At 61.5% G+C, this 55,529-nt stretch carries 56 protein-coding genes and 1 tRNA gene (2 of these 57 only partly in view); 18 read left to right on the plus strand and 39 right to left on the minus strand.

Features of this window, described 5'->3' with window-relative positions:
• From V6943_RS06815 to rpsU, 21 genes are all read right to left on the minus strand, one after another.
• Positions 1–151 carry the start of a hotdog family protein gene (locus V6943_RS06815; RefSeq protein WP_340552968.1) on the minus strand. 302 nt of this gene lie to the left of the window's left edge, so only the first 151 of its 453 coding nucleotides appear in the window; its start codon is at positions 149–151; its stop codon lies off the left edge, out of view.
• On the minus strand, positions 148–1,335 hold the full coding sequence (locus tag V6943_RS06820; protein WP_340552969.1) for a beta-ketoacyl-[acyl-carrier-protein] synthase family protein: 1,188 nt from the start codon (positions 1,333–1,335) through the stop codon (positions 148–150). The genes V6943_RS06815 and V6943_RS06820 overlap by 4 nt, the downstream gene beginning before the upstream one ends.
• A complete protein-coding gene (locus tag V6943_RS06825) occupies positions 1,332–1,865 on the minus strand; it encodes a DUF3261 domain-containing protein (protein ID WP_340552970.1) in 534 nt (177 codons plus the stop codon). The genes V6943_RS06820 and V6943_RS06825 overlap by 4 nt, the downstream gene beginning before the upstream one ends.
• Positions 1,866–1,875: 10 nt before the next feature.
• On the minus strand, positions 1,876–3,120 hold the full coding sequence (locus tag V6943_RS06830) for an NAD(P)/FAD-dependent oxidoreductase (RefSeq protein ID WP_340552971.1): 1,245 nt from the start codon (positions 3,118–3,120) through the stop codon (positions 1,876–1,878).
• Between the two features lie 152 nt (positions 3,121–3,272).
• Positions 3,273–5,612: an MMPL family transporter gene (locus V6943_RS06835; protein ID WP_340552972.1), complete on the minus strand. Its 2,340-nt coding sequence runs from the start codon at positions 5,610–5,612 to the stop codon at positions 3,273–3,275.
• Positions 5,596–6,213, minus strand: coding sequence for an outer membrane lipoprotein carrier protein LolA (locus V6943_RS06840; protein ID WP_340552973.1), 618 nt, complete (start codon positions 6,211–6,213; stop codon positions 5,596–5,598). The genes V6943_RS06835 and V6943_RS06840 overlap by 17 nt, the downstream gene beginning before the upstream one ends.
• The gene (locus V6943_RS06845; protein WP_340552974.1) at positions 6,213–6,638 is read right to left on the minus strand and encodes an acyl-CoA thioesterase; all 426 of its coding nucleotides are present in this window, start codon (positions 6,636–6,638) and stop codon (positions 6,213–6,215) included. Before V6943_RS06845 ends, V6943_RS06840 begins: the two co-directional genes overlap by 1 nt.
• A complete protein-coding gene (locus V6943_RS06850; protein WP_340552975.1) occupies positions 6,631–8,175 on the minus strand; it encodes an HAL/PAL/TAL family ammonia-lyase in 1,545 nt (514 codons plus the stop codon). The genes V6943_RS06845 and V6943_RS06850 overlap by 8 nt, the downstream gene beginning before the upstream one ends.
• Positions 8,156–9,103, minus strand: a complete 948-nt coding sequence (locus tag V6943_RS06855; protein WP_340552976.1) for an LpxL/LpxP family acyltransferase — start codon at positions 9,101–9,103, stop codon at positions 8,156–8,158. Before V6943_RS06855 ends, V6943_RS06850 begins: the two co-directional genes overlap by 20 nt.
• On the minus strand, positions 9,100–9,900 hold the full coding sequence (locus V6943_RS06860; protein ID WP_445324114.1) for a glycosyltransferase family 2 protein: 801 nt from the start codon (positions 9,898–9,900) through the stop codon (positions 9,100–9,102). Before V6943_RS06860 ends, V6943_RS06855 begins: the two co-directional genes overlap by 4 nt.
• Entirely contained in the window at positions 9,897–11,576 is a 1,680-nt protein-coding gene (locus V6943_RS06865; protein ID WP_340552977.1) for an AMP-binding protein, read from the minus strand. Before V6943_RS06865 ends, V6943_RS06860 begins: the two co-directional genes overlap by 4 nt.
• Positions 11,573–12,151 carry a COG4648 family protein gene (locus V6943_RS06870; protein WP_340552978.1) on the minus strand — a complete coding sequence of 193 codons (579 nt, stop codon included), beginning with the start codon at positions 12,149–12,151 and terminating at the stop codon, positions 11,573–11,575. The genes V6943_RS06865 and V6943_RS06870 overlap by 4 nt, the downstream gene beginning before the upstream one ends.
• Positions 12,152–12,228: 77 nt before the next feature.
• The gene (locus tag V6943_RS06875) at positions 12,229–12,486 is read right to left on the minus strand and encodes an acyl carrier protein (protein ID WP_131651811.1); all 258 of its coding nucleotides are present in this window, start codon (positions 12,484–12,486) and stop codon (positions 12,229–12,231) included.
• A gap of 12 nt (positions 12,487–12,498) precedes the next feature.
• The gene (locus tag V6943_RS06880; protein ID WP_131651812.1) at positions 12,499–12,762 is read right to left on the minus strand and encodes a phosphopantetheine-binding protein; all 264 of its coding nucleotides are present in this window, start codon (positions 12,760–12,762) and stop codon (positions 12,499–12,501) included.
• A complete protein-coding gene (locus V6943_RS06885) occupies positions 12,743–13,552 on the minus strand; it encodes a lysophospholipid acyltransferase family protein (protein WP_131651813.1) in 810 nt (269 codons plus the stop codon). Before V6943_RS06885 ends, V6943_RS06880 begins: the two co-directional genes overlap by 20 nt.
• Positions 13,528–14,241, minus strand: coding sequence for a beta-ketoacyl synthase chain length factor (locus V6943_RS06890; RefSeq protein ID WP_131651814.1), 714 nt, complete (start codon positions 14,239–14,241; stop codon positions 13,528–13,530). The genes V6943_RS06885 and V6943_RS06890 overlap by 25 nt, the downstream gene beginning before the upstream one ends.
• A gap of 265 nt (positions 14,242–14,506) precedes the next feature.
• Positions 14,507–14,788 (minus strand): thioredoxin family protein, encoded by a 282-nt coding sequence (locus V6943_RS06895; RefSeq protein WP_340552979.1) that lies wholly within the window; start codon positions 14,786–14,788, stop codon positions 14,507–14,509.
• A gap of 200 nt (positions 14,789–14,988) precedes the next feature.
• Positions 14,989–15,065, minus strand: a tRNA-Ile gene (locus tag V6943_RS06900).
• Positions 15,066–15,183: 118 nt separating this feature from the next.
• Entirely contained in the window at positions 15,184–17,037 is a 1,854-nt protein-coding gene (gene rpoD / locus V6943_RS06905) for an RNA polymerase sigma factor RpoD (RefSeq protein ID WP_131651819.1), read from the minus strand.
• A 220-nt stretch (positions 17,038–17,257) separates the two neighbouring features.
• Entirely contained in the window at positions 17,258–19,180 is a 1,923-nt protein-coding gene (gene dnaG / locus V6943_RS06910; RefSeq protein WP_340552980.1) for a DNA primase, read from the minus strand.
• Between the two features lie 137 nt (positions 19,181–19,317).
• On the minus strand, positions 19,318–19,533 hold the full coding sequence (rpsU, locus tag V6943_RS06915) for a 30S ribosomal protein S21 (RefSeq protein WP_003283508.1): 216 nt from the start codon (positions 19,531–19,533) through the stop codon (positions 19,318–19,320).
• Between the two features lie 196 nt (positions 19,534–19,729).
• Between rpsU and tsaD the strand changes: the two genes are divergently transcribed.
• Positions 19,730–20,755, plus strand: a complete 1,026-nt coding sequence (gene tsaD / locus V6943_RS06920; protein ID WP_181104519.1) for a tRNA (adenosine(37)-N6)-threonylcarbamoyltransferase complex transferase subunit TsaD — start codon at positions 19,730–19,732, stop codon at positions 20,753–20,755.
• A gap of 13 nt (positions 20,756–20,768) precedes the next feature.
• On the opposite strand, the gene plsY is transcribed toward tsaD, so the two are convergent.
• Complete coding sequence (plsY, locus tag V6943_RS06925) at positions 20,769–21,338, minus strand: glycerol-3-phosphate 1-O-acyltransferase PlsY (RefSeq protein ID WP_340552981.1); 570 nt, start codon at positions 21,336–21,338, stop codon at positions 20,769–20,771.
• A 75-nt stretch (positions 21,339–21,413) separates the two neighbouring features.
• Here plsY and folB point away from each other — a divergent pair, with 75 nt between their 5' ends.
• Together folB and folK are read left to right on the plus strand one after the other, a co-directional pair.
• A complete protein-coding gene (folB, locus tag V6943_RS06930) occupies positions 21,414–21,767 on the plus strand; it encodes a dihydroneopterin aldolase (protein WP_181104517.1) in 354 nt (117 codons plus the stop codon).
• Positions 21,758–22,294 (plus strand): 2-amino-4-hydroxy-6-hydroxymethyldihydropteridine diphosphokinase, encoded by a 537-nt coding sequence (gene folK / locus V6943_RS06935; protein WP_181104515.1) that lies wholly within the window; start codon positions 21,758–21,760, stop codon positions 22,292–22,294. The genes folB and folK overlap by 10 nt, the downstream gene beginning before the upstream one ends.
• A gap of 48 nt (positions 22,295–22,342) precedes the next feature.
• Here the strand turns inward: folK and V6943_RS06940 are convergent, their stop codons facing one another.
• From V6943_RS06940 to V6943_RS06990, 11 genes are all read right to left on the minus strand, one after another.
• Entirely contained in the window at positions 22,343–23,560 is a 1,218-nt protein-coding gene (locus tag V6943_RS06940; RefSeq protein WP_340552982.1) for a multifunctional CCA addition/repair protein, read from the minus strand.
• Between the two features lie 100 nt (positions 23,561–23,660).
• A complete protein-coding gene (locus V6943_RS06945) occupies positions 23,661–25,196 on the minus strand; it encodes a SpoVR family protein (RefSeq protein ID WP_131651826.1) in 1,536 nt (511 codons plus the stop codon).
• A gap of 10 nt (positions 25,197–25,206) precedes the next feature.
• Positions 25,207–26,478 (minus strand): YeaH/YhbH family protein, encoded by a 1,272-nt coding sequence (locus V6943_RS06950; RefSeq protein WP_181104504.1) that lies wholly within the window; start codon positions 26,476–26,478, stop codon positions 25,207–25,209.
• A gap of 84 nt (positions 26,479–26,562) precedes the next feature.
• Positions 26,563–28,485, minus strand: coding sequence for a PrkA family serine protein kinase (locus tag V6943_RS06955; protein ID WP_131651828.1), 1,923 nt, complete (start codon positions 28,483–28,485; stop codon positions 26,563–26,565).
• 270 nt (positions 28,486–28,755) lie between these two features.
• A complete protein-coding gene (gene glpE, locus V6943_RS06960) occupies positions 28,756–29,085 on the minus strand; it encodes a thiosulfate sulfurtransferase GlpE (protein WP_131651829.1) in 330 nt (109 codons plus the stop codon).
• The gene (locus V6943_RS06965; protein WP_340552983.1) at positions 29,082–29,903 is read right to left on the minus strand and encodes a symmetrical bis(5'-nucleosyl)-tetraphosphatase; all 822 of its coding nucleotides are present in this window, start codon (positions 29,901–29,903) and stop codon (positions 29,082–29,084) included. Before V6943_RS06965 ends, glpE begins: the two co-directional genes overlap by 4 nt.
• Positions 29,900–30,283: a Co2+/Mg2+ efflux protein ApaG gene (gene apaG / locus V6943_RS06970; RefSeq protein WP_131651831.1), complete on the minus strand. Its 384-nt coding sequence runs from the start codon at positions 30,281–30,283 to the stop codon at positions 29,900–29,902. The genes V6943_RS06965 and apaG overlap by 4 nt, the downstream gene beginning before the upstream one ends.
• A gap of 27 nt (positions 30,284–30,310) precedes the next feature.
• A complete protein-coding gene (gene rsmA / locus V6943_RS06975; protein WP_181104482.1) occupies positions 30,311–31,117 on the minus strand; it encodes a 16S rRNA (adenine(1518)-N(6)/adenine(1519)-N(6))-dimethyltransferase RsmA in 807 nt (268 codons plus the stop codon).
• Positions 31,118–31,434: 317 nt separating this feature from the next.
• A complete protein-coding gene (pdxA, locus tag V6943_RS06980; RefSeq protein WP_340552984.1) occupies positions 31,435–32,418 on the minus strand; it encodes a 4-hydroxythreonine-4-phosphate dehydrogenase PdxA in 984 nt (327 codons plus the stop codon).
• A gap of 288 nt (positions 32,419–32,706) precedes the next feature.
• Positions 32,707–34,014, minus strand: a complete 1,308-nt coding sequence (locus tag V6943_RS06985; protein ID WP_340552985.1) for a peptidylprolyl isomerase — start codon at positions 34,012–34,014, stop codon at positions 32,707–32,709.
• Positions 33,995–36,754 carry an LPS-assembly protein LptD gene (locus tag V6943_RS06990; RefSeq protein ID WP_340552986.1) on the minus strand — a complete coding sequence of 920 codons (2,760 nt, stop codon included), beginning with the start codon at positions 36,752–36,754 and terminating at the stop codon, positions 33,995–33,997. Before V6943_RS06990 ends, V6943_RS06985 begins: the two co-directional genes overlap by 20 nt.
• Before the next feature lie 130 nt (positions 36,755–36,884).
• Between V6943_RS06990 and V6943_RS06995 the strand changes: the two genes are divergently transcribed.
• From V6943_RS06995 to V6943_RS07005, 3 genes are read left to right on the plus strand one after another with little or no spacing between them, the layout of a single operon-like run.
• Positions 36,885–37,907, plus strand: coding sequence for an aminoglycoside phosphotransferase family protein (locus V6943_RS06995; protein ID WP_340552987.1), 1,023 nt, complete (start codon positions 36,885–36,887; stop codon positions 37,905–37,907).
• A complete protein-coding gene (murU, locus tag V6943_RS07000) occupies positions 37,904–38,575 on the plus strand; it encodes an N-acetylmuramate alpha-1-phosphate uridylyltransferase MurU (RefSeq protein ID WP_340552988.1) in 672 nt (223 codons plus the stop codon). Before V6943_RS06995 ends, murU begins: the two co-directional genes overlap by 4 nt.
• Complete coding sequence (locus V6943_RS07005) at positions 38,576–39,346, plus strand: DnaJ domain-containing protein (RefSeq protein ID WP_340552989.1); 771 nt, start codon at positions 38,576–38,578, stop codon at positions 39,344–39,346. It abuts the gene before it with no gap.
• Positions 39,347–39,355: 9 nt separating this feature from the next.
• Here V6943_RS07005 and V6943_RS07010 read toward each other — a convergent pair whose 3' ends face one another.
• Positions 39,356–40,372, minus strand: coding sequence for an alpha/beta hydrolase family protein (locus tag V6943_RS07010; RefSeq protein ID WP_340552990.1), 1,017 nt, complete (start codon positions 40,370–40,372; stop codon positions 39,356–39,358).
• A 230-nt stretch (positions 40,373–40,602) separates the two neighbouring features.
• On the opposite strand from V6943_RS07010, the gene gabT reads away from it, so the two are divergent.
• The 7 genes from gabT to trpC all read left to right on the plus strand — a co-directional run bounded on the left by gabT (position 40,603) and on the right by trpC (position 47,502).
• A complete protein-coding gene (gabT, locus tag V6943_RS07015; protein WP_340552991.1) occupies positions 40,603–41,883 on the plus strand; it encodes a 4-aminobutyrate--2-oxoglutarate transaminase in 1,281 nt (426 codons plus the stop codon).
• Positions 41,884–41,981: 98 nt separating this feature from the next.
• The gene (gene rpe / locus V6943_RS07020; RefSeq protein WP_340552992.1) at positions 41,982–42,656 is read left to right on the plus strand and encodes a ribulose-phosphate 3-epimerase; all 675 of its coding nucleotides are present in this window, start codon (positions 41,982–41,984) and stop codon (positions 42,654–42,656) included.
• Entirely contained in the window at positions 42,653–43,354 is a 702-nt protein-coding gene (locus V6943_RS07025) for a phosphoglycolate phosphatase (RefSeq protein ID WP_131651842.1), read from the plus strand. Before rpe ends, V6943_RS07025 begins: the two co-directional genes overlap by 4 nt.
• Before the next feature lie 188 nt (positions 43,355–43,542).
• Entirely contained in the window at positions 43,543–45,027 is a 1,485-nt protein-coding gene (gene trpE, locus V6943_RS07030) for an anthranilate synthase component I (RefSeq protein WP_340552993.1), read from the plus strand.
• Positions 45,028–45,029: 2 nt separating this feature from the next.
• Positions 45,030–45,623 (plus strand): aminodeoxychorismate/anthranilate synthase component II, encoded by a 594-nt coding sequence (locus V6943_RS07035; RefSeq protein ID WP_131651844.1) that lies wholly within the window; start codon positions 45,030–45,032, stop codon positions 45,621–45,623.
• Positions 45,623–46,669: an anthranilate phosphoribosyltransferase gene (gene trpD, locus V6943_RS07040; RefSeq protein ID WP_340552994.1), complete on the plus strand. Its 1,047-nt coding sequence runs from the start codon at positions 45,623–45,625 to the stop codon at positions 46,667–46,669. The genes V6943_RS07035 and trpD overlap by 1 nt, the downstream gene beginning before the upstream one ends.
• Positions 46,666–47,502, plus strand: coding sequence for an indole-3-glycerol phosphate synthase TrpC (trpC, locus tag V6943_RS07045; protein WP_340552995.1), 837 nt, complete (start codon positions 46,666–46,668; stop codon positions 47,500–47,502). The genes trpD and trpC overlap by 4 nt, the downstream gene beginning before the upstream one ends.
• A gap of 56 nt (positions 47,503–47,558) precedes the next feature.
• On the opposite strand, the gene crp is transcribed toward trpC, so the two are convergent.
• Positions 47,559–48,203, minus strand: coding sequence for a cAMP-activated global transcriptional regulator CRP (gene crp / locus V6943_RS07050; RefSeq protein WP_045430655.1), 645 nt, complete (start codon positions 48,201–48,203; stop codon positions 47,559–47,561).
• A 216-nt stretch (positions 48,204–48,419) separates the two neighbouring features.
• Between crp and V6943_RS07055 the strand changes: the two genes are divergently transcribed.
• Together V6943_RS07055 and speD are read left to right on the plus strand one after the other, a co-directional pair.
• Positions 48,420–48,842 carry an OsmC family protein gene (locus V6943_RS07055; protein WP_019341349.1) on the plus strand — a complete coding sequence of 141 codons (423 nt, stop codon included), beginning with the start codon at positions 48,420–48,422 and terminating at the stop codon, positions 48,840–48,842.
• Positions 48,843–49,072: 230 nt separating this feature from the next.
• Positions 49,073–49,876: an adenosylmethionine decarboxylase gene (gene speD, locus V6943_RS07060; protein WP_131651860.1), complete on the plus strand. Its 804-nt coding sequence runs from the start codon at positions 49,073–49,075 to the stop codon at positions 49,874–49,876.
• Positions 49,877–49,990: 114 nt separating this feature from the next.
• On the opposite strand, the gene coq7 is transcribed toward speD, so the two are convergent.
• A complete protein-coding gene (gene coq7 / locus V6943_RS07065) occupies positions 49,991–50,638 on the minus strand; it encodes a 2-polyprenyl-3-methyl-6-methoxy-1,4-benzoquinone monooxygenase (protein ID WP_181104454.1) in 648 nt (215 codons plus the stop codon).
• A gap of 63 nt (positions 50,639–50,701) precedes the next feature.
• A complete protein-coding gene (locus V6943_RS07070) occupies positions 50,702–51,043 on the minus strand; it encodes a histidine triad nucleotide-binding protein (RefSeq protein ID WP_131651848.1) in 342 nt (113 codons plus the stop codon).
• Positions 51,044–51,123: 80 nt separating this feature from the next.
• Here V6943_RS07070 and V6943_RS07075 point away from each other — a divergent pair, with 80 nt between their 5' ends.
• Positions 51,124–52,599, plus strand: coding sequence for an AAA family ATPase (locus V6943_RS07075; protein WP_340552996.1), 1,476 nt, complete (start codon positions 51,124–51,126; stop codon positions 52,597–52,599).
• A 180-nt stretch (positions 52,600–52,779) separates the two neighbouring features.
• Here V6943_RS07075 and V6943_RS07080 read toward each other — a convergent pair whose 3' ends face one another.
• Positions 52,780–53,748: an NAD(P)H-dependent flavin oxidoreductase gene (locus V6943_RS07080; RefSeq protein WP_340552997.1), complete on the minus strand. Its 969-nt coding sequence runs from the start codon at positions 53,746–53,748 to the stop codon at positions 52,780–52,782.
• Between the two features lie 17 nt (positions 53,749–53,765).
• On the minus strand, positions 53,766–54,194 hold the full coding sequence (gene hemJ / locus V6943_RS07085) for a protoporphyrinogen oxidase HemJ (RefSeq protein ID WP_340552998.1): 429 nt from the start codon (positions 54,192–54,194) through the stop codon (positions 53,766–53,768).
• A 133-nt stretch (positions 54,195–54,327) separates the two neighbouring features.
• Here hemJ and argC point away from each other — a divergent pair, with 133 nt between their 5' ends.
• Positions 54,328–55,362 carry an N-acetyl-gamma-glutamyl-phosphate reductase gene (argC, locus tag V6943_RS07090; protein ID WP_340552999.1) on the plus strand — a complete coding sequence of 345 codons (1,035 nt, stop codon included), beginning with the start codon at positions 54,328–54,330 and terminating at the stop codon, positions 55,360–55,362.
• A 137-nt stretch (positions 55,363–55,499) separates the two neighbouring features.
• Positions 55,500–55,529, plus strand: partial view of an iron-sulfur cluster insertion protein ErpA gene (gene erpA / locus V6943_RS07095; RefSeq protein ID WP_122166900.1) — the 5' end (the start) only. 321 nt of this gene lie beyond the right edge of the window; 30 of the gene's 351 nt are visible here — the first part of the coding sequence; it begins with the start codon at positions 55,500–55,502; its stop codon lies off the right edge, out of view.

Genomic DNA, 55,529 nt, shown 5'->3' on the forward strand with positions numbered 1-55,529 from the left:
CCGGCAGATTGCCGTCGGGCAGATTGAGCAGCCCGGTGGGCTTCACTTGCAGGCTGGCCTCCAGGCTTTCCGCGTCGAAGGCCTCAACCGCGTCGAGCAGAATCATGTTGCCGGCGTGGGGCAGCAATTCGGCGATTGGCCAGTCGATCATGACGCGTCTCCGAGGATCAGGCTGATGTTGTTGCCGCCGAAGGCGAAGGAGTTGCTCATCATCGCTCGTCGGCCCGCTGCAGCCATGGTCGTACCGTCGGTGACCAGATTCAGACGCGGCAAGTCGGCATCCTCCTCGTTATCCCAGCGATGCGGTGGCAGCAGGCGTGTGCGATTGCAGTCGGACAGCGCCAGCCAGCAGAGCGCGGCTTCCAACGCCCCGGCGGCGCCCAGGGTGTGGCCGGTGAGCGGCTTGCTCGAGGAGCAGGCCACGCCGCCCGGAAATACCGTGGCAACCGCCAGGCTTTCCATGGCGTCGTTGTGACGGGTGGCGGTGCCGTGCAGGTTGAGATAGCTGATCTGTTCTGCCGCGACCGATGCGCTGGCAAGTGCCTGACGCATGGCCTCGATGGCGCCTAGCCCTTGCGGATCGGGCGCGGAGATGTGATGCGCGTCGGAGCTGGCGCCGCCGCCGAGCAGGGCGATAGGAGCTGGCTCGCGCGTCATCAGAAATACCGCCGCCGCCTCGCCGATATTGATCCCGTCGCGGTTGGCGGAAAACGGATTGCAGACACGCTTGCTGACCGCCTCCAGTGCGCTGAAGCCCTGCAGTGTGAGGTCGCAAAGGGTATCCACGCCACCGCAGATCACCGCATCGCAGATTCCTGCGTCCAGCAGGCGCTTGGCGCTGAGCAGCGCGCGTGCGCTGGAGGTGCAGGCGGTGGAGATGGCGTAACTCGGGCCGCTGAGCTGCAGCCGCTCGCTGAGAAAGCTCGCCGGGGCGCAAAGCTCCTGATGGGCGTAGTGGTAGCTGGCCGGAAGGTGGCCGTCGCGGGCCAGCCCGGCGATGCCCAGGCTGGCTTCCTGGATACCGGTGGTGCTGGTGCCCATGACCACGCCGATACGCGCAGGACCGAAGCGGGCTATGGCTTCATGCAGCTCGGCTTCGATCTGCTCGACAGCGGCCAGCAGCATCTGGTTGTTACGCGTTGCGTGGCGCTGCGGGAAATCAGCGAGCGAAGGCAGCGTGCAGGTGACGGCGCCGACCGGAACCTGCCGACCGGCGACCGGCTGCGGATACGGCTGCATGGCCGAGCCGTCACCCGCCAGCAACCGTCGGGTCACTTCGGCTTTGCCGTGGCCCAGCGCGCAGATCACGCCGAGGGCGTTCAGGTAGGCGGTCATTTCTGGCGAGCTCCGGTGGCTGTCGCGATGAGGGCGACACCATAGGTCAGCGCCGACCCTACGTCGAGATCGAAGCGATCGTTCTCCCGATACCGGACGTGCCACGCCGACGGCGTATCGCTTGCCAGTGATCGCCCGTCCTGCTGCTGGCTCCAAGACGTATCGGAGTACAGGTCGTCCAGTTGATCGGCAGGCGTCAAGGCGAACAGCAGGGCGGCGAACAGCTCGCGCGCCTCGGCATTGGGCGGGAGCAGGCCATCCGCCCGCCATTGGCCATTGATCAACAGCTGGCGCGCCAGCGGAACGCCCAGTGGATCGAGCAGCGACCAGCGCAAGGCAGCGCCTTCCTGCTGGATCACCAGCAGCCAGGTACGCACGTCGTCCTGGCTCCGGCGCTCGATTTGCAGCTGCAGCGGCAAATCGAGCCGTGGTATCTGAGTCGGCAGCGGTGCGCGTTGGGCGCAGGCGCCGAGCAGCAGTGCCAACGACAGCCAGAACAGGCAGCGTGCGTGACGGTTCAGTGCAGTCATGCAAGAAGACTCAAGCACTCGTCACAGGTGCGGCGCACAGCTCGGCCAGCACTCGCAGACGGCGTTTGGGCTCGGCGACGTAGGGGTTCTTTTCGTCCCAGGCATAGCCGGCGAGGATCGAGCTGATCATCCGGCGAATCTCCGGCTGGGCGTGCTCGTAATAGATCACGTCCTGGAAGCTGCCGTCGTACCAACCCTCGACATAGGTGCGGAAGGTGTTCACGCCGCGCTTGAGCGGCACCGCGAACTGCGCTTCCCAGTCCACCGTTTCGCCTGACAACTGACGATGCAGCACCGCTGCCGCCATGCTCGCCGAGCGCATGGCGATGGTGACGCCGGAGGAGAACACCGGATCGAGGAATTCCGCCGCATTGCCCAGCAGGGCGAAACCCGGACCGTGCAGCGTCTTGACGTTGGCCGAGTAGCCGCCGATCAGGCGCGCCGGGGTATCCCATTCGGCATGCTTGAGGATGCGCTTGAGGTTGGGCGCCTCCAGCACGAATTCCTTGAGGCAGGCGTCCAGATCCAGCGGGCGGCCTTCGTAGCGCTCGGCACTGGCAACCACGCCTAGCGAGCAGCGCCCGTTGCTGAAAGGAATGGTCCAGTACCAGACGTCGCGCAGCTCGGGATGGGTGGTGATGAGGATCTTGTCACGGTCGAATTGCGGGTCGTCGATGTTGTCCTGGATATGCGTGAACACGGCACGACGCAGCGGAAAGTTCGACGGCGCCTCCAGATCGAGCAGACGCGGCAGGACGCGACCGTAGCCGCTGGCGTCGAGCACGAACGCCGCTTCGACGGCGTATTCGCTGCCATCCAGGCGGCGCACCTGCAGACGCGGGTGCGGGTTGGCGAAGTCCGCCGCGATGATTTCCTCTTCATAGCGGATCTCGACGCCCTGCAACCCGGCCTGGTCGGCCAGCAGCTTGTCGAAGTCGGCGCGCAGGACCTGATAGGTGCTGCCATGACCCGCGGTGAATTTGTCGCGGAAATCGAACTCGCTGTAGCGCTCGCCCCAACCGAACGCCGCACCATGTTTGGTCTGGAAGCCGGCGGCCTGGACCGCTTCGAGCATCCCGGCTTCCTCGACGAAATCCAGGCAGTGCGACAGCAGGCTCTCGCCGATGGAGAAACGCGGAAAGCGCTGCCGCTCGATGATCAGCACATCATGGCCCTTGCGCTTGAGCAGCGCGGCAGCGATGGCACCGGACGGTCCCGCACCAATGACGACGACGCTACGTTGTTCTGCATTCATGAAGATCCGGTCCTTGATCGACTCGGTTGGAAGGATGGCCGCCGTAAGGCAACCGCGGAAAATGCTCAGCGCCGGATCGAGGCGATGCGCAGCTCACGATGGATGTCGCCGCAGTTCGAGGAGGCAACGCCAATGCGCGCAATGACGACAGCTCAGCATGCGGCTTCTCTGTCAGATTCGGCGGCCCAGGGCGCCAACGCGAAGGCGAATACCAGCCCGAGCCCCACCGCCAGCCCGAAATTGCTGACCGCCGGCGTGCTCGATAAGGCTAGCAGCCCGAACGATAGCCAGGTGGTGACGGCCGTCAGCAGGGTGCCAACCAGGCTCACCGCGGCTCCACCGATGCGTTCGCGCATCAGGATGGCGTAGTCGACGCCGATCGCTGTGACCAACAACAGCCCGAACAGGCCGAACAGGGTCAGCGGTTGGCCGAGCCAGCCCAGGCAAGCCAGGCTGCCCATCGCTGCCAGCAGCGGTACGGCCAGGCAGCGCGATGCGCCGCGCCAACCGAACGGCAGGCACAGCAGGGCGAAAATCAGCCCCGCCGCCAGCAGCTTGAGCAGCGCCGCCTGAGCTTGGGTCTCGGCAAACAGGCGGTTCAGTTCGGCGGGCCGGTCGATGAGTTTCACCCCGCCGATGCCGTCGCCCAAGCCGTGAAGCGCCGCGCTGTCACGAAGCCCTTGCAGGCTGACCAAGCCCGCCACCGAACCGTCGCCTCGGGCGCCCAGCCATAACGGTCGCCAGGGTTCGGCGAGCGGCCCCGCCAGCACCTGATCGAGACTGGCAACCGGCAGCGCCAGCAGGGCGGCGAGTTCCTGTTCGAGCATGTCCTGGGTCACGCCGAGTTCCAGCAGGGGCTGGCTGACTTCCAGCAAGCGTGGCAGCGCTGAATGCAGGCTTTCCTGTGCGGTGGTGGGCGCGACCAGCTGGCTCAGCGCCAGATAGCCATGCAGTTCGTCTTCGGCGACCAGAGCATCGAGACGGGTGGCGAGTTCATCCTGACGCGCCAGTAGCTCGTCGGGGTTGGCCGCGCGGACCAGGAAGTATTGGCTGGTCGGCTCGAATCCGGTGATCTCGCCGATGCGTTCGGTCTGCTGCTGTAGCGCGGGTGCACGGCTGATCCACTGGCGCAGGTCATCCTTGAAGGACACCTGGCTGATCCCGGCGATGCAGAACAGGATGAACGCGCCCAGCAACCAAAGCGTTGGAACGCGGCGGAGCAGGGCGCCGCGTAACCCCATCCAGCGCTCGGCCCAGCCCAGCGGGGCGGCCCAGGGCTGTAGCGGCGCATTCAGCAACGAGGGTAACAGGCAGGTGGCACAGAAGAAGGCGCCGAGCAGTCCCGCTGCGGAAAACACCGCCACCTGGCTCAACGCTGGAAACGGCGTAAACGACATTGCCAGATAGCCGATAACGTTGGTTGCCAGGGCCAGCGCCAAGCCTGGAAGCGTCAGGCGCAGCGCTCGATGGGCGTGCCAGGGCTGCAGGGTCCAGCTCTTGGACAGGTAATGCAGCGGAAAGTCGATACTGACCCCAACCAGGCTGGCGCCGAGCACCAGTGTCAACACATGGATCTGGCCGAATAGCGCCACGCAGGCGGCGGCACCGCTGAGGGCTCCGACCGCCACCGGCAGCGCAACCAGCAAGACACGAGGCGTGCGGAAAAGCAGATGCAGCAAGGCAAGTGTGGCGACCAACGAGATGCTGCCGATCAGCGTCGCTTCTTCACGGGCCTGGCGCTGTCCGTGGGCGGCGTACAGCAGCCCACCGGCGGCCAGCAGCTCGCCGTGGCTGGCTTCCACCCGGCTACGGGCCGCGCGAACCTGATCGTCCACCAGAACCGGCAGTTGATCGTCGAAGGCATCGCCCTGGGCTTGCGCATGGATCACCGCCCAGTGCTGCCCGCCATGCTCCGCGACCAGCAAACCGTCCAGGCGGGGATGAACATTGCCCGGATGCGGCAGCTGTCGCTGAGCTAGATCGGCGAAACCGAACCAGTCCTGTTCGACGGGCACCAGGCTGGTGCTTTCGAACGGACTGTACAGGCGCTGAAGGCGTTGCTGAATGAAGTCTTCCGGCGAGGCGATCAGCGCCTCGCGACTCGCTGGGCCGAGTAGTGCCAGACGATGATCGAGCAGTTGTTGACGCACCGCGGGCAGGTCGGCTTGCACCGAGCGACGAATCTGGGTGAACAGGCCGCTGGCGCGAAGGGTGTCGGTGATTTCGTTGCCCAGCGCGTGGGTTGTGTCTTCGTCTGCATGATGAACCAGCAACATCAGATCGCGGTTCAACGGCTCCTGCATCCGTCGCTCGGCGAGTTGATCAAGCTCGCCGGGCGCACCGCTGGGCAACAACTGCAGCAGATCGGCACTGATCGGAGAGCCGTTGCGCCATTGCCATGTCGTCAGCCCCACCAGCCCGAGCAGCGCAACGAAAAACAGGAACGATAGCCAGGTCGGAAGCCTGAGCGCTTTGTCAGTTGGCGAAGTCATGAAGTTCGATGGGGCTCAACTGATCGTCGATCTGGTTGTCGGTCAATAACAACACGGTGCTGTCGCCCTGGGTTTCGAGGAGTTCGATGCGCTCAACCGTGGCGCCGCCGCTGATGAGGATGGCGGTGAATATCTGCCCGAGCAGCTTCGAGCGCGGTGTCAGCGTCAGCGTCCAGGCCTGCGCGGTGCCGCTCAGCTCCAGCTCGAAATCGCCCTGCAGGGCTTCGGTGTCGCCTTGCAGCACAGCCAGGAACAGGTCGTTCTGCCGTGCGGCTGGGCCTTGCCGGTCAGTCGGTTGCCAGCCGCTTGGATCGCGCCGGGCGATGCCTTTTTCACTGATGCGGTAGTCCTGCTGCACCGGCTGCTGCAGGAACCAGAGCAGACCGTGATCGCGAGCCAGTACGAAGCTACCCAAGCTGACGATCGGCTGAGGCAGCGCGCGCAGGTACTTTTCCTGAGTGAAGGTGCCGCGAATGACCTCAGGCCCGCTCAATTGCTGGCCCAGTTGCGTGAGATCGAAGGCTTGGGCATGCGCTGCGTTCGCGAACAGCAGGCTCAGGGTCAGCAGGGCCCACCGTGCGATCAGGTTGATCGTTGGCATCACGATAACGCCCGCTCTACGGCTTCGACAAAGGCCTTCGGCGAGGCCAGCAGCATCTCGCGGCTGGCCATTTCCACCGCCACCTGCACGCTGCTGCCGCGGGTCATGCGCTCGCCAGTCTCGGCGTCGGTGATCAGGTAGTTGATCTTCAGACGGTTCTCCCATTCGATCAGGTCGGCGCGCACGATGATGCGCTGGTTGAAACGTGCGCCGCGCATGTAGCGCAGCTGCACGTCGATCACAGGCCAGGCGTAGCCGGCATCGCGCATCTGGGTGTAGTTGTGGCCGATGCGTTCGAGCAGCGCGCAGCGGGCCACCTCGAAGTATTTGATGTAGTGACCGTGCCAGACCACGTCCATCGAGTCGACGTCGAAGAAGGGCACCAGGATCTCGGCTTCGGCCTGCAGCACGCCGGTCTTACGCATACAGCCTCCAATGTCGTTGACGGATACGTTGCAGACACAGGCGCAGCTCGCCTTCCAGCGCACGGTCTTCGATCAGCGGCGGAAAGTCTTCGCCCAGTTCGGCATGCATGTCGCGCAGCGGTGCGGGCAACGGACGTGCCTGGGCATCGCGCTGGCGCAGCCAGACGCCCTGGTTGGCCGCGATCAGTGTGGCCGCTGCCACTTGCTCGGCCAGCTCCAGGCTGCGCAGCGCGTCGCGGGCGGCGATAGTGCCCATGCTGACCTTGTCCTGGTTGTGGCATTCGGTGGAGCGCGAGAACACGCTGGCCGGCATGGTGTTTTTCAGGGCTTCGGCGGTCCAAGCGCTGGCGCCGATCTGCACCGCCTTGAAACCGTGGTTGATCATCGCGGTGGCCATCGGCGCGCCGGACAGATTGCTCGGCAGGCCGTGGTTGTAGCGGGTATCGACCAGCAGCGCGAGCTGGCGGTCGAGCAGGTCAGCGACGTTGCCCACCAGGTTCTTCAGGCTGTCCATGGCGAAGGCGATATGGCCGCCATAGAAGTGCCCGCCGTGCAGCACGCGTTCGTTTTCCGCATCGATGATGGGGTTGTCGTTGGCGCTGTTCAGTTCGGTCTCGATGAACTGGCGCAGCAGACCCAGGCTGTCGGCCAGCACGCCGAGGACATGGGGTGCGCAGCGGATGGAGTAGCGGTCCTGCAAACGATGCAGCGGCGCGGTTGGCGCGTCGATCGCCAGGTCCTGGCGAATCCAGGCGGCGACTTGGGTCTGGCCGGGATGCGGCTTGGCGGCGAACAGGCGCTCGTCGAAATGCTCCGGGTTGCCTTCCAGCGCCACTACGTTGAGCGCGGTGATGCGCGTGGCTAGCTTGAGCAGGTAATCGGCGCGGGCATAGGCCAGGCAGGCCAGGCCGGTCATCACGGCGGTGCCGTTCATCAACGCCAGGGCTTCCTTGGGGCGAAGGGTCAGCGGCGTCCAGCCCAGCTGGCGATGCACTTCGGCGGCGCTGCGGCGCTGGCCCTGGTACATCACCTCGCGCTCGCCGGCCAGGGCGGCGGCAACATAGGAAAGCGGCGTCAGATCGCCACTAGCACCGACCGAGCCTTCCTCGGGAATCAGCGGGAGGATGTCGTGTTCGAGAAAGGCCTGCATGCGCTCGAGCAGCTCGATGCGCACGCCGGACATGCCGTGGGTCAGCGAACGCAGGCGTGCGGCTAGAACGGCTCGGGTCGCTTCGGCGTCGAGCAGCTTGCCCAGGCCGCAGCCGTGGAAGGTGAACAGGTGCTGCGGCAGCGCCTCGACCTGATGCAGCGGCACCGCCACCACGCAGGAATCGCCATAACCGGTGGTCACGCCGTAGATCACGCCTTCGCGGTCGAGCAGGGTGTCGAGAAACTGCGCGCCACGGGCGATGTGCTGGCGAAACGCGGAGTCGGCCTGCAACTGCACCGGGGCGCGGCGCTCGGCCACGGCCAGCACATCCTCGATGCTCAGGTGGTTTTCGCCGAAGATCACCGGCTCAGCTGCAGCGTTGTTCATGGTTGTTCCAGAAAGGATAGAAATTGAACCATTGCAGGGGAGCGTCCAGGCAGTGCGCCGCCAGTCGGTCGGCGTAGCGTTGCACCCACTGCTGCACCACCGCATCGCGCTCGCCGCGGCGCCATTGGATGCGTTCGGCGAAGGGCTCCAGATGGACATGGAATTGCTCGCCGTGTTTCAGGCAGAACAGCAGATTTACCGGGCACTGCAGCAACCCGGCCAGTAGCCACGGACCCTGCGGAAAATTCGCCGGCTGGCCGAGAAAGTCTGCGCTTGCGATACGCGCGCCATGCAGCGGCACGCGGTCGCCAGCAATCGCCAGCCATTCACCCGCATCCAGCCGCCGGGACAGCTCCATCATGATGGCCGGGTCCAGCTCGCTGACCTGAATCAGGCGCAGATTATTCGCGCCGGATTCATCCAGCAGCCGGTTGAAGCGTTCGGCGTGGCGAGTGTGCACCAGCACGTTCATCTTCACCTTGCGGCCCATTTCGGCCAGCGCGCGGCAGATTTCCAGATTGCCCAGGTGCGAGCCGACCAGCAGTTGGCCGCGTGGCGCCTCGAGCTTGGCTTCCAGATCCGTCCGGTCGTGCAGCACGAGACTGCCGAGATCGAGGCGCCCCCCCCAGGCGTCGAGCTTGTCCAACAGGGCATCGGCGAACGCTATGAACTGGCGATAGACGGAGCGCCGGCTGGGGGCCAGATCGTGGCGGCCGCTCCAGTTGGCGAGGTTGCGCTGATAGGTCCAGGCGCTTTGCCGCGCGCGGCCACCGAATAGGTAGAAGTACAGCACGATCAGGTACAACAGCGGCGCCATGGCGCGTCGGCCGAGCAGGCGCACGGCCTGAGCGGTGAGCTTCATCAAGACGAAGCTGCCGCGCTCGCGATGCGCGGCCCAGTGCGAGTCGGCGACGGCCTTGTCGGTCATCCGCGCCACCGACGCCATAGCAATGCGGGCGCACGCAACAGCATGCCGCCGAACAGTCGGGCGTGCATCGAGGAAATCAGCAGGTTGTCGCGCCACAGGCGGAAGTGCGATACCCCATCGGCCGGGTAGTGGACATGGGTTGGTAGCCAGACCATCGGCTGCTCACGCCAATGCAGGCGCACCAGGATCTCGGTATCGAAATCCATGCGTTTGCCCAGTGGTGTGGCGTTGAGCAGCGTCAGGGTCGGCTCCAGCGGGTAGACGCGAAAACCGCACATGGAGTCGCGGATCGACAGCGACAGCGTGTTGATCCACACCCAGACGTGGGTCAGGTAGCGCGCATACAGTCGGCCTTTCGGCACGCTGGAGTCGTACTCCGGATAGCCGCAAATCAACGCATCCGGCGCCTGGCTGGCGCGGTCGAGAAACAGCGCCACACGGCCGAGGTCATGCTGGCCGTCGGCGTCGACCTGCAGCGCATGGCTGAAGCCCAGGCGGGAGGCCTCGTGCAGCCCGGAGGACACCGCCGCACCCTTGCCCTGGTTGTGGCCGTGCCGCAGCAGATGCACCGACGGATGTTGCGCCAGCTCATCGATGATCTTTGCAGCAGCAGGGCTGGAGGCATCGTCGACGATCACGCACGGCAGCTCTTCGGCGAGCAGCGCCCGGACCACCGCGGGCAGACTGCGCTCGTGGTTGTACACCGGCACCACCGCGCAGGGTTTGAACCAGTCTTCATCGATCGCCAGCTGCAGTTGCCGATCGTCGCCGGATGCGATTGGGGTGAGCGTGGTCACGAGTATTCTCCCAGCAGGATGCGGCCGGACGAGCAGGGCGCGTCGCCGTTGCGGTAAGCGAAATGCAGCTTGCTGCGCTCGCGGTCGAAGCGAAGGGACAGATGCAGCTGATCGCCGGGCCGGGCGAGCTGCTGGAACTTGAGCACTTCCATGCCTTGAAAACGTGGTGGCAGGTCTTCAATCAATTCGCGGGCGAGGCTGATGGCCCAGTCGATCTGGACCACGCCGGGCAGCACGGGCGTCTGTGGAAAATGGCCGGTGAAATGCGCGAGATCCAGCGGCACGCCGAGCTTCAGCTGCCATTGGTCATCGTCCTGGTTCGCGCTGATTCGCTCGGGCAGCATCGGGCGCGGTGCCTGCAACACGGCATCGAGTTGCGCCTGCGGCAGTTTGCCTTGGGCGTTACAGGGCAGTTGCCGAACCAGCCGCCAGCGGCGTGGCAGGGCCAGCGTCTCGCAGTGGCTCGCCAGGTGTTTGCGCAAGGTCTCGGTCAGGGCGCGCCGACCGCCGTTGCGCAGCGCATGCAGGCCGGCATCGCTGAGGGCAACCAGCGCTCCGAGGTAGGCCCGGTTGTCGGTGATGACGCCGAGGCGTGCTTCGCTGACGAAAGGGTGTGTGGCCAGTGCCGCTTCCAGCATGGGCAGGGAGATGCGTTTTTCTTCGAGCTTGACGATGCGATCCAGCCGGCCGAGCAGTTCGAAGCGGCCATCGGCCTCGATACGCGCCGCATCGGCGGTTTGTTCGACATGGCCGGGCGGCAGGAAAGGTGAGGCGATCTGCAGCGCGCCGTCGTCGTTTTGAGTCAGCCGCACGGCGGCGAACGGCTGCCACAGCGTGCCGCCCTGGCGCCAGGCGATGCCACCGGTTTCCGAGCTGCCGTAGATTTCCGTTGGCGTCTGGCCCAGGCGCTGTTGCAGCCGCTGCCCGGCATCGGCATCGAGCGGGCCACCCGAGGAAAATATCCGCCGCACGCCGCGCAGGGCTGCCCAATCGAGGTTGTCGCCCATTCGCTTGAGCAGCGCCGGGCTGGCGACCCAGCAGAAGCTGGCGTGCTGACGGCTGGCCAGTTGGATGTCTTCGGCAAATGGCAGGGCACGGCGCAGAAAGAGGCGACCGGCACACAGTGGCCAGAGCACGCGGAACAGCAATCCATAGATGTGTTGCGCGGCGACGCTGGCGATCACGCAGGCATCGCCCAGCTCGCTACCCCAATGTGCTTCGAGCGCTTGCACTTCGTTCGCCAGCTGGCGCAGGCGCTTGTCGATCAGTTTCGGCTTGCCACTGGAGCCGGACGTGCAGAGCAACAGGCGGCACTGGTCCAAGTCCAGCTTCGCCCCTTCGAGCGGCTCGGCCAGAAGGTCGGAAATCCGGGCGTCGCCGTCCTGATCCGTCAGCCAGAGATCGGCCTGATGCGCCAGGCGCGAGCGGCTCGCGGGCTGCAGATCCGCCGGCAGCAATACCGTCACGCCGGCTCGCCAGGCGCCGAGCAAGGCGATAGCTAGCTCGCCGGCATCTTCCAGATGAACCGCGAGCCGAGCGACGCCGCGGTTGCGCAGGCCGGCAGCCAGGCGTAGTGCCTGCTGGCGCAGTTCGGCGTGGTCGAGGGTCGGCTCCAGGGTAACCTGACGCGACTTGGGCGCCTGCTCGAGCAGATGCTCCAATGAAATCCAGTTCATATACGTTTCCTGACTCGCTGGCGTACCAGCCACTCACCGGCAAACAGCAAGCCCATCAGCAGATAGGCGATCAGCCCGGTGTACAACGTCCACCAGCTCAACGGCGCCCAGAGCGCGAGGCCGCTGGCGATGCCGGCGTTGACGATAAAAAAGCCCACCCAGACCCAGGTCACCTTCCGCGTATAGCGCACCGCAGCCGGAGGCAGTTCGGGCTCGCTCAGTCGCGCCAGGCGCTCGATGATCGGCATGCCGGAACACAGACTGCCGGCAAACAGGCCGAGCAGCGCGAGGCTGATTAGCACCGGATACCAAGGCAGCAGCGCAGAGGCGTCCGCGGCGCCGAGCAGCAGGCAGAACAGCAAGGCCACGGCCGCCACGGTGCGGCTCAGTGGTGTCTGTTTGCCGCCGAGCAGCCGTGCCAGCCACAACGCGCCAAGCAGCAAGACGAACAGCCGTGGCGACAGGTGCTCCAGGCCCAGATACACCGCAAACGGATAGGCGAGGCCGGCCAGCAGCAGGCCTAGACCAATCAGCCGGCTGGCGTTCGCCTTGCCTGTTCGAGCGGGTACTTGCATCGCATGCTGTCCGTTTGCGCGTGAGGACGCATTGTCCGGCCGTATGCCGGCCGGCGCCTGGCTTCCCTGGGTGTGGCTCAAGCCGTTTGCGTGTTCACCAGGCGATACACCGCCTCGACGACGTCGCCCACGGTACGCACCGATTTGAACTCATCGGCGGCGATCTTCTTGCCGGTCTGGCGCTTGATGTGATCGATCAGGTCGACGGCGTCGATGCTGTCGATCTCCAGGTCCTGATAGAGGTTGGCTTCGAGAGTGATGCGCTCGGGCTCCAGCTCGAACAGTTCGACCAGCGCATCGCGCAGGGTCTGGAAGATTTCGTCACGAGTATTCACGTTGGGCTCTCCTCAGGCGACGGCGCGGTTGGCGCTGACGTAGGCGGCCAGGCTGTCGACGCTGGCGAAATGCTTGCGGGTGTCTTTTGCATCGGCGTCGATCTTGATGCCGAAGCGCTTCTGAATAGCCAGACCCAGCTCCAGCGCGTCGACCGAGTCCAGTCCGAGCCCTTCGCCGAAGAGCGGCTGATCGGTCGGAATGTCATCCGGTCCGAGGTCTTCCAGACCCAGGGCGTCGATGATCAGTTGCTTGATTTCAAGCTGTAATTGGCTCATCGAGTGCGAGCTCCTTTATGAAGTGTCGATGCAGATGGTCGTTGAGTCGCCGCGAGGCGATGGGCGCCGCCCCCTGTGCGGCGAACGCCCGCGGGTCGATGTCTTCGCCGACGCGCAGGTGAAAATGAAAACGTCTTGCCGGAATGCGATACCAGGGCTCGGCCTTGGTCAGAGTGGTAGGCGTCACGCTGATCACCACAGGCGTCACCAGGCGTGCGCCGCGCACGGCAATCGCCGCCGCGCCGCGATGGAATTGCGGTGCCTGGCCGGGCGTGGTGCGCGTCCCTTCGGGGAATATGATCAGCGTCTGGCCTTGTCGCAGCGCGTCGGCGGCTTCGTCGAGCATGTCCGCGCTGCCGTTGTTACTGATGTACTGCGCCCCACGGATCGGACCACGGGTGAAGGGGTTGTCCCACAGGCTTTGCTTGACCACGCAATTGGCATCGCGGATCAGCGCGATCAGCACCACCACGTCGATCAGCGAAGGGTGATTGGCGATCACCAGCTGCCCGGGCCGGCCGAGGCGCTCGGCCCCCTCGACTTCATAGGTCAGCACGCCGCTGCGATACATAAACTGGACGAACAGCCAGAACAGCCGGCTCACGGTCTGGCGCGCACGGCGGCGGTGTATGGCCGCATCGCCGGGCAGCAGGTTGAGCAGAGGGAAAACGAGCAGCCGCAAACAAAGACCGCCAACGCCGAACAGCGCAAAGGACAGTCCTGTCGCGATCAAACGCCACAGCCATGGCGCGTCGCGATGCTTGTTCAGCGAGTTCGCTGCCAGATCCATTGACGTCTGTTCCATTGGTGCGTGCAGGTGTGGCGACCGTCGAGCAACGCGCAAATCAGCTCGATGGCGTGTGGTCGAGGTGTCCGGGCGCTGTTTTCATCGGCGTTTTCGAGGCTCAGCCGCCAACCGTGGCCGGGCTTGAGCAATAGCGCCACGGCATAGGGAAAGCTGACATCGCTGATCCAGGGAGCATAGACAGGTGGTGTCTGATCTTCGCCAACGACCACCAGAACGGCTGGCGCACCCTCTTCGAGCAGCATCGCCGCTTCGAGCACGGCATGCTCCAGACCATCGCCTTCAGCTGCGAGCGCTGTCATTTCGCTGGTGTCGCGCTGCTGAATCGACCAGAGACCGATTATCGCGTTATGCACCGACAGGCTGAATTGGGTCGGCGAGAGAGCTTCGTTGCGCGCAAGATCATTGAGGATGGAAAAGGTGCGCGCGGTTTCTCCGTGGCGGGAGGCGTAGACCAGAGGCATCTGCTCGGTAGCCAACGGCGAGGCCACGGCAAATACCATACGCGCCAAACGGCTCAGGCGCCGACGCTGCATGGCTGGCAGGAAGCTGACATCCGGCTGTGCCTCGCTGCTTTCGAGGTCGCGCGGATTCCGGGCCCAAATCGCCCAGTCATCAGCGCTTGCCAAGCCTGGAGCCCAGGCTTGCCATTGATCGATATCGAATTGAATCACGCGAGAACTCACCGGCTCGTCCGCGAGCCTTGTTGTTGGCGTGTCGACGTCCCTGTACAGCGACTATCGGTAAATGTCCGCCGTGAAAGTGGCGGCATTATCCAATCGAGGTCGGACAGAGGCAAACATTGCGTGCGATATCCAGATAAGAGGTACGCCTTCCGCTGGGAACCAAGCTAAGGAGTTTGTTGTCTGTTGCAGGTTTTCAAGTGCGCAGCTGGTTCATGGCAACGGGCCGTGCTGGCTGCGCGGAGCCTTTCTCACCTCACTGCACACCCTGCTGCTTGAGCCACGCCAGCAACTGGGGCAGCGGCAAAGCGCCGCTCTGGCGGGCAATTTCGCGCCCGTCCTTGAACAGGATCAGGCTTGGAATCGAGCGAATACCGAGCTGGGTCGACAATTGCGGATTGGCCTCGCTGTCCAGCTTGGCCAGCCGGCAGCGCCCCTGCAACTGCGCAGCACCGCAGCGCGGCCCTTCGCCCAGTCGCTCGGCGGGAATGCGGCTGAGCCCAGCGCAATGCGCGCAGGGTACGACGAGGGTGGTCATAAGGATTCTCCACGATGAGGGCTGCTGTTTAGAGTGGAGGCGGGCAGTTGGATATCAAGGCCATGACATCGCAGGTGGCAGGCTGTGGACTGGAGTGTAGCCGGGTTGCGGTTGCAGATGTCTCATCGCGCCGGCTGGCAGCAGCCAGCATGACGCAGTCCTAGTGGACGAAAAAGCCGCGCAATGCGCGGCTTTGAAGGTGGTGGGCCCACACGGACTCGAACCGTGGACCAAAGGATTATGAGTCCTCTGCTCTAACCAACTGAGCTATAGGCCCTCAGAGGCCGGCGGATTATACCGGTGGTGTTGCGGGTGCGCCAAGCGAAGCTGGTTGTGCGTCGTTGTTTTGTCAGGTCTTGAATGCAAAACCCCCGGCGCGGGGCCGGGGGTTCTGGTTACTCGTCGAGGAAGGAGCGCAGATGCTCGCTTCTCGTCGGGTGGCGCAGCTTGCGCAGTGCCTTGGCTTCGATCTGCCGGATCCGCTCGCGGGTGACATCGAATTGTTTACCGACTTCCTCGAGGGTGTGGTCGGTATTCATGTCGATGCCGAAACGCATGCGCAAGACCTTGGCTTCCCGTGCGGTGAGGCCGGAGAGGACCTCGCGGGTGGCTTCCTTGAGGCTTTCCACTGTCGCCACATCGATCGGCGATTGCATGGCGGAGTCCTCGATGAAGTCGCCCAGGTGCGAGTCTTCGTCGTCGCCGATCGGTGTTTCCATGGAGATCGGCTCTTTGGCGATCTTCAAGACCTTGCGGATCTTGTCCTCGGGCATTTCCATGCGCTCGCCAAGCTCTTCAGGGGTGGGCTCGCGGCCCATTTCCTGCAGCATCTGACGGGAGATGCGGTTGAGCTTGTTGATCGTCTCGATCATGTGCACCGGGATGCGGATGGTCCGCGCCTGGTCAGCAATGGAGCGAGTGATCGCCTGGCGAATCCACCAAGTGGCGTACGTCGAGAACTTGTAGCCGCGACGGTATTCGAACTTGTCCACCGCCTTCATCAGGCCGATGTTGCCTTCCTGGATCAGGTCGAGGAATTGCAGGCCGCGGTTGGTGTACTTTTTGGCGATGGAGATGACCAGGCGCAGGTTGGCCTCGACCATTTCTTTCTTCGCCCGGCGGGCCTTGGCCTCGCCGATGGACATGCGCCGGTTGATGTCCTTGATGTCAGCGATCACCAGTGCGCATTCTTCTTCCAGGGTGAGCAGCTTTTCCTGGCAGCGCTGGATGTCTTCCTTGCGTGCGGCAATAGCTTCAGCGTACTTGCTCTTGCTGCTGGCCAGCTGATCGGCCCAGCCCAGGTCGGTCTCGTTGCTTGGAAACTGACGAAGGAAGTCGGCGCGAGGCATGCGCGCGTCGCGCACGCAGATCTGCATGATGGCGCGTTCCTGTGCGCGGACCTGGCCTAAGGCGCCGCGTACGCGCTCGACCAGCGCATCGTATTGCTTGGGGATGAGTTTGATCGGCATGAACAGCGTGGCCAGCTCCTGCAGCGCGTCGGTCGCTTGCTGGCTGCCCCGGCCGTGCTTCTTCAGGGCCTTCTTGGCGACTTCCAACTGCTCGGCGACAGCGCCGAAGCGAACGCGAGCAACTTCCGGATCCGGACCGCCATCGCCTTCTTCTTCCTCGCTGTCGGAGTCGTCTTCTTCGTCGTCGTCCTTGTCATCCGCAGCCGGCTTTGCTGTCGCCTGAGGTGCAACAGGCTCGACTTCCTGCGGTGCGGCAGCGCCGTCGTCGTCAGGATCGATATAGCCGCTGAGAATGTCGGACAGGCGGCCGCCTTCGTTGGTGACGCGCTCGTAGTCGGCGAGAATGCTGTCCACGGTGCCCGGGAAATGGGCAACGGCGCTCATCACTTCGCGAATGCCTTCCTCGATGCGTTTGGCGATTTCGATTTCGCCTTCGCGGGTCAGCAGTTCGACGGTGCCCATTTCGCGCATGTACATGCGCACAGGGTCGGTGGTACGGCCGATATCTGTTTCCACAGCCGCAAGAGCCGCAGCGGCCTCTTCGGCGGCGGCTTCATCGGTATCGGCTTCGGCCAGCAACAGGGCATCGGCATCCGGGGCAACCTCGAATACATTGATACCCATGTCGTTGATCATGCGAATGATGTCTTCCACCTGTTCCGGATCGGAAATATCCTCCGGTAGGTGGTCATTGACCTCGGCGTAAGTCAGGTAACCCTGCTCACGACCACGCTGGATCAATTCTTTGAGACGAGACTGCTGTTGCGCTTTTCCGGACATATAACCCTATCCACTGACGGTTCTGGCGGGTTGAAAACAAGCTGAGCATTATAGCTGAGCAGGGACCTCACGCGCCAGTTGAGGTCGATTTAGTGCGCCTCTAAAAACTATCTGCGTTGGCAATACTGCGTTAAAAACAGGCTCGGACTGCTCATTTAGACCAACTAAATTCCGCGTCCTCGCCTGTTTTTTCCTTGTCTTGCCTGCCTCGCCTACGTTTTTAGATGTGCCCTATAGCGGGTGTTGAGTTGCGATTTAACAGGTTGCGCAGTTGATCTTTCTCCTCTGCGCTGAGTTCACCCTGGCGAGCTTTGCGGAGCAGCGATTCGAGGCTGCGTTCACGTTGTCTGGTGGCCAGAGTCTTAATGGTGTCGAAAAACTGTTGTTCAAGGTTATCGGCCGAGATCAGCCATTCTTTCTCCGCAAGTGCGCGTAAAAGACGCCCTTGGTCGGTTCCATGCCAGCGAGCGATCAGTTGCAGGCTGCGCAGCTTGGGATTTTTCTGCAGCGTGCCGAGAAGCGCGACGAGCAACTGGGCGTAGGTATCGTCTTCTGCGGCGAAATGGCTCACATCTTCGACTTTCTGGGCAAGCTCTGGGTGATGCAGCAGCGTGCGCAGTGTGGTCAGTGCTGGCGGCTCTACGGTGGCTGGTGTTCGTGGTGCTCGGGCTTTGAAGTCTGGCCGTTGGCCGGGCTTTTTCCAGTCTTTCTTCCATTCTTTCTTGCCGTTGCGTTTCGGTTGGGCCTGCTCGGGCGGTATGTAGTAATCGCCTTCGTCATGTCCGGTACTGGTATCGTAATAGACGTTGTCGTTGTATTCCGAGGCTGCACCCGGTGATGCGGCACTCATCTGCTGAAGTGCTTCGCTATGCAATCCGGTGATTTCGCCGAGGCGCTGGCGCATCAGGGCGCGCAGGTTGGCGCCCGGTATTTTTTCGATGAGTGGTGCGGCCAGTGTGGCCAGGTGCGCCTTGCCTTCCAATGAGCGCGGGTCTGCTTCTTCGCTGAGTTGCTGGAAAAAGTAATCAGCCAAGGGCTGGGCTTGTTGCTGTATTCGAGCCATGAAGGCATCGGTGCCTTCGCGGCGCACCAGGGTGTCAGGGTCCTCGCCTTCCGGCAGGAACAGAAAGCGTGCGCGCCGACCGTCCTGCAAATTCGGCAGGGCAGACTCCAGCGCTCGCCAAGCCGCCTTGCGGCCCGCCGCATCGCCGTCGAAGCAGAACAGTACGCTGGGGACGATGCGGAACAACCGCTTGAGATGTTCGTCGCTGGTGGCCGTGCCGAGTGTGGCGACGGCGTTGCGCAGGCCTTGCTGGGCCAGTGCGATCACGTCCATATAGCCTTCGACGACCATGATTTCATCCAGGTCGCGGTTGGCTTTGCGGGCCTCGAAGAGGCCGTAGAGTTCCTGGCCCTTGTGGAAGACCGGTGTTTCCGGTGAGTTCAGGTATTTTGGTTTGTCGTCGCCTAACACCCGTCCGCCGAAGGCAATGACGCGTCCCCGGCTGTCGCGGATGGGAAACATCACGCGGTCGCGGAAGCGGTCGTAGCTTCTTCCGGTTTCGGCGTTTTCGATCAGCAGGCCGGCATCGATCATCGCCTTTTGCTGCAGGGCGTCGCCGCCCAGGTGCTTCATCAGGTTGTCCCAGCCGGGCGGCGCGAAGCCGAGACCGAAATCCCGGGCGATGACGCCGGACAGGCCGCGGCCCTTGAGGTATTCCACTGCGGCCTTGCGGGCCGGGTGTCCCTTGAGTGCCTGACGGTAATACTCGGCGGCGGCATCCAGTAGTGGGTAGAGCGGCGAATCTACCGGCTGACGCGGTTTGCGTCCGGGGCCGCTTTCTTCGCGGGGCACTTCCATGCCGGCGCGCTTGGCCAGCTCCTCGACGGCCTGAGGGAATTCCAGGCTGTCGTGATCCATGACGAAGCCCAGTGCGTTGCCGCCGGCGCCGCAGCCGAAGCAGTAATAGAACTGCTTGTCGGGGCTGACGCTGAACGACGGGGTCTTTTCCTTGTGAAACGGGCAGCAGGCGGTGTAGTTCTTGCCGGCTTTTTTCAGCTGAATACGCGAACTCACCACTTCGACGATGTCGGAGCGGTTCAGGAGATCATCGATGAACGATTGCGGTATCAGGCCGGCCATAGGGGTATGAGAATACGCTCGCAGTGTTCGGGCCGGAATGAAAAAAACTCCGACCATTCGCCAGCCGGCGAAGCGGAGTCTCCTTCAATGCAAAGCCCGGCATAGGCCGGGCTTGATGCAGCTTCAGCTGTACTGGATCAGTACAGGCGAACGCTGCGGCGCTGTTCGCGCTGCACTTTCTTGGCGTGACGCTTGACTGCGGCAGCAGCTTTACGCTTGCGCTCGGCAGTGGGCTTCTCGTAGAACTCACGGCTGCGGACTTCGGCCAGCACGCCGGCTTTTTCGCAAGAACGCTTGAAGCGACGCAGAGCTACGTCGAATGGTTCGTTCTCTTTAACTTTAACGTTGGGCATCCAGGACGTACCTTCACTTGTTTACCGGTTACAACGCGCTTCGGCAAATGTTCGCGAGCACGCTGGTTTTAAGGGTTGCGGATGTTAACGCCTTGTCACGGGGAATGCAAAGCCCGCTGAGCGAAAAGCGCTGGTCGGTCGAAGGCTGCGGCGATTAATATGCGCGGCTTCATTCGCTTCTCTGAAGGTTGTGCCCATGCTGGTGCTGGGGCTGGAAACATCATGCGACGAGACCGGCGTCGCGCTGTACGACAGCGAGCACGGCCTGCTGGCCGATGCCCTGTTCAGCCAGATCGACCTGCATCGCGTCTATGGCGGCGTGGTGCCGGAGCTGGCCTCGCGCGATCATGTAAAGCGCATGCTACCGCTGATTCGTCAGGTGCTCGAAGAAGCTGGGCGCGATTCAAGCCAGATCGATGCGGTTGCCTACACCGCGGGCCCCGGTCTCGTCGGGGCGTTGCTGGTCGGCGCGTCCTGTGCCCAGGCGATGGCCTTTGCCTGGGGCATTCCGGCAGTCGGCGTGCATCATATGGAAGGGCATCTGTTGGCGCCAATGCTCGAAGAGCATCCGCCGGCGTTCCCCTTCGTCGCGTTGCTGGTATCCGGTGGCCATACGCAGCTGGTTCGTGTCGACGGTATCGGCCGTTATGAACTGCTTGGCGAGTCGGTGGACGATGCCGCTGGCGAGGCCTTCGACAAAACGGCCAAGCTCATGGGCCTACGCTATCCGGGTGGTCCGGAAATCGCTGCGCTTGCCGAACGCGGGACGCCGGGCCGATTCACCTTCCCGCGGCCGATGACTGATCGGCCTGGGCTGGATTTCAGCTTCAGCGGTCTCAAAACCTCCACACTCACGACCTGGCAGCACTGCCGTAACGCTGGCGACGACGGCGAGCAGACTCGTTGCGATATTGCGCTGGCCTTTCAGCAGGCCGTCGTCGAGACGCTGACCATTAAATGCCAACGTGCCTTGAAGCAGACGGGCCTTAATAGTCTGGTGATAGCTGGCGGTGTGAGTGCCAATCTGGCGCTGCGTAAGAGTCTTGAAGCCATGCTCGGTGAGTTGAACGGGCAGGTGTTCTACGCGCGGCCACGTTTCTGTACCGATAACGGCGCTATGATCGCGTACGCCGGTTGTCAGCGATTACTGGCTGGTCAGCAGGATGGCCCGGACATCTCAGTTCAGGCGCGATGGCCAATGGAAACGCTGTCAGCGGTATGACGCAGCAAACCGTCTAGAAATGCCGCTCCGTGCCTGCGAACAGGTCGCGCAAATTGATCCGGTGACGCCAGACGATAAGCGCGGCCAGTATGGTCATGGGCCAGAGCGCGCCAGGCTGTTGCCAGGCCAGAAAGGGCAGGCAGAGCGGTAATGCCGCAAGTGCGGCCAGTGAGCTGGTGCGAGTCGCTTTGAGCACCACCAGCCAGATGATCAGCGCGAACAGTGCGGTCGGTGGGTGAAGTCCGAGCAGGGCGCCAGCGGCGGTAGCCACGCCCTTGCCGCCATGAAAGCGGAAGTACAGTGGATACAGATGACCCAGCACCGCTGCGAGCGCAATCCAGGCTTGTTGCTGGATGGATAGGCCCAACGCTGCAGCGAGCAACACCGGCAGCAGGCCCTTGAGCAGATCGCCGATCAAGGTTGAGATCGCCAAGCGCCTCCCGGCAAGCCGCAGCATATTGGTGGCGCCGGGGTTGCCGGAACCGCCAGCACGCGGGTCGGGGGCACCCGCCAGGCGACTAAGTAGAATGGCGAATGATAGCGAGCCGGTCAGATAGGCGAGCAGTGTCAGTTGCCAGAACATGACATCCATCCGGGGCAGGGAGCTCCTGAGTCTAACGGCGCGTACAGGAATTGTCGTGCGGTGGGAGAGAGTTGCGTGGATACAGTTTTCATCGAGGGGCTGGAAGTGGACACGCTGATCGGCGCCTACGATTGGGAGCGCGGCATTCGGCAGTGCTTGCGTCTGGATCTGACGCTCGGCTGGGACATTCGCCCTGCCGCGGAGAATGACGAGCTGGACAAGGCGCTGGATTACGCCGAAGTGACTGCTGCTATCGATCGCTTCGCACAGGCTTCTCGCTTCGAGCTGGTCGAAACCTTCGCCGAGCGGCTGGCTGCCAGTCTGATGAGCCAGTTCGGTATTCCCTGGTTGAGACTGCGGGTCACCAAACCGGGCGTCAATACTCGCGCGTCGGCGCTGGGCGTGGAGATCGAACGCGGATGCCGCTGACTCGCGTACTGCTCGGGCTGGGCAGCAACAACAGACGTGAACAGAACCTGACCGCCGGTCTCGACGCGCTGGAGCAGCTGCTTGGCGACATGCACTGTTCGCCTGTTTTCGAAAGCCTCGCGGTGGGTTACAAGGGCGACAATTTCTACAATCTGGTCGTTTCCGGAATCACCGAGTTGCCGCTGATGGAGCTGGATCGTCGGCTCAAGTTCATCGAGGCGGACAATGGCCGCTACGCGCCGGATCGTAAAGGCCTGCCGCTGGATATCGACGTATTGGTGTTTGGCGATTTGGTGGGCAATTTTCACGGGCTGGAACTGCCGCGCCCGGAGACTCTGAAGAATGCCTTCGTACTCTGGCCGTTGGCATTGCTGGCGCCGGATATTCAGCATCCCGTCGCGGAGCGCAGGTTTGCCGAGCTTTGGCGGGATTCGGCGATCGATCAAAAGCTCTGGCCTGTGGCTTTTCAATGGAAAGGGGCGGAGCTGACGCCGCTCGCCCTGCTGCACGCCTGCGCGACTTCCTGATCGCCGCTTGCGCCTCTGGCAATCACGCCATCCACGCTTGCGGATGGGTCAGTGGGCGTGACCGTGGCGGCGGCAATACTGCCGAACCGCTTCCAAACGTTCGAGTTTGAGTGCATCGCCCAGCTCTGCGCCTTTGTAGCCCCGCTCGATCAATGGCTTCACCTGCACCGCCCGGGCGGACTCGGCGGCGCCACGCAAGTAATCGGCCTGGGGATAGCTGCGAGTCTCGAAATCAGTGCGGGCCCGGGCGTCCATTTCGCAGGCGGCGAGGAACAGCTCGAAACGCTCTGGCCGTCGGTAGATGTCGAAGTGCTGCAGCAGTTCGAACAGCGTGGGCGCCGGCAGCGACATCGCAGCGTGACTGAAGCCGAGAAACTCACCCGCCAGCATGGCCAGTTCCTGGCAATCTCGCGGCACCTTGAAACGGCCATTGACGGCTTCGATCTGCCGCAATTCCCGTTTGCAGGGCTCTGATGCCGGGCCATCCGGCGCGGCCGGCTGTTCCAGATGCTGTAGCAAACAGGCCCAGCGCACCGGCAGCGGTTGCTGCTCAATCGCGCACTGGCGCATTACCCGGAGCAGATGTTCGCTGGCGGTAGCCTGAGTGTCCGGTTGCGGCTCGTTGAACAGCTGCTCGATCTCCGGAAAAAGCTCCTTCAGCGCGCCGCATTCATGCAGCACTTGCACGAACACGTCAGGGCGAGGCTCCATCAAGGCGCGCGAAATCTCTTTCCAGCTACGCTCCGGCGTCAACGCTTGGAGTTCACCCGATTCGGCAAGCTGGCGCATCAATGCTTGCGTTTCGGTGGCAACGCTGAAGCCGAGATCGGCATAGCGCGCTGCAAAGCGGGCCACACGTAGCACCCTCAACGGGTCTTCGGCAAAAGCAGAAGATACATGCCGGAGTTGACGCGCCGCTAGATCCGACTGGCCGCCGTAGGGGTCGATCAGCTGGCCCTGCTCATCCTCGGCCATGGCGTTGATGGTCAGGTCCCGGCGGGTCAGGTCTTCTTCCAGCGTGACGTCGGGGCTCGCATAAAAGGTGAAACCGCCGTAGCCCCGGCCGCTCTTGCGCTCGGTGCGGGCCAGCGCATATTCCTCGCCGGTAGCCGGATGAAGGAAAACCGGGAAGTCCGCGCCCACCGGGCGAAAGCCCTTGGCCTGCATTTCCTCGGCGCTGGAGCCGACCACCACCCAATCCACCTCGGTTACCGGACGCCCCAGTAAACGATCACGCACCGCACCACCGACTTTGTAGATCTGCATGTAGTCCTCCTTTGAGCGGAGGATAAAGGATAACGGCGGTGAGGCCGGAAAAAGCGCTGGAGGCCGGACTCAAGCTTGTCCAGCCTCCACGGCCTTGCGGTCAGTTCATGCCAGGAAACCTGCTGTCGGCCTCCGGTTCGACCCGGGGCGGCATGTGGTGCGTGGTGACGAGCTTGTCGTCCTGCATCGAGTGCAAGTGAACATCGAAGCCCCAGAGCCGATGCAGGTGTTTGAGTATCTCGTCGGTTGAGCCACCCAGCGGTTTGCGGTCGTGTTGCTGATGGCGCAGGGTCAGCGAGCGATCACCGCGACGATCGACGCTCCACACCTGCACGTTGGGCTCGCGATTGCCAAGGTTGTACTGCGCTGCCAGCAATTCGCGAATGGTGTGATAGCCGCTTTCGTCATGGATGGCCGGGACCAGTAGCTCGTCTTTCTGATCGTCGTCGAGGATGCTGAACAACTTGAGATCGCGGATCACCTTCGGCGAGAGAAATTGTAGGATGAAGCTCTCGTCCTTGAAGTTGTTCATGGCGAACTTCACCGTGGTCAGCCAGTCGCTGCCGGCAATATCCGGGAACCAGCGCTTGTCTTCCTCGGTAGGGTTCTCACAGATCCGGCGGATGTCCTGATACATGGCGAACCCAAGCGTGTAGGGGTTGATGCCGCTGTAATACGGACTGTCGAAGCCGGGTTGATAGATCACGCTGGTGTGCGACTGCAGAAACTCCATCATGAAACCGTCGGTCACCAGGCCCTCGTCGTAGAGGTCGTTAAGCAAGGTGTAGTGCCAGAAGGTCGCCCAGCCTTCGTTCATCACCTGAGTCTGGCGCTGCGGATAGAAGTACTGCGCGATCTTGCGCACGATACGAACCACCTCGCGCTGCCAGGGCTCCAGCAGAGGCGCGTGCTTCTCGATGAAATAAAGAATGTTCTCCTGCGGTTCGGCCGGGAAACGCTGGTCACGTTGGCGCTCGTCGTCCTTCTCGCCGAATTTGGGAATGGTCCGCCAGAGGTCGTTGATCTGCTTTTGCAGATGCTCTTCGCGGTCCTTCTGGCGACGCCGTTCCTCTTCGGCGGAGATGGGGTAGGGGCGCTTGTAACGGTCGACGCCGTAATTCATCAGGGCATGGCAGGAATCGAGCAAATCTTCCACCGCGTCGATGCCGTGGCGTTCCTCGCATTGGGTGATGTACTGCTTGGCGAACACGAGGTAGTCGATGATCGAGCTGGCATCGGTCCAGGTGCGGAACAGGTAATTGCCCTTGAAAAAGCTGTTGTGACCGTAGCTGGCGTGGGCGATCACCAAGGCCTGCATGGTGATGGTGTTTTCTTCCATCAGATAGGCGATGCAGGGGTCGGAGTTGATCACGATCTCGTAGGCCAGCCCCATCTGGCCGCGCGTGTAAGATTTTTCCGTGCTGAGGAAATGCTTGCCGTAGGACCAGTGGTGGTAGCCCAGTGGCATGCCCACCGACGCGTAGGCGTCCATCATCTGCTCGGCGGTGATGACTTCGATCTGGTTCGGGTAGGTATCCAGCGCATAGCGCTCGGCGATACGTCCAATCTCGCGGTCGTAGGTACGGATCAGGTCGAAGGTCCATTCCGAGCCGGTGGATATGGGCTGTCGTTTCATGCTGCGTACCTCAGCTAGCCATGCGCCGCTGGAAGAGTTCGCGGAACACCGGATAGATGTCGCCTGCGGTCACCAGTTGCTGTTGGGCGAACGAGTCGCCGAAGGCTTCGGCCACCTGGTTGTACTCGTACCACAGCGCCTGATGTTCGCGTGGCGTGATCTCGACGTAGGTGAAGTATTGGACGAACGGCATGATCTGGTTGATCAGGATGTCCCGGCAAATCGGTGAATCATCATTCCAGTTGTCGCCGTCCGAAGCCTGTGCCGCATAGATGTTCCATTCGTTGGCCGGATAACGCTCGGCCATGATCTCCTGCATCATTTTCAGCGCGCTGGAGACAATGGTCCCGCCGGTTTCCCGCGAGTAGAAAAACTCCTCTTCATCGACCTCCTTGGCGCTGGTGTGATGGCGGATGAACACCACGTCGATCTTGTCGTAGTTCCGCTTTAGGAACAGGTACAAGAGGATGAAGAAGCGTTTGGCGATGTCCTTGGTCGCCTGGGTCATGGAGCCGGAGACGTCCATCAGGCAGAACATGACTGCTTTGGAGCTAGGGTTGGGATGCTTGACCAGCAGGTTGTACTTGAGGTCGAAGGTGTCGAGGAAGGGCACGCGATGGATGCGCGCGCTGAGTCGCTCGATCTCCTCTTCGGCGGCCTGGATATCGGTGAAGTTGGCAGGCTCCTCTAGCTTCAATCGAGCCAGCTCGGCTTTTACGTCACGCAATTTTGCGCGGCTGCTGCCGGACAGGGCGATGCGACGCGCATGCGCTGAGCGCAGCGTGCGGACGATGTTGATGCGTGACGGGTTGCCCTCGTTGCTGATGCCGGCGCGCACCGTCTTGAAGGTGTCGGTGCCGGTCAGGTGACGCTTGACCAGATTGGGTAGTTCGAGGTCCTCGAACATGAAGTCGAGAAACTCTTCCTGAGTGATCTGAAAAACGAAGTCGTCCATGCCTTCGCCGTTATTGCTGGCCTTGCCTGCGCCCTGGCCCCCGCCACCGCCCTGCGGTCGAGGAATACGCTCACCAGCAATGAACTCCTTGTTGCCCGGATGCACGATGGTCTGCCGACCACCGCGTCCGTGATGCAGGATCGGCTCGTCGATATCGCGACCGGGAATGCTGATTTGTTCGCCGTGCTCCATATCGGTGATGGAACGGCGTCCCACAGCCTCTTCGACAGCTTTCTTGATATGCCCACGGTATCGCTGCAGGAATCGCTGGCGGTTTACCGTGCTCTTGTTCTTGCCGTTCAGGCGACGGTCGATCACGTAGCTCATACGAGCCCTCCGGGTCGAGCTGGAAGTCGTAAGCCCGAAGCTGGAAGTGCTGCTTCGACTTCCAGCTTCAAGCTCTCAGCTGCTTTACTGTGATTTCCGTACCCGCAGATACCATTCCGAAAGCAGGCGAACCTGTTTCTCCGTATAGCCTCGCTCGACCATGCGCACGACGAAGTCGTTGTGCTTCTTCTGATCTTCCTTGCTGGCTTTGGCATTGAAGCTGATGACCGGTAGCAAATCTTCGGTGTTGGAGAACATTTTCTTCTCGATCACCACGCGCAGCTTCTCGTAGCTGAGCCAGCTCGGATTCTTGCCGTTGTTGTTGGCCCGAGCGCGCAAGACGAAGTTGACGATCTCGTTGCGGAAATCCTTCGGGTTGCTGATGCCGGCGGGTTTCTCGATCTTCTCCAGCTCCTCGTTCAGCGCCATGCGATTGAGGATTTCGCCGGTTTCCGGATCGCGATATTCCTGATCCTGAATCCAGAAGTCTGCGTAGAGCACGTAGCGGTCGAAGATGTTCTGACCGTACTCGCTGTAAGATTCGAGATAGGCGGTCTGGATTTCCTTGCCGATGAAGTCGACGTAGCGCGGCGCCAGATACTCCTTGATGAAGCGCAAGTAGCGCTCGCGCACCTCGGCCGGGAACTGCTCCTGTTCGATCTGTTGCTCCAGCACATAGAGCAGATGTACCGGGTTTGCGGCGATTTCGTGCGGATCGAAGTTGAACACCTTGGACAAGATCTTGAAGGCGAAGCGAGTCGAGAGGCCATTCATGCCTTCGTCGACCCCAGCGGTGTCCCGGTATTCCTGGATCGATTTGGCCTTCGGATCGGTGTCCTTCAGGTTCTCGCCGTCATAGACGCGCATCTTCGAGTAGATATTGGAGTTTTCCGGCTCCTTCAGGCGGCTCAACACGGAGAACTGCGCCAGCATCTTCAGCGTATCAGGGGCGCAGTGGGCCTTGGACAGCGAGCTGTTGAACAGGAGTTTGTCGTAAATCTTGATCTCATCAGTAACCCGCAGGCAGTACGGCACCTTGACGATGTAGATGCGGTCGATGAAGGCTTCGTTGTTCTTGTTGTTGCGGAAGGTGTGCCACTCCGACTCGTTGGAGTGGGCCAGCAGGATGCCGTTGTAGGGAATCGCGCCGAGGCCTTCGGTGCTGTTGTAGTTGCCTTCCTGGGTAGCGGTCAGCAGCGGGTGCAGCACCTTGATCGGTGCCTTGAACATCTCGACGAATTCCATCATGCCCTGGTTGGCGCGGCAGAGTGCGCCGGAGTAGCTGTAGGCGTCGGCGTCGTTCTGTGGAAATTCTTCGAGCTTGCGGATATCCACTTTACCGACCAGAGCTGAGATGTCCTGGTTGTTCTCATCGCCTGGTTCGGTCTTGGCAATGGCGATCTGATTGAGGATAGAGGGGTACAGCTTGACCACCCGAAACTGGCTAATGTCGCCGCCGAATTCCTGCAGGCGCTTGGTGGCCCAGGGCGACATGATTGAGTTCAGATAGCGGCGTGGGATGCCATAGTCTTCTTCGAGGATCTGCGCGTCCTCGGCCGGGTTGAACAAGCCCAACGGCGACTCGAAAACCGGCGAGCCCTTGATAGCGTAGAAGGGCACCTTTTCCATCAGCTGCTTGAGCTTTTCGGCGAGCGACGATTTGCCGCCGCCCACCGGGCCGAGCAGGTAAAGGATCTGCTTCTTCTCCTCAAGCCCCTGCGCGGCATGGCGGAAGTAGGAGACGATCTGATCGATGCAGTCTTCCATGCCATGAAAATCTTCGAAGGCGGGGTAGCGGCGGATCACCTTGTTGGAAAAAATCCGTGAAAGGCGTGAGTCGGTCGAGGTGTCGATCAGCTCGGGTTCACCGATTGCCATCAATAGGCGTTCGGCTGCAGTGGCGTAGGTGCCCCGGTCTTCCTTGCACAGATCGAGGTACTCCTGAAGCGAATACTCTTCCTGGCGGGTTGCTTCGAATCGTTGCTGGAAATGGCTGAAAATGCTCATGACTTCACCTCGGACGATGCTCGGAGCCGGTGTTGTCATCAGGCATTCAGGTGCGGCCGACTGATCGGCCTGTGGAGTTCCCCCGAACACCTAATGGTTAAAACCTGAGGCCCGGTAGCCGGTAAATGGCTTCCACCTGTTTGGATGGCCTTAACTGAAGGATAGTTCGGATTCAGCAAATTCAAGGGAGGAGAAGGGCAATAACCGCTGCGTTTCGTCGGACGATCAGCGCAAGGCCGCGTGATACGCGGCGTAACAGCGAGATATTTTTTACAGCGGATCGCCTTGTTCGACCTCCTGAGGGAATGTCTGCCGCCACAGCTCGAAGCCGCCATCGAGGCTATAGACGTCGGAAAAGCCCTGGTTGACGAGGTAGGCCGCAGCACTCTGACTGGAGTGGCCGTGGTAGCAAGTGACGATGAGCGGGTGATCCAAGTCCGCCGCCGCAATGAAGTCGGGCAGGGATTGATTGTCGAGATGTGTCGAGCCGGTGATATGACCGTTGGCGTAGCTGTGTGGATCGCGAATATCGACGATCACGCCGCCCTCGCTGCGCAGCGTCTGGGCTTGCTCGGGAGAGATGCGTTTGAAGTCGGTCATGGTTTTGCCTCGCAGTCGCAGTGGTGCAGTTCGTTGCTGTCGACGTTCATCAGGGTCATGGTGTTGCCCCATACGCAGCCGGTATCCAACGCATAGACGTTGGGCTCGTCGCAGTGGCCCTCCAGCGCCGCCCAATGGCCGAAGATAATCTTGCAGCCGCGGGTCTTGCGGTTGGAGTGACTGAACCAGGGTTCGAAGCCCGGCGGTGCCGAATCCAGCCCGTCCTTGGCCTGCAGCTCCAGCGTGCCGTCGGCCTTGCAGAACCGCATGCGGGTGAAGTAGTTGGTGATCAGGCGCAGCCGCGGCACGCCTTGCAACTCTTTGTTCCACTTGGCCGGCTGGTTGCCATACATGCCGTCGAGAAAGGGCGGCAGCAGGGCGTCGTCACGCAGTGCCTGCTCCACTTCCGCTGCGCGCCGAAGCGCCTTGGCCAGCGTCCATTGGGGTGGTATGCCGGCGTGGACCATGGTCGTCTCTCGTTCGGCGTCGTGATGGATCAATTTCTGCTGGCGCAGCCAGTGGATCAGGTCCGCTCGATCAGGTGCGTCGAGGATGGATTTGAGCGTATCGGATCTTTTCAGCCGCTCGATATTGTGCGCAACGGCTACCAGATGCAGATCGTGGTTGCCCAGCACCGTAACGCACGAGGTGCCCAAGTCGCGCACGAAACGCAGCGCCTCGAGCGACTGTGGACCACGGTTGACCAAATCTCCGGCGAGCCACAGGCAATCGCGTGAGGGGCTAAAATCGACCCGCTGCAGCAGGCATTGAAGAGGTTCGAGGCAACCTTGCAGGTCGCCGACAGCATATGTAGTCAATGCAGAGCTCCGGGTACGGCCAGCCGGAAAGGCGCGATCGCGGCTTCGAAGCGGTGTCCATCTTCGGCCAGCATCTGATAGCTGCCCTGCATCGTGCCGACACGGGACGTCATCAGCGTGCCGCTGGTATAGACGTGACGTTGGCCCGGCGCGATCACCGGCTGCTCGCCGACCACTCCGGCGCCGCGTACCTCCTGCACTTGTCCATCTCCATCGGTGATGATCCAGTGACGAGACAGTAGTTGCGCAGTCAGCTGGCCCTTGTTTTCGATCGTTACCCTGTAGGCAAAGGCATAACGGTTTTGTTCCGGCTGCGATTGGTCGGCCAGGTAGGTCGGACTGACACTGACGTCGAACCAGTAGCGGAGGTCTTCGGACATGGGGACTCCTGCGGGTGGGCTTCGCCTTCAGGCGCGGGTGCAGCTACGGGCGGAAAGTTGATCTGACAATCTGACGAACGCGGCCAGATCCAGCTGTTCCGGGCGCAAGCTGCCGTCGACATCGGCTGCGGCGATTTCGTCCGCGTCGAGCAGACCTTTGAGCGTATTGCGCAGCGTCTTGCGGCGCTGATTGAAAGCCTGACGGACGACGATTTCTAACTGGCGATGGTCGCGCGCCGGATGCGGCAGCACCTCGTGCGGGACCAGGCGCACGATCGCCGACTCGACCTTGGGTGCCGGATTGAAGGCGCCCGGACCCACATTGAACAGATGCTCCACGCGGCAGTGATACTGCACCATGATCGACAGACGCCCCCAGTCTCCCCCGCCTGGCTGCGCGGCGAGCCGCTCGACCACTTCCTTCTGCAGCATGAAATGCATGTCGCGGATCAGCCCTGCGTGGTCGAGCAGATGGAAGATCAGTGGCGTGGAAATGTTGTACGGCAGGTTACCGACGATGCGCAGGCTGCTGGGCTCTTGGCTCAATTGGGCGAAGTCGAACTTCAGCGCATCGCCTTGGTTGAGCGCAAAGTTGTCCCGGTCGGCGAATTTTTGTTGAAGGATTGGAATCAGGTCCAGATCGAGCTCAACCACGTCCAGCTGCGCACCGCTGTCCAGCAGGCCCTCGGTCAGGGCGCCCTGACCCGGTCCGATCTCGACGATTCGCTCGCCCGGCTTGGCATGGATGGAGCGTAGGATGCGATGAATCACGCCAGCGTCATGGAGAAAATTCTGGCCGAAACGCTTGCGCGCGCGGTGTTGGTAGTCGGACATCGAAAGCTCCAGGGAGCAGCTTGAAGCGGAAGCTTGAAGCTGGAAGCGGATAAGGCGCGCATTTTAGCAGGCTGTAAGAGCGGAGAGACGATAACGGCGCTGGAGGCCGGAAAGGGACGCGGGGCGATTCAGGGGTGTCTGCGCGAACATTCCAAACAGTCTCTAGCTCTCAACGAGCAGAGTGGGCTTTTTTACATTCGCCAAATACTGCTCGGTAGAGTGGAAACGCGTGTTCCGTGCTGTGAAGCCAGGACACAGGCCGCGAGGCAGGCTAAAGACAAATGCTACACAGTAGCTTCCAGCTTCCAGCTTCCAGCTCAGCTAGGGCCGGCCATCTGATAGGCCGTTTCCAGCGCTACCTGCAGGCTACCGGTATCGATTCGCCCTGTGCCCGCGAGGTCCAATGCGGTGCCATGGTCGACCGACGTGCGCACGATCGGTAGGCCCAGGGTCACGTTGACGGCTGCGCCGAAGCCTTTGTACTTGAGTACCGGCAAACCTTGGTCGTGGTACATCGCCAGCACCGCATCGCAGGTGTCGAGGTGCTTGGGTGTGAACAGGGTGTCGGCCGGCAGCGGGCCGATTAGATTCAGGCCTTCGCCGCGCAAGCGCTGCAGGGTCGGTTCGATGATTTCGATTTCCTCGCGGCCCAGATGCCCGCTCTCGCCAGCATGAGGGTTGAGCCCGCAGACCAGAATACGCGGCTGCGCAATGCCGAACTTGCCGACCAGATCGGCATGCAGGATGCGGGCGACACGTTCCAGCCGCTCGGAGGTAATCGCCGCCGCGACATCCTTGAGCGGCAGATGCGTGGTGACCAGCGCTACACGCAGGCCGCGAGTGGCGAGCATCATCACCACTTGCTCGGTGCTGGTCAGCTCGGCGAGGAATTCGGTGTGGCCGGAGAAAGGAATCCCGGCTTCGTTGATCACACCCTTGTGCACCGGCGCGGTGATCATGCCTGCGAAGACGCCATCGCTGCAGCCCTGACCAGCCCGCGTCAGTGTGTCCAGCACGTAGTGGCCGTTGTGTGGGTTCAGCTGACCCGCAGCTACTGGTGCCTGAAGCGGCGTATCCCAGACATATAGACTGTTGGGTGGTGCTGGTGCGGCTGGCCAGGCGCCTGGGCCGACATCGAGAAGGGCCATGGCCAGTCCCAACTGTTCGGCGCGTTCGGCCAGCAGCGCCCGGCTGGCGATGGCTACCAGCGCCCGGGGTTGGGCTTCGCGAGCCAGCAGCAGGCAAAGATCTGGACCGATGCCGGCCGGCTCTCCAGGTGTCAGGGCGAAGGGAAGGGACATAAGGCCTCCAGCGGGTAGAGCGGCAAGCGAAGGGCAGCTACAAGCCGCAAGCGACAAGTACAGCGGGAGCCAAAGGCTAAAAGACGGCAAACGCGCAGAGGCCGAACGAAAACGCCCGCGCTGACGTGGGGTGGATGCAGCCTTGTCGAGCGGATCTGGAATCGTAGGGCGGGTTACTCCCGCCCTACGACTCTTGGTAGATCGCATGACCCACTGCACATCGAGAGCAGCGGTGAGCTTCAGGCTAGAAGCAGCAAGCTGAAGCCAGTCACCACGCTAATTTCCCGCTTAGAGCTTGATTTCCACATAGGCTTCGTCGCGTATCTGACGCAGCCAAGCTTGCAGCTCTTCTTCGTATTTACGGTTGCGCAGCAGGTTGAGCGCCTGTTGCTCGCGAAACTCTTCGCTGGCGTCCGTCGCACGGCGCCCAAGGACTTCGAGGATGTGCCAGCCGTACGGGGTCTTGAAGGCTTCGGACAGCTGGCCGCTCGGGGTGTTGGCCATCACTTCGCGGAATTCCGGTACCAGCGAACTCGGGTCGATCCAGTTCAGGTCGCCTCCGTTGAGCGCGGAGCCCGGGTCTTCGGAAAAACTCTTCGCCAGTTCAGAGAAACTCTCGCCCGCGAGAATACGCTCGCGCAGGCGCTCGACGAGGCGTCGGCTTTCTTCTTCGCTACGTATCTGGCTGGGCTTGATCAGGATATGGCGGACATGAATCTCGTCGCGAACCTGAGTATCTCCGCCGCGCTTGTCGAGCACCTTGAGCATGATGAAGCCCGGCGGGGTACGCACCGGCTGGGTGAAGTCACCGACCTCCATGGTGCTGACTTCGGTGTCGAACGGTGGCGGCAGCTGAGCGGCTTTACGCCACCCCATGTCGCCGCCTTCCAGTGCGTTTTCACTGGCTGAGCGAGACACCGCCAGCCTGGCGAAATCTGCACCCTGCTGGAGTTGTTGATAGGTGTCCATCGCCATTTCTTCGGCCGCCTGGATCGTGGCCGAATCAGCCGATTCGGGAACCGGAATCAGGATGTTGGCCAGTCGGTACTCTTCGGAAAGCTGCAGTTTGCCGAGGTCGGAGGCCAGAAAGTTTTCGACTTCCTGATTGGATATCTGAATGCGTTCGGCGATACGGCGCTGGCGCACGCGACTGATGACCATCTCGCGGCGAATCTGCTCGCGAGCGGTCTCCAGGCTCAAACCATCTCGCTCCAGGGCCGCGCGGAACTGGTCCAGGGTCATGTTGTTGCGCTGGGCAATGGTCCCCATGGCCTGGTTGAGTTCTTCATCGGAGATGCGGATGCCCGAACGATCGCCGATCTGCAACTGGAGGTTTTCGGTGATCAGGCGTTCCAGCACCTGTTGCTGCATGACGTCCTGCGGTGGCATTTCGGCGCCACGCTTCTCGATAGTCTGCTCGACTTCGCGAAGACGCTGGTCCAACTGGCTCTGCATGATAACGTCGTTGTCGACGATGGCGACGATACGGTCAAGCGGGCGCACCTCGGCCGAGGCAGTCGTGGCGATAGTCGCGCAGCCCAGTAAGAGGGTGCCCGCCACCAGCGGGCGCAGGTAATCAGAAAGCTTGGTCTTCACGTTCACGGTAGCCTTGTATGCCTTCGTCGAGGAATGTCTCGGTGGAGCTGCCGAACACACCGCCGAGTCCCTTGAGGACGATTTGCAGGAAGATGCCATTGTCTGGCTCGTCGTTCTGCGATGGGTTGAGACTGGTCTCGTCGTAGTCGATCCAGTAACGATTGATCAGTCGCAGCTTCCAGCAGCAACTGTCGTACTCGAAGCCGCCGAAGGCCTCCAGCGTACGATTGCGGCTGTAGTCGTGCTGCCAGCGCGCGATCACGCTCCACTGCGGCGCGACTGGCCAGATGGTGGAGAAGTCGTGCTGGTTGATCTTGTAGTAGTCCTTGATGTATTCGGGCGAGCCCGGCGCGCCGTAATCGCCGCCATAGGACCACTGACCGGTCGCCTGATCGAAGCGGATGGTATCGTTGCGATAGCGGTACCCGATATTGACGATTTTTCGCGGATTGTCCGCTGGTTGGTAGTGAAACATGGCGCTGCCGGAGCGCGTCCGGCTTGCGTCCGGGTCCCAGTTGAAGGTGGAGGTGAAGCGCCAATCGCGGTTGTAGCGGTACATGTACTCCAGTGCATAGGGAGATACATCTGACTGGGTATCAGGGCGATCCGCGGCTGTCATTCCAGGTAGCTGCACTTCGCGATCACGGAAGTAGAAAGCCTGGCCGATACTAAAGCGCTGCCGCTCCAGCCCGTTCGGTTCGATCCAGCGATTGGTCACGCCGAGGGATATCTGATTAGCGTCGCCGATACGATCCTTGCCGGAGAAGCGGTTTTCGCGCCACAGCGACGAATAACTGAAGGTGCTCTCGCCGGTATCGAATATTGGAATGGCGTCCTGATCTTCTTCTGGTACGTAGAGATAGAACAGTCGGGGTTCAAGGCTCTGACGGTAATCCTTGCCAAACCATTGAGTGTCGCGATCGAAATAAAGGCCGCTGTCGACGCTGAAGATCGGCACGCTGCGATCCGGTGAGTCGTTGAAGTCGCTCACTTGGCCGCGCCCGGTATTGTCCAGCGTCAGGTCATATTTTGTGTATGCGTACTTCAATGAGGGTTTGATGAAGCCCCAGCTCCAATTGAGCGGCAGGCTGACACCTGGCTCCAGGTGCAGACGCTCACCTTCGGCGCGGGTAAGACCGCTCAGACGATCGTCATACCAACGCTCGTCGATACCGTCTTCGTTCTGAAAGAATCCGTCACGCAGACTCCGCTGGAAGCTGACGAACTCGGTGTTATAGGCAAAACGCAGACCGCCCGGCTGGAACGGCAGGGCGCCATTGAGCGTCAGCTGCGGTAGCCGCTCGTACGGCGTGATATCAACGACGGTAGCGCGTTCGTAAGCATGCACGTTCAGCCGCGCCGTATAACTGTCGCCGCGCCAGGTCAGGGTGCCGCGCTGATCAAGATGATCCGGCTGGCTGATGCCCAATTGGGTATCCAGATCCTGGAAGTAATAAGGATCGCTGATGTCCGTGTAGTCGACTTCAGCCAGCAGACGTGAGTCCAAACCGGTCCGGTGCTGCCAGCTGTACATCCAGCGCTGGTCTTCGTATTCGGATTGCAGCTCGCGGTCGTCGTTGCTGTCGTTCAGATAGGCTGCGCCGAACTGGCCTTCGCTGCTGCGAGTCAGGTAGCGGAACTCGCCTTCCATCAGCAGGCCGCGATCGGACATGTAGTTGGGGTAGAGCGTGGCGTCGAAGTTCGGCGCCAGGTTGAAATAGTACGGCGTGACCAACGAAAGCCCGCTATCGCTCGAGGAGCTGATGCTGGGCGCAAGAAAGCCGGACTGGCGACGGTCATCGATCGGGAAATGGATATAGGGCGTGTAGAACACCGGAATGTCCTTGACCCGCAGCGTCACGTTGGTCGCCGAGCCGAAGCCGGTGGCGGGGTTCAACGTGACGTTATTACCCCTCAGGTGCCAGCTGTTTTCGCCTGGTTCGCAACTGGTGTACGTCCCGTCCTTGAGGCGGATGATGGCATCGTCTGTGCGTTTGGCGTACAGCGCGCTGCCGCGGACCCTGCCTTCATGGACCACGTATTCGGCGTTTTCGACCTGGGCTTCGCCGGTGTCGAGGAATATCTCAGCGCGATCTCCGACCATCAGGGCACCCTGATCACGCAGGCGAACATTGCCTTTCAGCTCGCCGCGATTTTCCAGCTGATAGAGGCTGGCTTCATCGGCTTCGGCCTGGATGCTGCCCTGGCGCAATACCACATCACCGGCCAGTGTCGCGATTTCTTGCTGCTGTTCGTAGCGCGTGGCTTTCGCCGAAACATAGGTCGGCGCCTCGCTCATCGGCGTGTCGTCGAACCGGCCGGGGCGGCTCGGCTCAACGTAGGTGCCGGCGCAATAGGGGCCTGTTTCCGCCAGCTGGGCATCGGTCAGCTGATTACGCGGTACCCAGTCCAGGTGGCTGTAATCGGCACTGCGCGAGGCGAGTGCACGACCTTTGCTCTCGGTGACCAACTTGGTGGTGGCTGCCTGGCGCTCGGCCTTGCTGGTGCGAGGCTGTGCGGCACTCGTGTCGCTGGCCGCGCTGCCACGATGTACGGGGCGCGGTGGCAGATCGGGGCTGACGACATCGGATGCGCAACTCCAGCTGCCATTGGGGCCGGGCTGACAGGCAAACTGTTCGGCTGCGATAACAAGTGGAGTCGCTACAGGTTGCAATGCGAGCAAGCCGCCAGTAACCAGTAGGGGGAATTTTTTACGAAAAGCGGGATATTTGACTGCCATCTTGTTTTTTGGTCCGTGCTTACGGCGAGCCATCGGCCGGGCTGGGCCGCACGCCTCTCGATGGGCTGAAAAAGATGCTGGATAATAAAGCATGACCCGCCTATCGGCTAGCGCCGTGGAGAGCACTGATATGCCGCAACAAGATCAACGCCTGCAGGACCTGAAGGCATGGCTGCAGCCTCGATTGGCCGAGCTTTTCGCCTGTCGTGGCTGGGGTGGTGTACCCGAGGCGTCACTGGTTCCGGCCAGCAGCGATGCCAGTTTCCGTCGCTACTTTCGCTGGGAGGCGCCGGGGCGCAGCTTTATCGTGATGGACGCCCCGCCGCCGCAGGAGAACTGTCGGCCGTTCGTTGAGGTAGCCGCACTGTTGGCCAGTGCGGGCGTCAACGTGCCCGAGATTCTGGCGCAGGATCTGGACCGGGGCTTCCTACTGTTGAGCGATCTGGGCCGCCAGACGTACCTCGACGTCATCGACGAAGCCAATGCCGATGAACTGTTCGCCGACGCGATGCGAGCGCTGCTCGCCTTCCAGACATCACCGATAACGACGCTCCTGCCAAACTATGACGAGGCGTTGCTGCGCCGCGAACTTCAGCTGTTTCCCGAATGGTACGTGCAGCGCCACCTGGGCCATCGTTTCAGCACGAATGAGTTGGATGTGTGGGAGCGCATCTGTCGGTTGCTGATCGACTCGGCACTGGAGCAGCCGCGCGTGCTGGTGCACCGCGATTACATGCCGCGCAACCTGATGCTCAGCGAACCGAACCCGGGCGTGCTGGATTTCCAGGACGCGGTCGTCGGTCCGGTGACCTATGACATCACCTCGCTGTTCAAGGATGCCTTCCTCAGTTGGCCCGAGGCGCGCGTGCAAGGTTGGCTGCGCAATTATTGGGAGGCCGCACGTAGCGCTGGCGTCCCGGTTCAGGCAGATTTCGAGGCGTTTCAGCGCGCCAGCGACCTGATGGGGCTGCAGCGGCACTTAAAGGTCATTGGCATCTTTGCGCGGATCTGCCACCGCGACGGCAAGCCGCGCTATCTGGCCGACGTGCCGCGGTTCTTCACGTATATCGAAACGGTAGCGGCGCGCCGACCTGAGCTGGCAGAACTGAGTGAATTGCTGCAAGGCCTGCCGCGTACGCAGGTACAGCTATGAAAGCGATGATTCTTGCCGCCGGCAAAGGCGAGCGCTTACGGCCACTGACGTTGCATACGCCCAAGCCATTGGTGCGGGCAGGTGGCACGCCGCTGATCGAATATCACGTTCGGGCTCTGGCCGAGGCCGGCTTCACCGAGCTGGTAATCAATCATGCCTGGCTCGGCGAGCAGATCGAGGCCTACCTGGGCGCGGGTGATCAGTTCGGCGTATCCATCCGCTATTCGGCCGAGGGCGAGCCGCTCGAGACGGGTGGCGGTATTCATCGCGCGCTGCCGTTGCTGGGCGATCAGCCATTTGCGGTGGTCAACGGCGATATCTGGACCGACTACGACTTCGCTGCGCTGGCATTGCCACCGGAGCGACTGGCGCACCTGGTGCTGGTGGATAACCCGGCGCATCATCCGGCAGGCGACTTTGCGCTTGCTGAGGGAAACATCGTGGAAGGTGAGGCATCGTCAGCCAAGCTGACCTATAGCGGCATCGCCGTGTTGCACCCGCGCTTGTTCGCCGATTGCACTGCCGGCGCGTTCAAACTGGCGCCGCTGCTGCGCGGGGCAATAGCGGCTGGCCAGGTCAGCGGCGAGCGCCATACCGGTCGCTGGGTCGATGTCGGCACCCATGAGCGCCTGGCTGAAGTCGAGCGGATCCTGGAGGCGCGACGCTGAATGTTCTGGCCCATTACGCTGCTGGGCGCGCTGATCGGTTGGCTGATCGCGAGCATTCCGGGGGCTCTGCTCGGCGCGCTGCTCGGGCAGGGAGTTGATCGCCGGTTCGGGTTGAATTCCTGGGCCAAGCTGCGTGATCGCGTGCTCGGCAACAAGGCGCTGATGCAAGGCGATGAATTGCTATTTTTCCTTCTTGGTCGCCTGGCCAAAAGTGGCGGTCGGATCAGTGAAGCGCACATCCAGACCGCGCGCCGCGAGATGCAGCGGCTACAGTTGAGTTCGACGGCCCAGCGCGCCGCCATCGACGCCTTCTATCGGGGCAAGTCCAGCGGTGACGGCTTACGCGAACCGCTGCAGCGCCTAAAGGGGCGACATGACACGGCCAAGGCAGTGCTGCAGGCCTGCTGGCGGATGGCGCGCGCGCAGGGGCAGATCGATGCCCGGCAGCATGAACTGATCATGCTGTGGGGCAAATGGATGGGCTGGGATGCAGCGGCCATTGTGGCGCTGGACCCCAGTGGTGGCAGACGTCAGGGCGCGCCGAGTAATCTGGGCGGCGCCTACGAGCAGGCCCTGCGTTTGCTCGGCGTGCGCGCCGACAGCGAACCCCAGGCGATCAAGCGTGCCTACCGGCGATTGCTCAGCAAGCATCACCCCGACAAGCAGGCTGGAGCCGGCGCCACCACGCAGCAGGTTCGCGAGGCGACTGAGCGGACCCGTGAATTGCATAACGCCTACACCCTGATCCGCGAGCGTCGCGGGTTTCGCTAGCGTGTCAACCTACGGCTGCTTGTCCAGCCAGCCACGAACTCGCCGCAACAGCTGTTCCTGCCCGGTTTCCGGATCGCCGTTCAGCGGCTGCAACCCCACCTGCTTATAAGCCGGATGGCTGTTGCGACGGCTTGCGTCGAGCCGCTCGCGGGCCGCGGAGCGCTGGCTGGCGCTGTTTCTGTAATAGATGTCGCCGGTCGCCAGTTTGAGCGTCGCGACCAATCGCGCGAGTGACTCGTCCTGTCCGTCGGGTTGGCGTGGCTGGATCATCAAGAGATGCCTGACGTCGGCTGGCGCCAGTTGCTGCAGATAACGTGCGGCCCAGTAGCCGCCTGTGTCCTGACCGAGAAGCACGATGGCCGCTGGTTGCTTGCTGCGGGCGAAGGCGAGTGCCGCCTCGATGCGCTCGTCGATCTGCTCGGCCTGATTCGGCTGCGCAACTGCGGGCTCGGTGGGTTCATCGGTCTCGGCGTCGATCGGCGCCTCATCCGGCGTGGCTGCGGTTTCCTCGGGTAGATAACCTGCCTCGCTGGGTGGTTCGTCTTCCGCGGGCTGTTTTGCATCCGTTTCGGCTTGTTCGACTGGTGGCTCCGCCGGGTCTTCGGGCGCGGCGATCGGGATCGGGATGGGCAAATCCGGCAGGCTGAGGCTCAGGGTGTGCCAGCCGTGATCGGGCAAGCCGCGGCGCAGCGGGCCGATGCCGCGTGGCCAATCGGCGCTTTCCCCTTCGCCCGGTAGCAGGATGATCACCCCTTTGGGCGCGCCGACATTGGCAGGCCGCCACAGCGCGACGAAATCAGCGGAGCCTGCCTTCAGGCTGACGAACTCGGCGTCAGGCAGCTGGCGCAGCAGGTCGGCGGCCATGGTTTCACTGCGCGAGGGCAGGGGGGCTCGTTCTATTGGCGCAGGCGCAGGCGCAGGTGCCGCCTCCGGCGCAGGCGGCTCATCCGTGGCGCTGACCGATAGAGCCGTCGCGGTCGTTGTCAGGAGGGCAAGCAAACGCAGTGAATTGCGAAAACGAGGCATTGAAACTCCTGGTGTCCTGCCGGGGCTGATGGAGGCTGTGGTGTGGTTCGGATGCTGATGCGCAGTCTAGCGGAAGGACGGTCGAAAATTGGTCGTGCAAAATAATGCACGGCGTTCTACTGTAATCCGAACGCCTGAAGGCGTGGCGGTCGATCATCGTATGCTGCTGCGCTCGTTTTCCCGATGTTCATTCCGACCCGAGCCGACGATGAGCGGCGACTGAGGAGCTTATGAGCAAGACCAACGAATCCCTGATGCAACGCCGTGTCGCCGCCGTTCCCCGTGGCGTCGGCCAGATCCATCCGATCTTTGCCGATCATGCCAAGAACAGCAGCGTGGTCGACGTTGAAGGCCGTGAGTTCATTGATTTCGCCGGCGGCATCGCCGTGCTGAATACTGGCCACTTGCACCCGAAGATCATCAAGGCGGTGGAAGGGCAACTGCACAAACTGACTCACACCTGCTTTCAGGTACTGGCCTACGAGCCCTATGTCGAGCTGTGCGAGAAAATCAATGAGCGGGTGCCTGGGGATTTTGCCAAGAAGACCCTGCTGGTCACCACCGGCTCCGAGGCGGTGGAGAATGCGGTGAAGATCGCCCGCGCCGCCACCGGTCGCGCCGGGGTGATCGCCTTTACCGGCGCCTATCACGGCCGCACCATGATGACGCTCGGCCTGACCGGCAAGGTCGCGCCTTACTCGGCGGGCATGGGCCTGATGCCGGGCGGTATCTTCCGCGCGCTGTATCCCTGCTCGATCCATGGTGTCGGCGTCGACGAGTCGATTGCCAGCATCGAGCGCATCTTCAAGAACGACGCCGAGCCGCGCGACATCGCTGCGATCATCATCGAACCGGTGCAGGGCGAGGGCGGCTTCAACGTCGCGCCGAAGGACTTCATGGTCCGCCTGCGTGAATTGTGCGACCAGCACGGCATCCTGCTGATCGCCGATGAAGTGCAGACCGGTGCCGGTCGTACCGGGACCTTCTTCGCCATGGAACAGATGGGCGTGGTCGCGGACCTCACTACCTTCGCCAAGTCTGTTGGTGGGGGTTTCCCGATTGCTGGCGTGTGTGGCAAGGCCGAGCTGATGGATGCCATTGCGCCGGGTGGGCTCGGCGGCACCTACGCAGGTAACCCGCTGTCCTGCGCGGCGGCGCTGGCGGTGATGGAAATCTTCGACGAAGAGAAACTGCTCGACCGTTGTAAGGCGGTGGCGGAGAAACTCACAGGCGGCCTGGAGGCGATCCAGGCGCGGCACAAGGAAATCGGTGAAGTACGCGGGCTGGGCGCAATGGTCGCCATCGAACTGTTCGAGGGCGGCGATCATGTACGCCCCGCAGCTGCACTGACCGCACAAGTCGTCGCGCGAGCGCGAGAAAAGGGACTGATCCTGCTTTCCTGTGGCACCTACTACAACGTGCTGCGCGTGCTGGTGCCGCTGACAGTCGAGGACGAGGTGCTCGAACGCGGCCTGGCAATCATTGAGGAATGCTTCGACGAGCTGACCTGAACCACCCCGCGGCGTTCCGGCAATAAACGTCAGGCGCGCCGCAATACTGGCCCCTCGGGTACAATGCGCCGCATTCCGCCCGCGCTACCGAGGTCGTCATGCAGCCGTTCGCCATCGCCCCCTCCATTCTTTCCGCCAATTTCGCCCGTCTGGGCGAGGAAGTGGACAACGTGCTCGCCGCCGGCGCGGACATCGTCCATTTCGATGTGATGGACAACCACTACGTGCCCAACCTGACCATTGGCCCGATGGTCTGTTCGGCGCTGCGCAAGCACGGCGTTACCGCACCCATCGATGTGCATCTGATGGTCAAGCCGGTGGATCGCATGATTGGCGACTTCCTCGAAGCCGGCGCCAGCTACATCACTTTTCATCCGGAAGCCTCCGAGCACATCGACCGCTCGCTGCAATTGATCAAGGATGGCGGCGCCAAGGCCGGCCTGGTATTCAACCCGGCGACGCCGCTGGACGTGCTCAAGTACGTCATGGACAAGGTCGACATGATCCTCCTGATGAGCGTGAACCCCGGTTTCGGTGGGCAGAAGTTCATCCCCGGCACCTTGGACAAGCTGCGTGAAGCGCGTGCGTTGATCGAGGCCAGCGGCCGGGAGATCCGCCTGGAGATCGACGGTGGCGTCAATCCCAAGAACATCCGCGAGATCGCCGCGGCAGGCGCCGATACTTTCGTCGCCGGGTCGGCGATTTTCAATCAGCCGGACTACAAGGCAGTGATCGACCAGATGCGTGCCGAACTGGCGCTGGCGCGCCCATGACCCGTATCGAGCAACTCTTCGATGGACAGCTGCCGCGCCTGGTGATGTTCGATTTGGACGGCACGTTGATGGATTCAGTGCCGGATCTGGCTGCTGCGGTGGACAAGATGCTGATGCTGCTGGGGCGCGAACCTGCCGGTGTGGCACGGGTGCGCGACTGGGTCGGCAATGGCTCGAAGGTTCTGGTACGTCGCGCGTTGGCCGGTCAGTTGCAGCATGACGGCGTCGCCGATGAGCTGGCCGACGAGGCGCTGGCGCTGTTCATGCAGGCTTACGCCGGTGGGCATGAGCTGACCACCGTCTATCCTGGCGTCGTTGAATGCTTGGACTGGCTGCGTGAGCGCGATGTGAAGCTGGCGATCATCACCAATAAGCCGGCGCAGTTCATCGAACCACTGTTAGAAGAGAAGGGCCTTGCGGGTTATTTCCAATGGCTGGTTGGCGGCGACACGCTGCCTCAGCAGAAACCCGACCCGGCGGCGCTGTTGTGGGTCATGGACAAGGCGGGCGTGACGGCCGAGCAATCGCTGTTCGTTGGCGATTCGCGCAACGATGTCCGGGCTGCCAGGGCTGCGGAGGTCCGTTGCGTCGCGCTCAGCTACGGTTACAACCATGGCGAACCCATCGCCAATGAGCAGCCCGCGCTGGTGCTCGACGGCCTGCGCGAGCTGGTTGCTTCGGCTTCGGGGCTGCGCTAGTGTGGCCTCTGTTCCGCAGATCCCGAAAATCCCGCAGACGAGATCAGATCGTGGTGGTCACCCGCAAGCAATGGATGAATGTCATCAAGGCCCTGGCCCGTTGGCGCTGGCGCGCCTGACATTTCCTGCCGGCACGCCCGGTACGTTTGCACGATTCGACCAGTAGCTCCTCCGACCACGAGGCTGACATGACCCGCGAAGAATTCCTGCGTTTGGCCGCCGAAGGCCACAACCGCATCCCGCTGTCGTTCGAAACCATCGCCGATTTCGACACGCCGCTGACGCTCTATCTCAAGCTCGCTGATGCGCCCAACTCCTACTTGCTCGAATCCGTGCAGGGCGGGGAGAAGTGGGGGCGATATTCGATCATTGGCCTGCCGTGCCGCACGGTGTTACGGGTGCAGGATCACCGCATCAGCGTTACCACCGATGGCATCGAGACCGAGAGCTGCGAGGTCGATGACCCGTTGGCCTTCGTCGAAGCCTTTCAGCAGCGCTATCGCGTGGCGCCGGTCGAGGGGCTGCCACGCTTCAATGGCGGGTTGGTCGGCTATTTCGGCTACGACAGCGTTCGCTATGTAGAGCGCAAGCTGGCGCAGTGCCCTAACTCCGATCCGCTGGGAACGCCCGATATTCTTTTAATGGTGTCCGACGCAGTGGTCGTGTTCGACAATCTGGCCGGCAAACTGCATTGCATCGTGCTGGTCGATCCGGCTCAGCCAGAGGCCTACGAGGCTGGGCAGGCGAAGCTGCAAGCGCTACGCGAAAAACTGCGTCAGCCGATTACGCCGCGTTTGGGCCTGGACTTTGAAAAGAGTGGCGGCACCGAGCCGACGTTCCGCTCCAGCTTCAGTCGCGAGGACTACGAGCAGGCCGTCCACCGCATCAAGGACTACATCCTCGCGGGCGACTGCATGCAGGTGGTTATCTCCCAGCGCATGTCGATTCCGTTCAAGGCCGCGCCGATCGATCTCTACCGCGCGCTGCGTTGCTTCAACCCGACGCCCTATATGTACTTCTTCAATTTTGGCGATTTCCACGTGGTGGGCTCGTCGCCGGAAGTACTGGTGCGTGTCGAGGAAGGCCTGGTCACGGTCCGACCGATCGCCGGTACTCGCCCGCGTGGCGCTAATGAGGAAGCTGACTTGGCGCTGGAGCAGGATCTGCTCAGCGACGCCAAGGAGCTGGCCGAGCACCTGATGCTGATCGACCTGGGGCGCAACGACGTGGGTCGCGTCGCCGAGAACGGCTCGGTGCGGCTGACCGAAAAAATGATCATCGAGCGCTACTCCAATGTCATGCACATCGTCTCCAACGTCACCGGCCAGCTCAAGGCACCGTTGACTGCCATGGATGCATTGCGCGCGATCCTGCCGGCGGGCACCTTGTCCGGTGCGCCGAAAATTCGCGCCATGGAAATCATCGATGAGCTGGAGCCGGTGAAACGTGGCGTCTATGGCGGCGCGGTCGGCTATCTTGCCTGGAACGGCAACATGGACACCGCGATTGCGATTCGCACCGCCGTGATCAAGGACGGCGAGCTGCACGTGCAGGCGGGCGCCGGCATCGTCGCCGACTCGCAGCCAGCGCTGGAGTGGGAAGAAACGCTCAACAAGCGCCGCGCCATGTTCCGCGCGGTGGCCCTGGCTGAACGCGACCAGCAGGAGAACTGATCATGCTGTTGATGCTCGATAACTACGATTCCTTTACTTACAACGTCGTGCAGTACCTCGGCGAGCTTGGCGCGGACGTCAAAGTGGTGCGCAACGACGAGCTGAGCGTGGCCGAAATCGAAGCCCTGAACCCCGAGCGCATCGTTGTCTCGCCCGGCCCCTGCACGCCAAACGAGGCGGGCGTTTCGCTGGAGCTGATTCGCCATTTTGCGGGCAAGCTGCCGATTCTGGGCGTCTGCCTCGGGCACCAGAGCATCGGTCAGGCCTTCGGCGGTGATGTGGTGCGTGCGCGACAGGTGATGCACGGCAAGACCAGCCCAGTCTTCCATCACAACGCCGGAGTATTCGCCGAGCTGAACAATCCGCTGACGGTCACCCGTTACCACTCGCTGGTGGTCAAGCGCGAGACGCTTCCCGATTGTCTGGAGATCACCGCCTGGACCCAGAACGAGGACAGCGGTATCGATGAAATCATGGGCCTGCGGCATAAGACGCTGAACGTCGAGGGCGTGCAGTTCCATCCTGAGTCCATCCTGACCGAGCAGGGCCATGAACTGTTCGCCAATTTTCTGAAGCAGACCGGAGGCGTGCGCTGATGGATATCAAGGAAGCCCTGAGTCGCATCGTCGGCCAGCTGGATCTATCCACTGAGGAAATGAAAGCCGTCATGCGCCAGATCATGACCGGCCAGTGCACCGATGCGCAGATCGGCGCGTTCCTCATGGGGATGCGCATGAAGAGCGAAACCATCGACGAGATCGTCGGTGCCGTGCAGGTGATGCGCGAGCTTGCCGAACCGGTGCATTTCGATACCCATCGTCTGGTGGATACCTGTGGCACCGGGGGCGACGGGATGAATATCTTCAACGTCTCGACCGCCGCTGCGTTCGTTGTCGCAGCCGCTGGTGGCAAAGTGGCCAAGCATGGAAACCGCGCGGTGTCGGGCAAGAGCGGCAGCGCCGATCTGCTCGAAGCGGCGGGTGTGTATCTGGACCTGACGCCTGAGCAGGTCTCGCGCAGCGTGGATACGGTCGGTGTTGGCTTCATGTTCGCGCCGGCGCATCACGGTGCGATGAAGTTCGCCGCCGCGCCCCGCCGCGAACTGGGGCTGCGCACGCTGTTCAATATTCTCGGACCGATGTCCAATCCGGCCGGGGTGAAGCATCAGGTGCTCGGGGTGTTCAGCAAGGAACTCTGCCGACCGATGGCCGAGGTGCTGGCGCGTCTGGGCAGCAAGCATGTGCTGGTCGTACATGCACAAGACGGTCTCGATGAAATAAGTCTGGCGGCGCCGACTCATGTCGCCGAGCTGAAGAATGGTGAGATCACCGAATACCGCATCCAGCCGGAAGATTTTGGCATCAAGAGCCAGAGCCTGATCGGCCTGAACGTCGAGGATGCTCAGGGTTCGCTGACGTTGATCCGGGATGCGCTGGGCCGGCGAAAAACCGAAAACGGTCAGAAGGCTGCCGACATGATCGTGCTGAATGCCGGCGCCGCGCTTTACGCGGCCGATGTCGCAGGCACGCTGAAAGAGGGCGTCGAGCTGGCGCATGACGCACTGCACACCGGTCTGGCACGGGACCGGTTGGAAGAACTGGTGTCCTTTAGCGCGATATTCAGGCAGGAGAAATCGCAATGAGCAGTGTGCCGACAGTTCTAGAAAAGATCATCACCCGCAAGCATGAGGAAGTGGCCGAACGCCGTGCTCGTGTCGGTCTGGATGAGCTCGAGCGGCTGGCGGCTGCGGCAAACCCCGTTCGTGGTTTCGCCCGGAGCTTGCAGGAGCAGGCTCGTAATAAGCAGCCGGCAGTCATCGCCGAAGTAAAGAAAGCCTCGCCAAGCAAAGGCGTGCTGCGCGAGGACTTCGTACCCGCCGACATCGCCAGGAGTTACGAGGCTGGCGGTGCGACCTGCCTGTCGGTGCTGACCGACATCGATTTCTTTCAGGGGGCCGATGAGTATCTCAAGCAGGCCCGCGCTGCGTGCACGCTACCGGTGATCCGCAAGGACTTCATGGTCGATCCTTATCAAGTGGTCGAGGCGCGGGCGCTGGGGGCCGATTGTATTTTGCTGATCGTCGCGGCGCTGGAAGACGCGCAGATGGGCGAACTGGCTGATGCGGCAAAGGCTCAGGGGCTTGATGTGTTGGTTGAGGTGCATGACGGAGCGGAGCTGGATCGGGCTTTGCGCCTCGAGACCCCTTTGCTCGGGATCAACAACCGTAACCTGCACACCTTCGAACTCAGCTTGGAAACCACACTCGATCTGCTGCCTCGTGTGCCTCGCGACCGTCTGGTGGTAACCGAGAGCGGGATTCTTCATCGTGCCGATGTAGAGCTGATGGAGATTAATGAGGTGTACGCATTTCTAGTGGGCGAAGCTTTCATGCGCGCCGAAGAACCTGGCGTCGAGCTGCAGCGTTTGTTCTTTCCAGGGCGCTCCCGCCCGCGTCCGGTCAGTGATCCGGAGTAACGGCGGGGAATTTGAAAAGCCGGCCTTGAGCCGGCTTTTTCAATGCTGAGCGGCGCTCAGCGAGTACCAAAGACCACCATGGTCTTGCCCTTGACGTGCACAAGGCCTTGGGATTCCAGGCTCTTGAGTACGCGTCCGACCATCTCCCTGGAACAGCCGACGATGCGGCCTATTTCCTGACGAGTGATCTTGATCTGCATGCCATCGGGATGCGTCATCGCATCGGGCTGCTTGCAAAGGTCGAGCAAGGTGCGGGCGACGCGGCCGGTCACGTCGAGGAACGCCAGATCACCTACTTTGCGGGTGGTGTTGCGCAAACGTTCGGCCATCTGACTGCCGAGCGCGTAGAGGATGTCAGGATCCTGCTGTGTCAGTTCACGGAACTTAGCGTAGCTCAGTTCGGCGACCTCGCATTCGGTCTTTGCGCGTACCCACGCGCTACGCTCCTTCTCCGAGCCCTCCTTTTCGAATAGCCCCATCTCGCCGAAGAAATCTCCGGAGTTGAGGTAGGCGATGATCATTTCACGACCATCGTCATCTTCGATCAGGATAGTGACCGAGCCTTTCACAATGAAAAAGAGCGTCTCGCTTCGATCACCCGCGTAGATGATGGTGCTCTTGGCGGTATAGCGACGGCGGTGACAGTGTGCGAGTAGTTTGTCGATGTTCTTGATCTTGGGCGTGAGTGTAATAGCGACCATGCTGTAGTCCCGGAAGATATCCAATAGAAGGCAGATTCTTATTATGTGTGACTGAGTTCTGTTGTCAGCGCCGAGGGAGCTTAACAGACCGGTTCGTGTCGACAACAAAACTGCGACACGAATATCAACTTCAACGCATTCATTTCGTCGGATTGGTGTGCCCGGTCGCAAACATCGGTCATGTTAAGCTTCGCTCTTTTTAATCGGAGTCTATCGATGAAAGCGCGCATACAGTGGGCCGGCGAAGCGATGTTTCTTGGCGAGTCGGGCAGTGGTCATGTCGTGGTGATGGACGGACCTCCGGAAAACGGCGGGCGCAATCTCGGCGTTCGTCCTATGGAAATGCTTCTGCTGGGGCTCGGTGGTTGCAGTAACTTCGATGTGGTAAGCATTCTGAAGAAGTCCCGTCAGGCAGTGGAAAGCTGCGAAGCCTTCCTTGAGGCGGAGCGTGCCGATGAGGATCCGAAGGTTTTTACCAAGATCCACCTGCGTTTTGTCGTAAAGGGCCGTGGTCTGAAAGAGGCGCAGGTCAAGCGTGCCGTGGAGCTGTCGGCAGAAAAATACTGCTCTGCATCGATCATGCTCGGGCGTGCGGGTGTGGAAATCAGTCACGAGTACGAGATCGTCGAACTCGGCTGATGGTCGGGCAGCGATGCGCCCGCCGCCGGCGTGTTGTCCCGAGATGCTCGTCGGCACTGGCACCGCAAGCGATCACTCTGCATAATGCGCGCCCCGTTTTTACGGGGCCGTTTCTTAGAACACAGCACAGTCGCAAATGCGAAGAGGTGTATACCGTCCTACGCAGATACAGGGTATCTGACGGGCATGCTCAATCACGCGGTAAGCCGCATCAATGAGAGTTTCCAATGGTGAAAAGCAAACTCAAGCTCCACGGGTTCAATAACCTGACGAAGTCCTTGAGCTTCAATATTTACGACATCTGCTATGCCGAAACGCAGGAAGACCAGCAGGCGTATGTACAGTACATCGACGAACAGTATGACGCGGAGCGGCTGACGCAGATTCTGACCGATGTCGTGGACATCATTGGTGCCAACATTCTTAACATTGCGCGGCAGGATTACGAGCCGCAGGGCGCGAGCGTGACCATCCTTATCTCGGAGCAGCCCGTTACTCCGACAGATAGCCAGATCGAGGAATCCCCCGGTCCGTTGCCCGATACTATCCTGGCGCACTTGGACAAGAGCCACATTACGGTTCACACCTACCCCGAAATCCATCCTGTCGACGGTATCGCGACCTTCCGTGTGGATATCGACGTTTCCACCTGTGGCGTCATCTCACCGCTCAAGGCGCTCAATTATCTGATTCACCAGTTCGATTCGGATATCGTCACTGTCGATTATCGGGTGCGCGGTTTCACTCGCGATGTAGAAGGCAAGAAGCACTTCATCGATCACGAGATCAACTCGATTCAGAACTATCTCTCCGAAGACACTCGCTCGGCCTATCAGATGACCGACGTCAACGTTTATCAGGAGAATCTGTTTCACACCAAGATGCTGCTGAAAGACTTCGAGCTGGAGAACTATCTGTTCGGTGACGCCACTAGCAATCTTCTGCCGGAGCAGCGTAAGCAGGTGGAAGACCGTTTGCGTCACGAGATGCTGGAAATCTTCTACGCTCGCAATATGCCGGGCTCACAGCGATAAGCTGATAAACCCGCTGCGCGCTGCAAGGTCGGAAAAGGCTGTCGCGAGGCGGCCAGCCTCAAGAAGGAGCTCAAGCTGGAGGGCAAGCGTTCCTCAGCTTGAGCCAGCTTCAGCTCAGATCCGGTAGGTAGTTTTGGTCATGACCTTGGCCATCAGACTCATGCCGAATTTGATGGGTGCCGGGAAGCGCAAGCCACCGGCATCGAGAGCGGCGGTCGAATGCTGCGCTTCGTCCGTACGCATCTGCTCCAGAATGGCTCGGGATTTCTCGTCACTCGCCGGGATCTGCTCCAGGTGCTCGTCGAGATGCTTGCAGACTTGATCCTCGGTCGCGGCAACGAAGCCCAGGCTGATCCGGTCGCTGATCAGGCCAGCAGACGCGCCGATGCCGAACGACAGACCATAAAACAGCGGGTTGAGCACACTGGTATGGCTGCCCAGTTGGTGGATGCGCTGTTCGCACCAGGCCAGATGGTCGATTTCTTCATCGGCAGCTCGCTCCATCGCTTCGCGCACTCTCGGTAATCGCGCCGTCAATGCCTGCCCCTGATACAGCGCCTGTGCGCAGACTTCGCCGGTGTGATTGATCCGCATCAGACCGGCAACGTGACGCGCTTCGCTGTCGCTCAGCTCGGTCTCGTTCTTCAATACCGCAGGTGTAGGGCGGTGGGGCTGGCCGCTGAAGGGGAGTAGCGTTCGCAATGCCGCATCGGCTTGCATCAGCAGGCGGTCGGCAGGGGAGTATTGGCGTTGGTTGGGCATTTCGCCTCCAAGTGATTCGGAGCAGCCTTGATGTGATCGGAAATGGTGCGGACGAGTTCGCGATCAGCCCGGCGGCCAATGCATCTGACGCTGGCCGAGCACATGCATATGTATGTGGTAGACCGTCTGGCCCCCGAGGTCGTTGCAGTTCATCACGACACGAAAACCATCCTGACAGCCCTGTTCTTCGGCGAGACGCTGAGCCGTGAAAAGGATATGACCAGCGAGCGCTTTGTCATCATCTTCGCTCAGGTCATGGAGGGTCGCGATGTGCTTCTTCGGAATGACGAGGAAGTGTACGGGCGCCTGCGGCGCGATGTCATTGAAGGCGACGACCTGATCATCTTCATAAAGCTTGTGCGCGGGGATATCCCCAGCCACGATCTTGCAGAACAGACAATCCATGGCGTTTCTCCAGCATGGGAACGATTGGGCAGTGTAACAGGCGCTTTTGCGGTAGGTCAGCCGCTACAGGGAGGTAACGCATGAAGAACGACATCCGTGATCTGGTGCTGGTGCTTGAATCAAGGGTCCGATTGGTTGTGATCGAATCCTGGGATGAGCGGCGGGTGCTTGAAACCCTGACTGGGCTGGCTGTCAGCCGCGGTCTCGCGTTTCACCTCTGGTCCGTCACCGAGGGACTCAGGCATCTGGCGTTCGGCGGTGAGGCGCTGGATGCAGGCGAAAGCTGCTCGGTGGAAGTCGCGTTGAAGCGCGTCAAGCATGATCCGCTAGGCAATCTCTATGTGTTCTGCGATATGCATCCGTTTCTCGATGAGCCACGCGTGGTGCGGCTATTGAAAGAAATCGCCATGGCGCAGGGGCCGACGGCACCGACGCTGGTGCTGGTGTCGCATGCATTCAAACTGCCGGCGGAGGTTCAGCGATATGCAGCTCGGTTCAGTCTGAGCCTGCCCTCCGAAGAGGAGTTGTTGAGCATCGTGCGCGACGAGGCGACGCGTTGGAGCGAGCGCAATCGCGGGATGCGGGTGCGCACCGATAACCGCACGCTGCAGCAGGTCGTGAAGAATCTGCGGGGCCTTAGCCACGCTGAGGCTAGCAGTCTGGCGCATAGCTTGGTCTGTGATGACGGAGCTATTACTCAAGACGATCTGCCGGAGCTCAATCGCAAGAAGTTCGAGCTGCTCGACATGGATGGCGTACTCGGTTTCGAGCACGAGACAGCACGCTTTGCTGATGTTGGCGGGTTGGGTAATTTCAAGCGTTGGCTGGGCGAGCGCAGGGCGGCCTTTTTTGCTGGTAACAGGTCCGATATGCCTCGCGGAGTGATGCTCGTCGGGGTGCAGGGCGGCGGCAAGAGTATGGCCGCCAAAGCGGTGGCGGGGCTTTGGGGCTTGCCTTTGCTGCGCCTGGACTTCGGTTGTCTGTACAACAAGTTCTTCGGAGAGACCGAGCGTAATCTGCGGGAGGCGCTGAAGCTGGCCGAGCAGATGGCGCCTTGCGTGTTGTGGATGGATGAGCTGGAAAAGGGCCTCGCCACTGGAGATATGGATAGCGGCGTCAGTCAGCGGGTGTTGGGTACCTTGCTTACCTGGATGGCTGAGCGTGACGCACCGGTGTTCATGGTGGCGACCGCCAACGCGGTGGATCGCCTTGCGCCGGAGCTGTTGCGCAAGGGGCGCTTCGATGAGCTGTTCTTTGTCGATCTGCCCGATGAGGCGATTCGTGCCGAAATCTTCCGCACTCATCTGGCGCGGCGCGAGCTGGATGCTGGCTGTTTCGATCTGCCGAATCTGGCCAATGCTTGCGATGGTTTCTCCGGTGCCGAGATCGAGCAGGTAGTGGTCTCGGCCGTTTACGCCGGGCAGGCGCAATCCCGCGAACCGGATCAAGCCATGATGCTTGAATGCATCCGGGCGACGTCGCCGCTTTCAGTCGTGATGGCTGAAGCGCTGGATGATCTGCGTAGTTGGGCTTCGGGGCGCACGGTAGTGGCCTGATTGGTTCGGCCTCGCAGGCGCTTTGTCGCGTGGCAACGCAGCGAGAACTCTGCGACTGCCCGGTATGGCGGTGAGCCGAGTGATTCATTTATCGGTCCCCGCGTTGCGGTATCGCTAATCCGGAATTGAGCAGCCTTGCTACTGCTCGAGCCCAGCCTTGCGAAACGACTGGCGTGGCTATTACCGCTGCCAATGCTGGGCGAGCCGTGTCGCCTGGCGATGGGCTTCACGGTATTCGCGATCCAGGCGGGCGATCAGTTCTTCGGCGCTCGGCACGTCATTTATCTCGCCGACTCCCTGGCCTGCGGACCAGACGGTTTTCCATGCTTTGGCTTCATCGCTTACCGGTTTGAGCTTTTCGCCGTAGTCCATTTTGCCTGTCGATCGCAGACGTTCCTCATCGTAGCCGGCTTGCTGCAGGCTTTGGCGCAGAAAGCTCGCCGGTACACCTGACACTGCGGCGGTGTGCACGATATCCGCCGCGTGGGCCTGCAACAGCATCTGCTTGTATTCGTCAGAGGCCTGGCTTTCGCGGCTGGCGATAAAGCGCGTTCCCATATACGCAAGATCAGCGCCCAGCATCTGCGCCGCGAATATTTCGTGGCCATGACTGAGGCAGCCAGACAGCAACAGGGTTTTATCGAAGAACTGGCGGATCTCGGCGATCAGCGCGAAAGGACTCCACGTGCCGGCATGACCACCGGCCCCGGCCGCAACCGCAATCAGGCCATCGACACCGGCTTCGGCGGCTTTTTCCGCATGCCGGCGCGTGGTGACGTCATGAAAGACCAGACCGCCATAGCTGTGTACGGCGTCCACTAGTTCTTTCACGGCGCCGAGACTGGTGATGACGATCGGCACCCGCTGGTCCACGCAGATCGCAAGGTCTGCCTGCAACCGCGGGTTGCTGTGATGCACGATCAGGTTGACGGCATATGGCGCAGGCTTCTGCATGGGTGAGAGATGCTCGTCGATTTCCTGTAACCAATCACGAAATCCGCTGCTCTCCCGCTGATTAAGTGCTGGAAAGCTGCCCACTACGCCGTTGCGGCAGCAGGCCGCCACGAGCGATGGGTTGGATACCAGAAACATGGGCGCGGCCACTAGAGGCAGACGCAGACTTTCCTCAAGAAGTGCTGGTAGCGACATGACGGTTCCTATCGATTTCAGAATGGTTTGACGACCACTAGAATCACAATGGCCAGCAACAGCAACACCGGAAACTCATTGAACCAACGATAGAACACGTGACTGCGCGTATTCTCGTTGCGTGCGAAGCGCTTCAGCTGGGCGCCGCAGATGTGGTGATAGCCAATCAGCAAGACAACCAGTGCGAGTTTGGCATGCAGCCAGCCGCCGGTACTGAACAGCGTGGGGTTCAGCGCGATCATTCCTATTCCGAACAGGAGCGTGGCGATCATTGAGGGCATCATGATGCCCCGATAGAGCTTTCTCTCCATTACCTGGAATCGTTCACGGCTGGTCGCGTCCTCACTCATGGCGTGATAGACGAACAACCTTGGCAAATAGAACAGCCCGGCGAACCAGCAGACGATCGCAACGATGTGCAGGGCTTTCAGCCATAGATAGAGCATTCAGGGAGTCCTTGGTATGAAAATCGGTCTGATAGTAGTGGCATGACTGTCGTCGCGTCACCTGAGTGGTTGGCCCTGAACGCGGGCACCTTTATCATCGTCGTTCTTTTTCATCCAGTGCGCGAGGCAGCTCATGGTCAAAGTCGGAATCGTTGGCGGTACAGGCTACACCGGAGTTGAACTGCTGCGTCTGTTGGCGCAACACCCCCAAGCCGAAGTAGCTGTAATCACCTCTCGCTCCGAGAACGGGGTTAAGGTCACGGATATGTATCCGAACCTGCGAGGCCACTATGACGAGCTGGCCTTCAGCGTGCCTGATACCGCAACGCTCGGCTCTTGCGATGTGGTTTTTTTCGCAACTCCCCATGGCGTCGCTCATGCGTTGGCGGCTGAACTGCTGGATGCGGGGACCAGAGTCATCGATCTGTCAGCGGACTTCCGCCTTCAGGATGCCGATGAATGGGCCAAGTGGTATGGCCAGCCGCATGGCGCGCCGGCTCTGTTACCCGAAGCCGTTTATGGTCTGCCGGAGGTCAATCGAGAGCAGATCAAGGGTGCTCGGTTGATCGCCGTCCCCGGTTGTTATCCGACCGCTACCCAGCTCGGCTATCTGCCTCTCCTCGAAAACGGCCTGGCGGACGCATCGCGCCTGATCGCCGACTGCAAATCGGGCGTCAGTGGTGCCGGGCGCGCCGCGAAAATCGGTTCTCTGTTCACCGAGGCGGGCGAAAGCATGATGGCTTATGCAGTTAAAGGTCATCGCCACCTGCCTGAAATCACCCAGGGCTTGCGCCGCGCAGCCAAAGGGAATGTGGGGCTGACTTTCGTTCCTCATCTCACGCCGATGATCCGCGGTATCCATGCCACGCTCTACGCAACGGTGGCAGACACCACGGTAGATTTGCAGGCGCTTTATGAGCAGCGCTACGCCAATGAGCCGTTTGTCGACGTGATGCCTGCCGGTAGCCATCCTGAAACCCGTAGCGTGCGTGGCGCCAACGTGTGCCGCATCGCCGTCCATCGTCCACAAGGCGGCGACTTGGTTGTCGTGCTATCGGTCATCGACAATCTGGTCAAAGGTGCTTCTGGTCAGGCGCTGCAGAACATGAACATTGTCTTCGGGCTGGATGAGCGGCTCGGCTTGAGCAACGCGGCGCTGCTGCCTTGATCAATGCCGTCAGTCGCGCTGTTCAAGCGCGGGCATCTCACGGGTTGCTCAAGGATGAATAGTTGACCATTTTTGTAGGGAAAGCCGATAATGCCGCGTCAACGCAGTAATGAGCGCTCCCGCGCTAGGAGAACCGAATGAGTGTCGAATCCTTCACGCCCACCGCG

This window comes from Pseudomonas sp. CBC3 (genome assembly GCF_037967085.1).
Classification (GTDB): domain Bacteria; phylum Pseudomonadota; class Gammaproteobacteria; order Pseudomonadales; family Pseudomonadaceae; genus Stutzerimonas.

Bases quoted from the DNA above. Each gene is read 5' to 3' on its own strand.
- V6943_RS06820 (WP_340552969.1), bottom strand. From the start codon at position 1,335: ATGACCGCCTACCTGAACGCCCTCGGCGTGATCTGCGCGCTGGGCCAC.
- V6943_RS06825 (WP_340552970.1), bottom strand. From the start codon at position 1,865: ATGACTGCACTGAACCGTCACGCACGCTGCCTGTTCTGGCTGTCGTTG.
- V6943_RS06830 (WP_340552971.1), bottom strand. From the start codon at position 3,120: ATGAATGCAGAACAACGTAGCGTCGTCGTCATTGGTGCGGGACCGTCC.
- V6943_RS06835 (WP_340552972.1), bottom strand. From the start codon at position 5,612: ATGACTTCGCCAACTGACAAAGCGCTCAGGCTTCCGACCTGGCTATCG.
- V6943_RS06840 (WP_340552973.1), bottom strand. From the start codon at position 6,213: ATGCCAACGATCAACCTGATCGCACGGTGGGCCCTGCTGACCCTGAGC.
- V6943_RS06845 (WP_340552974.1), bottom strand. From the start codon at position 6,638: ATGCGTAAGACCGGCGTGCTGCAGGCCGAAGCCGAGATCCTGGTGCCC.
- V6943_RS06850 (WP_340552975.1), bottom strand. From the start codon at position 8,175: ATGAACAACGCTGCAGCTGAGCCGGTGATCTTCGGCGAAAACCACCTG.
- V6943_RS06855 (WP_340552976.1), bottom strand. From the start codon at position 9,103: ATGACCGACAAGGCCGTCGCCGACTCGCACTGGGCCGCGCATCGCGAG.
- V6943_RS06865 (WP_340552977.1), bottom strand. From the start codon at position 11,576: ATGAACTGGATTTCATTGGAGCATCTGCTCGAGCAGGCGCCCAAGTCG.
- V6943_RS06870 (WP_340552978.1), bottom strand. From the start codon at position 12,151: ATGCAAGTACCCGCTCGAACAGGCAAGGCGAACGCCAGCCGGCTGATT.
- V6943_RS06880 (WP_131651812.1), bottom strand. From the start codon at position 12,762: ATGAGCCAATTACAGCTTGAAATCAAGCAACTGATCATCGACGCCCTG.
- V6943_RS06885 (WP_131651813.1), bottom strand. From the start codon at position 13,552: ATGGATCTGGCAGCGAACTCGCTGAACAAGCATCGCGACGCGCCATGG.
- V6943_RS06895 (WP_340552979.1), bottom strand. From the start codon at position 14,788: ATGACCACCCTCGTCGTACCCTGCGCGCATTGCGCTGGGCTCAGCCGC.
- rpoD (WP_131651819.1), bottom strand. From the start codon at position 17,037: ATGTCCGGAAAAGCGCAACAGCAGTCTCGTCTCAAAGAATTGATCCAG.
- dnaG (WP_340552980.1), bottom strand. From the start codon at position 19,180: ATGGCCGGCCTGATACCGCAATCGTTCATCGATGATCTCCTGAACCGC.
- rpsU (WP_003283508.1), bottom strand. From the start codon at position 19,533: ATGCCCAACGTTAAAGTTAAAGAGAACGAACCATTCGACGTAGCTCTG.
- tsaD (WP_181104519.1), top strand. From the start codon at position 19,730: ATGCTGGTGCTGGGGCTGGAAACATCATGCGACGAGACCGGCGTCGCG.
- plsY (WP_340552981.1), bottom strand. From the start codon at position 21,338: ATGTTCTGGCAACTGACACTGCTCGCCTATCTGACCGGCTCGCTATCA.
- folK (WP_181104515.1), top strand. From the start codon at position 21,758: ATGCCGCTGACTCGCGTACTGCTCGGGCTGGGCAGCAACAACAGACGT.
- V6943_RS06940 (WP_340552982.1), bottom strand. From the start codon at position 23,560: ATGCAGATCTACAAAGTCGGTGGTGCGGTGCGTGATCGTTTACTGGGG.
- V6943_RS06945 (WP_131651826.1), bottom strand. From the start codon at position 25,196: ATGAAACGACAGCCCATATCCACCGGCTCGGAATGGACCTTCGACCTG.
- V6943_RS06950 (WP_181104504.1), bottom strand. From the start codon at position 26,478: ATGAGCTACGTGATCGACCGTCGCCTGAACGGCAAGAACAAGAGCACG.
- V6943_RS06955 (WP_131651828.1), bottom strand. From the start codon at position 28,485: ATGAGCATTTTCAGCCATTTCCAGCAACGATTCGAAGCAACCCGCCAG.
- glpE (WP_131651829.1), bottom strand. From the start codon at position 29,085: ATGACCGACTTCAAACGCATCTCTCCCGAGCAAGCCCAGACGCTGCGC.
- apaG (WP_131651831.1), bottom strand. From the start codon at position 30,283: ATGTCCGAAGACCTCCGCTACTGGTTCGACGTCAGTGTCAGTCCGACC.
- rsmA (WP_181104482.1), bottom strand. From the start codon at position 31,117: ATGTCCGACTACCAACACCGCGCGCGCAAGCGTTTCGGCCAGAATTTT.
- pdxA (WP_340552984.1), bottom strand. From the start codon at position 32,418: ATGTCCCTTCCCTTCGCCCTGACACCTGGAGAGCCGGCCGGCATCGGT.
- V6943_RS06990 (WP_340552986.1), bottom strand. From the start codon at position 36,754: ATGGCAGTCAAATATCCCGCTTTTCGTAAAAAATTCCCCCTACTGGTT.
- V6943_RS06995 (WP_340552987.1), top strand. From the start codon at position 36,885: ATGCCGCAACAAGATCAACGCCTGCAGGACCTGAAGGCATGGCTGCAG.
- murU (WP_340552988.1), top strand. From the start codon at position 37,904: ATGAAAGCGATGATTCTTGCCGCCGGCAAAGGCGAGCGCTTACGGCCA.
- V6943_RS07005 (WP_340552989.1), top strand. From the start codon at position 38,576: ATGTTCTGGCCCATTACGCTGCTGGGCGCGCTGATCGGTTGGCTGATC.
- V6943_RS07010 (WP_340552990.1), bottom strand. From the start codon at position 40,372: ATGCCTCGTTTTCGCAATTCACTGCGTTTGCTTGCCCTCCTGACAACG.
- gabT (WP_340552991.1), top strand. From the start codon at position 40,603: ATGAGCAAGACCAACGAATCCCTGATGCAACGCCGTGTCGCCGCCGTT.
- rpe (WP_340552992.1), top strand. From the start codon at position 41,982: ATGCAGCCGTTCGCCATCGCCCCCTCCATTCTTTCCGCCAATTTCGCC.
- V6943_RS07025 (WP_131651842.1), top strand. From the start codon at position 42,653: ATGACCCGTATCGAGCAACTCTTCGATGGACAGCTGCCGCGCCTGGTG.
- trpE (WP_340552993.1), top strand. From the start codon at position 43,543: ATGACCCGCGAAGAATTCCTGCGTTTGGCCGCCGAAGGCCACAACCGC.
- V6943_RS07035 (WP_131651844.1), top strand. From the start codon at position 45,030: ATGCTGTTGATGCTCGATAACTACGATTCCTTTACTTACAACGTCGTG.
- trpD (WP_340552994.1), top strand. From the start codon at position 45,623: ATGGATATCAAGGAAGCCCTGAGTCGCATCGTCGGCCAGCTGGATCTA.
- trpC (WP_340552995.1), top strand. From the start codon at position 46,666: ATGAGCAGTGTGCCGACAGTTCTAGAAAAGATCATCACCCGCAAGCAT.
- crp (WP_045430655.1), bottom strand. From the start codon at position 48,203: ATGGTCGCTATTACACTCACGCCCAAGATCAAGAACATCGACAAACTA.
- V6943_RS07055 (WP_019341349.1), top strand. From the start codon at position 48,420: ATGAAAGCGCGCATACAGTGGGCCGGCGAAGCGATGTTTCTTGGCGAG.
- coq7 (WP_181104454.1), bottom strand. From the start codon at position 50,638: ATGCCCAACCAACGCCAATACTCCCCTGCCGACCGCCTGCTGATGCAA.
- V6943_RS07070 (WP_131651848.1), bottom strand. From the start codon at position 51,043: ATGGATTGTCTGTTCTGCAAGATCGTGGCTGGGGATATCCCCGCGCAC.
- V6943_RS07075 (WP_340552996.1), top strand. From the start codon at position 51,124: ATGAAGAACGACATCCGTGATCTGGTGCTGGTGCTTGAATCAAGGGTC.
- V6943_RS07080 (WP_340552997.1), bottom strand. From the start codon at position 53,748: ATGTCGCTACCAGCACTTCTTGAGGAAAGTCTGCGTCTGCCTCTAGTG.
- hemJ (WP_340552998.1), bottom strand. From the start codon at position 54,194: ATGCTCTATCTATGGCTGAAAGCCCTGCACATCGTTGCGATCGTCTGC.
- argC (WP_340552999.1), top strand. From the start codon at position 54,328: ATGGTCAAAGTCGGAATCGTTGGCGGTACAGGCTACACCGGAGTTGAA.